General features: G+C 42.2%; 43 protein-coding genes (1 of these 43 running past the window's edge). 25 read left to right on the top strand and 18 right to left on the bottom strand.

Going from position 1 to position 57,671, the window contains the following annotated elements; all coding sequences use genetic code 11:
* A protein-coding gene (locus P2W71_RS27515; RefSeq protein ID WP_276374734.1) for a chromosome segregation protein SMC crosses the window boundary here: on the top strand, positions 1-629 show its 3' portion. It extends 295 nt beyond the left edge of the window; 629 of the gene's 924 nt are visible here — the last part of the coding sequence; its start codon lies beyond the left edge, outside the window; the stop codon is at positions 627-629.
* Positions 630-648: 19 nt separating this feature from the next.
* On the opposite strand, the gene P2W71_RS27510 is transcribed toward P2W71_RS27515, so the two are convergent.
* The gene (locus P2W71_RS27510) at positions 649-1,392 is read right to left on the bottom strand and encodes a TIGR04283 family arsenosugar biosynthesis glycosyltransferase (RefSeq protein WP_276374733.1); all 744 of its coding nucleotides are present in this window, start codon (positions 1,390-1,392) and stop codon (positions 649-651) included.
* 96 nt (positions 1,393-1,488) lie between these two features.
* On the opposite strand from P2W71_RS27510, the gene P2W71_RS27505 reads away from it, so the two are divergent.
* Entirely contained in the window at positions 1,489-2,226 is a 738-nt protein-coding gene (locus tag P2W71_RS27505; protein ID WP_276374732.1) for a DUF547 domain-containing protein, read from the top strand.
* A 7-nt stretch (positions 2,227-2,233) separates the two neighbouring features.
* On the opposite strand, the gene P2W71_RS27500 is transcribed toward P2W71_RS27505, so the two are convergent.
* The 4 genes from P2W71_RS27500 to P2W71_RS27485 form a co-directional block, all read right to left on the bottom strand.
* A complete protein-coding gene (locus tag P2W71_RS27500) occupies positions 2,234-3,652 on the bottom strand; it encodes a c-type cytochrome domain-containing protein (RefSeq protein WP_276374731.1) in 1,419 nt (472 codons plus the stop codon).
* Between the two features lie 39 nt (positions 3,653-3,691).
* On the bottom strand, positions 3,692-4,579 hold the full coding sequence (locus tag P2W71_RS27495) for a TIM barrel protein (RefSeq protein ID WP_276374728.1): 888 nt from the start codon (positions 4,577-4,579) through the stop codon (positions 3,692-3,694).
* Positions 4,580-4,676: 97 nt separating this feature from the next.
* Positions 4,677-6,155: a DUF1501 domain-containing protein gene (locus tag P2W71_RS27490; RefSeq protein WP_276374727.1), complete on the bottom strand. Its 1,479-nt coding sequence runs from the start codon at positions 6,153-6,155 to the stop codon at positions 4,677-4,679.
* 18 nt (positions 6,156-6,173) lie between these two features.
* Entirely contained in the window at positions 6,174-8,897 is a 2,724-nt protein-coding gene (locus P2W71_RS27485; protein WP_276374726.1) for a DUF1553 domain-containing protein, read from the bottom strand.
* Positions 8,898-9,070: 173 nt separating this feature from the next.
* Here P2W71_RS27485 and rpsF point away from each other — a divergent pair, with 173 nt between their 5' ends.
* The 6 genes from rpsF to P2W71_RS27455 all read left to right on the top strand — a co-directional run bounded on the left by rpsF (position 9,071) and on the right by P2W71_RS27455 (position 13,710).
* Positions 9,071-9,454 carry a 30S ribosomal protein S6 gene (gene rpsF / locus P2W71_RS27480; protein WP_276374725.1) on the top strand — a complete coding sequence of 128 codons (384 nt, stop codon included), beginning with the start codon at positions 9,071-9,073 and terminating at the stop codon, positions 9,452-9,454.
* Entirely contained in the window at positions 9,451-9,702 is a 252-nt protein-coding gene (rpsR, locus tag P2W71_RS27475) for a 30S ribosomal protein S18 (RefSeq protein ID WP_276374724.1), read from the top strand. Before rpsF ends, rpsR begins: the two co-directional genes overlap by 4 nt.
* Positions 9,703-9,730: 28 nt before the next feature.
* Positions 9,731-10,174, top strand: a complete 444-nt coding sequence (rplI, locus tag P2W71_RS27470) for a 50S ribosomal protein L9 (protein WP_276374722.1) — start codon at positions 9,731-9,733, stop codon at positions 10,172-10,174.
* Positions 10,175-10,330: 156 nt separating this feature from the next.
* Positions 10,331-11,779 carry a circularly permuted type 2 ATP-grasp protein gene (locus P2W71_RS27465; RefSeq protein ID WP_276374720.1) on the top strand — a complete coding sequence of 483 codons (1,449 nt, stop codon included), beginning with the start codon at positions 10,331-10,333 and terminating at the stop codon, positions 11,777-11,779.
* A gap of 32 nt (positions 11,780-11,811) precedes the next feature.
* Entirely contained in the window at positions 11,812-12,747 is a 936-nt protein-coding gene (locus P2W71_RS27460) for an alpha-E domain-containing protein (RefSeq protein WP_276374719.1), read from the top strand.
* A 12-nt stretch (positions 12,748-12,759) separates the two neighbouring features.
* Complete coding sequence (locus P2W71_RS27455; RefSeq protein WP_276374716.1) at positions 12,760-13,710, top strand: transglutaminase family protein; 951 nt, start codon at positions 12,760-12,762, stop codon at positions 13,708-13,710.
* Between the two features lie 56 nt (positions 13,711-13,766).
* Here P2W71_RS27455 and nagB read toward each other — a convergent pair whose 3' ends face one another.
* Positions 13,767-15,671: a glucosamine-6-phosphate deaminase gene (gene nagB, locus P2W71_RS27450; protein WP_276374715.1), complete on the bottom strand. Its 1,905-nt coding sequence runs from the start codon at positions 15,669-15,671 to the stop codon at positions 13,767-13,769.
* Positions 15,672-15,761: 90 nt separating this feature from the next.
* Between nagB and P2W71_RS27445 the strand changes: the two genes are divergently transcribed.
* From P2W71_RS27445 to P2W71_RS27420, 6 genes are all read left to right on the top strand, one after another.
* Positions 15,762-16,739 carry a GSCFA domain-containing protein gene (locus P2W71_RS27445; RefSeq protein ID WP_346659981.1) on the top strand — a complete coding sequence of 326 codons (978 nt, stop codon included), beginning with the start codon at positions 15,762-15,764 and terminating at the stop codon, positions 16,737-16,739.
* A 44-nt stretch (positions 16,740-16,783) separates the two neighbouring features.
* Positions 16,784-18,793, top strand: coding sequence for a thioredoxin domain-containing protein (locus P2W71_RS27440; protein ID WP_276374714.1), 2,010 nt, complete (start codon positions 16,784-16,786; stop codon positions 18,791-18,793).
* A 73-nt stretch (positions 18,794-18,866) separates the two neighbouring features.
* Entirely contained in the window at positions 18,867-19,337 is a 471-nt protein-coding gene (locus P2W71_RS27435) for a hypothetical protein (RefSeq protein ID WP_276374712.1), read from the top strand.
* Between the two features lie 133 nt (positions 19,338-19,470).
* Positions 19,471-19,917 carry a hypothetical protein gene (locus P2W71_RS27430; protein WP_276374711.1) on the top strand — a complete coding sequence of 149 codons (447 nt, stop codon included), beginning with the start codon at positions 19,471-19,473 and terminating at the stop codon, positions 19,915-19,917.
* Positions 19,918-19,988: 71 nt separating this feature from the next.
* Positions 19,989-22,484: a primosomal protein N' gene (gene priA / locus P2W71_RS27425; RefSeq protein ID WP_276374710.1), complete on the top strand. Its 2,496-nt coding sequence runs from the start codon at positions 19,989-19,991 to the stop codon at positions 22,482-22,484.
* Between the two features lie 104 nt (positions 22,485-22,588).
* Positions 22,589-23,464 (top strand): outer membrane beta-barrel protein, encoded by an 876-nt coding sequence (locus P2W71_RS27420; protein ID WP_276374708.1) that lies wholly within the window; start codon positions 22,589-22,591, stop codon positions 23,462-23,464.
* Here P2W71_RS27420 and surE read toward each other — a convergent pair whose 3' ends face one another.
* The 4 genes from surE to dnaG form a co-directional block, all read right to left on the bottom strand.
* Positions 23,465-24,241 carry a 5'/3'-nucleotidase SurE gene (surE, locus tag P2W71_RS27415; protein ID WP_276374706.1) on the bottom strand — a complete coding sequence of 259 codons (777 nt, stop codon included), beginning with the start codon at positions 24,239-24,241 and terminating at the stop codon, positions 23,465-23,467. It lies immediately after the preceding gene.
* Between the two features lie 71 nt (positions 24,242-24,312).
* Positions 24,313-24,969, bottom strand: coding sequence for a hypothetical protein (locus P2W71_RS27410; RefSeq protein WP_276374705.1), 657 nt, complete (start codon positions 24,967-24,969; stop codon positions 24,313-24,315).
* Positions 24,966-26,183 (bottom strand): bifunctional 3,4-dihydroxy-2-butanone-4-phosphate synthase/GTP cyclohydrolase II, encoded by a 1,218-nt coding sequence (locus tag P2W71_RS27405; protein ID WP_276374704.1) that lies wholly within the window; start codon positions 26,181-26,183, stop codon positions 24,966-24,968. The genes P2W71_RS27410 and P2W71_RS27405 overlap by 4 nt, the downstream gene beginning before the upstream one ends.
* A 67-nt stretch (positions 26,184-26,250) precedes the next feature.
* Positions 26,251-28,206, bottom strand: a complete 1,956-nt coding sequence (gene dnaG, locus P2W71_RS27400; RefSeq protein ID WP_276374703.1) for a DNA primase — start codon at positions 28,204-28,206, stop codon at positions 26,251-26,253.
* A gap of 226 nt (positions 28,207-28,432) precedes the next feature.
* Here dnaG and P2W71_RS27395 point away from each other — a divergent pair, with 226 nt between their 5' ends.
* Both P2W71_RS27395 and P2W71_RS27390 read left to right on the top strand, forming a co-directional pair.
* Positions 28,433-29,527 carry an Mrp/NBP35 family ATP-binding protein gene (locus tag P2W71_RS27395; RefSeq protein ID WP_276374702.1) on the top strand — a complete coding sequence of 365 codons (1,095 nt, stop codon included), beginning with the start codon at positions 28,433-28,435 and terminating at the stop codon, positions 29,525-29,527.
* Positions 29,527-29,784 (top strand): NifU family protein, encoded by a 258-nt coding sequence (locus P2W71_RS27390; protein WP_276374700.1) that lies wholly within the window; start codon positions 29,527-29,529, stop codon positions 29,782-29,784. Before P2W71_RS27395 ends, P2W71_RS27390 begins: the two co-directional genes overlap by 1 nt.
* Before the next feature lie 30 nt (positions 29,785-29,814).
* On the opposite strand, the gene P2W71_RS27385 is transcribed toward P2W71_RS27390, so the two are convergent.
* Complete coding sequence (locus P2W71_RS27385; RefSeq protein WP_276374697.1) at positions 29,815-30,654, bottom strand: OmpA family protein; 840 nt, start codon at positions 30,652-30,654, stop codon at positions 29,815-29,817.
* A gap of 392 nt (positions 30,655-31,046) precedes the next feature.
* On the opposite strand from P2W71_RS27385, the gene P2W71_RS27380 reads away from it, so the two are divergent.
* From P2W71_RS27380 to P2W71_RS27350, 7 genes are all read left to right on the top strand, one after another.
* Positions 31,047-33,950 (top strand): choice-of-anchor J domain-containing protein, encoded by a 2,904-nt coding sequence (locus tag P2W71_RS27380; protein WP_276374695.1) that lies wholly within the window; start codon positions 31,047-31,049, stop codon positions 33,948-33,950.
* 62 nt (positions 33,951-34,012) lie between these two features.
* Positions 34,013-35,098 carry a D-alanine--D-alanine ligase family protein gene (locus P2W71_RS27375; RefSeq protein WP_276374693.1) on the top strand — a complete coding sequence of 362 codons (1,086 nt, stop codon included), beginning with the start codon at positions 34,013-34,015 and terminating at the stop codon, positions 35,096-35,098.
* A 34-nt stretch (positions 35,099-35,132) separates the two neighbouring features.
* Positions 35,133-35,933: a PASTA domain-containing protein gene (locus tag P2W71_RS27370; protein ID WP_276374692.1), complete on the top strand. Its 801-nt coding sequence runs from the start codon at positions 35,133-35,135 to the stop codon at positions 35,931-35,933.
* Entirely contained in the window at positions 35,908-37,944 is a 2,037-nt protein-coding gene (locus P2W71_RS27365; RefSeq protein WP_276374691.1) for a T9SS type A sorting domain-containing protein, read from the top strand. The genes P2W71_RS27370 and P2W71_RS27365 overlap by 26 nt, the downstream gene beginning before the upstream one ends.
* 124 nt (positions 37,945-38,068) lie before the next feature.
* Positions 38,069-39,370: a DUF1015 domain-containing protein gene (locus P2W71_RS27360; RefSeq protein ID WP_276374689.1), complete on the top strand. Its 1,302-nt coding sequence runs from the start codon at positions 38,069-38,071 to the stop codon at positions 39,368-39,370.
* 3 nt (positions 39,371-39,373) lie between these two features.
* Positions 39,374-39,940 (top strand): Maf family nucleotide pyrophosphatase, encoded by a 567-nt coding sequence (locus P2W71_RS27355; RefSeq protein ID WP_276374687.1) that lies wholly within the window; start codon positions 39,374-39,376, stop codon positions 39,938-39,940.
* Positions 39,941-40,867: a CPBP family intramembrane glutamic endopeptidase gene (locus P2W71_RS27350; RefSeq protein WP_276374684.1), complete on the top strand. Its 927-nt coding sequence runs from the start codon at positions 39,941-39,943 to the stop codon at positions 40,865-40,867.
* 116 nt (positions 40,868-40,983) lie between these two features.
* Here the strand turns inward: P2W71_RS27350 and P2W71_RS27345 are convergent, their stop codons facing one another.
* The 6 genes from P2W71_RS27345 to P2W71_RS27320 form a co-directional block, all read right to left on the bottom strand.
* The gene (locus tag P2W71_RS27345; protein ID WP_276374683.1) at positions 40,984-42,114 is read right to left on the bottom strand and encodes a glycosyltransferase family 1 protein; all 1,131 of its coding nucleotides are present in this window, start codon (positions 42,112-42,114) and stop codon (positions 40,984-40,986) included.
* Positions 42,111-42,647, bottom strand: coding sequence for an inorganic diphosphatase (locus P2W71_RS27340; protein WP_276374681.1), 537 nt, complete (start codon positions 42,645-42,647; stop codon positions 42,111-42,113). Before P2W71_RS27340 ends, P2W71_RS27345 begins: the two co-directional genes overlap by 4 nt.
* A gap of 62 nt (positions 42,648-42,709) precedes the next feature.
* Positions 42,710-44,092 carry an efflux RND transporter periplasmic adaptor subunit gene (locus tag P2W71_RS27335; RefSeq protein WP_276374680.1) on the bottom strand — a complete coding sequence of 461 codons (1,383 nt, stop codon included), beginning with the start codon at positions 44,090-44,092 and terminating at the stop codon, positions 42,710-42,712.
* A gap of 12 nt (positions 44,093-44,104) precedes the next feature.
* On the bottom strand, positions 44,105-45,592 hold the full coding sequence (locus tag P2W71_RS27330; protein ID WP_276374679.1) for a TolC family protein: 1,488 nt from the start codon (positions 45,590-45,592) through the stop codon (positions 44,105-44,107).
* Between the two features lie 274 nt (positions 45,593-45,866).
* Positions 45,867-46,661, bottom strand: coding sequence for a thymidylate synthase (locus P2W71_RS27325; protein ID WP_276374678.1), 795 nt, complete (start codon positions 46,659-46,661; stop codon positions 45,867-45,869).
* Between the two features lie 120 nt (positions 46,662-46,781).
* The gene (locus P2W71_RS27320; RefSeq protein ID WP_276374677.1) at positions 46,782-47,645 is read right to left on the bottom strand and encodes a hypothetical protein; all 864 of its coding nucleotides are present in this window, start codon (positions 47,643-47,645) and stop codon (positions 46,782-46,784) included.
* A gap of 102 nt (positions 47,646-47,747) precedes the next feature.
* Between P2W71_RS27320 and P2W71_RS27315 the strand changes: the two genes are divergently transcribed.
* Positions 47,748-48,419 (top strand): DUF4159 domain-containing protein, encoded by a 672-nt coding sequence (locus P2W71_RS27315; RefSeq protein WP_276374676.1) that lies wholly within the window; start codon positions 47,748-47,750, stop codon positions 48,417-48,419.
* Between the two features lie 17 nt (positions 48,420-48,436).
* Positions 48,437-49,921 (top strand): VCBS repeat-containing protein, encoded by a 1,485-nt coding sequence (locus P2W71_RS27310; protein ID WP_276374674.1) that lies wholly within the window; start codon positions 48,437-48,439, stop codon positions 49,919-49,921.
* 36 nt (positions 49,922-49,957) lie between these two features.
* Here the strand turns inward: P2W71_RS27310 and P2W71_RS27305 are convergent, their stop codons facing one another.
* Positions 49,958-57,640, bottom strand: coding sequence for a PKD-like domain-containing protein (locus tag P2W71_RS27305; protein ID WP_276374672.1), 7,683 nt, complete (start codon positions 57,638-57,640; stop codon positions 49,958-49,960).
* Between the last annotated feature and the right edge of the window lie 31 nt (positions 57,641-57,671).

Raw genomic sequence — 57,671 nt, 5'->3', positions numbered from 1 at the left:
TAAACAGGTCCAAACGTGCTACCGGGCAAGAAATCAAGGCGCTGAAAGATAAAGTAGAAGGTTATGAAATGTTGTTAAAAAATAAAGACGAAGAGATCGAAAAATTAAAGTCTGTTAACAAGGAATTACTCACCGAGAACGTTACTTTAAAGACCGAAAAAAATGAGCTTGGTGATTCTATTAATAAGTTAAGTCAAAGCAAAGATGAGTTGGCGACCAAGGTGGCAATTGCATCACAGCTTAAAGTGGAAAATTTTAGAATTGTTGCCTTGAATGATCGTGGCAAGGAACGTGAGTCTCCATTCAGGAGCCGCCAACTGGCCCAATTGAAAGTGGAATTTAATATCGCCGAAAATAATGTTGCACCTGTTGAAGGCAAAAAAATAATGATTAGAATCATTGATGAAAATGGCCAGGTGCTTTTTGATGTTGCGAGAGGTTCCGGTACATTTCTTCTGAATGGAAAAGAAGAGTTCTTTACTGCATCACAAGAAATACTTTTCGATAACACAAGACAAAAACTTTCTTTCCTGTACGATAAGGGTTCCGACTATGCTGCAGGAACCTATAAACTTGAGGTTTATACCGATGACTACTTAATGGGAAGTGGTGATTTTGTTGTTAAATGATTTTCATCTGCCATCAAGCTTAGCGGTAACGAAGAAGTTTTTTGTATAGCGACCTCATACGCTCTGGAGGTTGGCGAAGAAAGAACATCATAAAAACTGTAAGGTTGGCTAACTGAACCCTAAGCCAGCTGTTGGTTTCATATTTTCTTGCAGAAACTGTAATGTCTTTTGGAATGATCTTAAATCGATAGGTCTTTCGCAGACGAATGATAAAATCATAATCTTCCATGATGGTGTAGGTCTCATTGAATCCTCCAAGATCATTGAAGACGCCTTTCTCCACGAATAACGTCTGATCGCCGCCGCGGCACATGATACGGTCGAAACGGGTAAAGTAGCTATTGATTTTTAACATTCGGCTATCAGAATCAAAGACATAGCGATAACATCCGGAATGAAAACCTTCACCAACAGCTGTCAAAATATCCTGTGTAAAAGAAGGGATAAGCTTTACATCTGCATGAATGAAATATAAGACATCGCCGGTTGCCTGCTTTGCCCCTTCATTCATTTGTTGAGCCCGGCTCCTTGCCGCGCTGCAGATTGTTAAGGCTCCTGCTTCTCTTGCCATTTGTACGGTGTTGTCTTCACTAGTTCCATCTACCACGATGACTTCAGCCAGGGCTGACATCCCATGCTTGATAATGAATTTAACAAGAGCCGCAATGTTCTCCGCTTCATTCCAGGTTGGTATGATAACTGTTATCTTCAACGTAAGAGGTGCGATAGATTTGAAGGACGATGCGTTCGACTTAACATACACAAATTGATGCTCTCGTATTAATGATATAACTAATTAGTAAAATTGGTGTTTAAAAAAATTCATTTAACTTAAAGAACGAGAGCCTCAATTCAAATTATGAAAAAAAAATTACTAAGTCTGATTGTGGTTTTTTCAGTGATATTCAATGCACTTGCGCAGGCACCCACGCACGAAGGGTTTTCAAAGCTGTTGAAGAAAAACGTAAGTGCTAACGGCAAGGTAAACTACCAGGGTTTCAAAAAAGATTCAGCGGAGTTTAATAATTATCTCGAACTCCTGACCAAAAATCCGCCACAAAAATCCTGGAGCCGCAACGAGCAAATGGCCTATTGGATAAACGCCTATAACGCATTTACAATTAAGCTGATAACAAAATATTATCCTTTAAAAAGCATTAAAGAAATTGGCAGCAGTATTCAAATTCCATTTGTAAATACACCCTGGGATATAAAATTTATTTCCATCGGAAAAGATAAACTGGATCTCAACAATATTGAACATGGTATTTTGCGAAAAAAATTTGCAGACCCGCGTATACACATGACGTTGGTGTGTGCCAGCAAGTCTTGTCCGGCGCTGCTCAATGAAGCGTATGAGGCAACTAAACTTGAGGACCAACTAAGCGAACGAAGCAAGGCTTTCCTAACAGATCCATCCCGGAATAAAATTTCAAGCGACCAACCCCAGTTGAGCATGATCTTTAAATGGTATGCGATGGACTTTAACGATGATGGAAAAACCGTAATAGATTTTGTAAATCGATATTCGCCTGTTAAAGTAAAAGCAACCGCAACGGTTCAATACCTGGATTATGATTGGAACTTAAATGATTAGTGTCTTACTAGGGCATAAACTTCGTAATAACCGAATCGGTAACAAGTTTTGGCAGTTGGTATCCACCCGTGTCAATTTTAATTTTAGGGGCTTGCGTAACAAGCGTTCTAATTCCGGTAGGGGTCACTGCAGTTTGATAAACGAATACGTTCTGTAAACTTTTCAATGACGTAAGATGATTCATGCCGGCATCGGAAATCCGTGTACCTACAAGGTTAATGTATTGCAAATTCGAAAGCGGAGGTAATGCTAACAGTCCATTGTCCGTGATGGAAGTGAATTCGAGATTTAATTGACGCAACGCCGTAAGCTGGGCAACGATTTTTAGCCCTGAATCTGAAACGGATGTTCGTCCAAGATCACACCAGATAATCTGTTGTCTCAGTGGAAGCAACGATCGAAGATCATCGTCTGACAAAGTTCTTTTGTTTAGAAAACTTACGGAAAGATAATTGGATTCTTTGCCAACAGGAAGAATGATAACACCTTGCCTGTTTAGGGCAGCCAGTAAATTTGCATCCGCTTCGGGTACCTCCTCTTCAGGAATCAGTTTTTCTTTTTGAGATTGTTCTACCAATGATTGAAAATATACTTTGATCCTTCCTTGATCATTACATTGCGATACTTTCGTTTCAAAGTCTGCACCTTCCTTTATCCAGGATTGGATAAGGTTAATCTCGGAAGATGATAACTGTGGCTTTTCATTCGGCGGCATATGTTTTTCATCCTCCAACGGTAACAGTAGACGCTGGTAAATAGCACTGGAGTCAGGAAGTCCAGCAACCAGGATGGGCCCATCCTCTCCGCCACGTTTAATAAATGAAACTCCATCGAGGCGCAATTCGCCTTTTTGTTTTCTCGAACTGTGACACGAGTAGCATCTCGCTTCTAAAATGGGCTGAATAATATCCGTATAATATATAGCCTCGTCGATATTTGAGATGCCTTGGAGCTTGATGGAAGGTTCGATGACCTCCTCTGAGCCGGATAATATGCCCGTAAGATAACTTTCACCATGCGTAATCGAGCCGCCTAAGTGACCGGTTATTGCAACCAGCATAATCAACGGCGATAGCAAAATAATATTAAAGATGTTTCTTTTTTCGGTCGGTGAGTTTCGCTTCAGTTTGCCCCTTACGAAAAAGACAACAACGGAAACAACGGCAGTAGCAATGCCCAAATATTTGTGTTGTTCCAGGAGATTGTCGTCATAACCGCCCTCCCATGACAAAAAATATCCGCTAGCAGCAGAAACGATAGCAAACAAGCTCCCAACTAATAGCGACGGTTGTATGGCGGCGCTCACCTCCCGGTACCGTTGAAGCCGAGAAAGACACTCAAGCAGGAACGCAAGGATTAAAATTCCGATCGGAAAATGCACCAGTAATGGATGGAATCTTCCGAAAAACTGAGTAATCCAATCCATTTCTACTCTCTTCAGCGTTTAACTTTATTTTAACAGCTGTTACTTTGCGTAGCGCTTTCGCAATGTATCCAACATATATTTATTGATGTCCCATTGATTAGCAACGGGTTGCCTGGTGTACGGCAACGCGGGTAGGTAATCTACTGGCCCAAATTCTGTAAGCATGGTAATCCTTTTACCTTCCCTCCTTTTCTGTTCTACGACTTGGTCCCACCACCCCATATGCGCATTCACAGCATCCTTCCATTCCGGCGCGCGGGGATCGTTTACCTGGGGGCCTTCTGCATGGCCGATGCGGGTATGAATATGATCCGTCCTGCTCAAGGCCAGTTTTACAGTTTCTGATTGATCCTCCAGCAAGGATTCATGAACATTACACCAATGGGATATATCGAGCGTAAGTCGAAGCGTGGGATGCGCCTCCATAAATTGACGGCCCACCGGTGCTGAATATAAAATTCTTCCCCGATGAGTTTCATGGTAAATGGGAACTTTTGTTTTTGCATTCAACTCGGCAGTAAAATCAATGAAAGATTTATTTTGTTCGAAATTAAAATGATCTCTGCCCGAATGGCTGTTGATAAAAAGCGGCTTGAGTGCGGCTGCTTGCTCCAATGCCGACTTAAATTGTTGTAAATGTCTTGCATAATCACGGTCAGAGCCTCCGAAAAGAAATGCAAACTTCAGGTTGTATTTATGAACAGCGTCGAGAAACTCCTTTCGCGATTTCTCTTCTTCAGGATACCACACTTCTGCGCCATCATATCCGTCATCTTTAATTTTAGCACAGAATTCCTCCCAACTGCCGCCATATCCCCAATTCGTTGCAAGCATGATCAATTCAAAGCCTGCGCTAGGCGAGGAAGTAGTTAAAGGTTTATTAAAAGATTCCAGCGGGTTCATCATTGCGGCGGCTGTTCCAGACATAGCAGTTAATGTTAAGAATTTTCTTCGGTTTAAAGACATTCAGTAGAAATGTTAAGTATGCGATGTATCTGGTTTGATGATACTTTCCTTCGTAGATCTAAGCGACAATCTCCTGGATCACTTTACCTGAAACATCCGTTAATCGGAAAGGTCGCCCTTGGAAGTGATACGTTAGCTTTTCATGATCGAACCCCACCTGGTTGAGAATCGTAGCCTGTACATCATGCAAAGAAACTTTTCCGTTGATGGGATAATAACCAATTTCATCTGTCTCACCCCAGCTCATACCCTTCTTGATCCCACCACCTGCCATCCACATGGTGAACGCTTCCACATGATGATCGCGTCCTTTAAACGGCATAGTTTTACCCTCGCGATTTTCCTGCATAGGTGTCCGGCCGAATTCTCCTCCCCAAACAACCAGCGTTTCCTCCAATAGGCCACGTTGTTTTAAATCAAGCAACAATGCCGTCATCGGTCGGTCGATGAGCCGGCATTTATTTTTGATGCCATAGTCAACAGATTCATTTGCGGATGTGCCGTGACTATCCCACCCCCAATCAAAAAGCTGGACAAAACGTACACCTTGTTCAACGAGCTTCCTTGCCAGTAAACAGTTGTTGGCAAAGGACGCCTTGCCTGGCGTAGTGCCATAGAGTTGGTGAATGTACGCCGGTTCGTTGTTAATGTTCATTACCTCAGGAACGGAAACTTGCATTCGGAAAGCCATTTCATACTGCGCGATCCGTGTCAAAGTTTCGGGGTCATTGAATTCATCGTAATGAAGTTTGTTAATTTCGTTAATCGCATCAATTGTTCCTTTTTTTAGTTCCCTGTCTAATCCCTCGGGGTCATTCAAAAAAAGTACCGGTTCACCTTCTGAGCGGCATTGAACACCCTGATAAATGGAAGGAAGAAATCCGCTACCCCAAACACTTTTACCTGCATCGGGCGTTTTACCGCCAGACGTTAATACCACAAATCCCGGCAAGTTATTATTTTCTGAGCCTAGCCCATACGTGATCCAAGATCCTATGCTCGGACGGCCAAGTCGCGGAGATCCTGAGTGTACAAAAAGTTGCGCGGGGGCGTGATTAAATTGGTCGGTATATACACCCTTAAGAAAAGACACTTCATCTGCTACCGTAGAAAAATGTGGCAGGTTTTCAGAGATCAGTGCACCGGATTGTCCGTGCTGTTTAAAATTCGCTTGCGGACCTAACATGCGTGGCACACCCCGAATAAACGCAAATTTTTTTCCTTCTAGCAGGGATGGCGGACAAAGCTGATTATCCAGTTTCTGAAGCTCCGGTTTGAAATCGAAAAGTTCCAGTTGTGATGGCGCTCCGGCCATATGAAGATAAATCACCTGCTTGGCTTTGCCAGGAAAATGCGGCGACTTCGGAAACATCGGATCAACCATTGCGGCAATACTTTTTTTCGCATTATTGTCCCCTGAACCACAATTCGCCAAAAAAGTACCTAAAGCAACGGCGCCAATACCCGCAGCGCTTTCGCGTAAAAAATGTCTGCGGGAAATATTTTTCAACGCTTCTAGATGAAAGTCCTTAGCCATTTTCTATTTTCGATTTTGTCATTCTTTTGTTAATACTTCATCCAGGTTCAACATTGCATTGGCAACTACAGTCATAGCGGCCAATTGAGGTGACGGGCCATTTTTGTCTGCCGTAAATTTCATTGTTGCGTCAGCATTGGTTGAATATTCATCCATCGCTTTTTTATAAAGCGCATACAATATTTCAAATTTCTTTTGGGGGAGATCGCGAACAACCAACCGCTTATATCCTGATTTAATTTGTTCAGCCGGCGTTTCATGATCCTTCATCATGGCCAAAGCAAGATGGCGCGCTGCAACAACAAAAGAAGAGTCGTTCAAAGTCACCAATGCCTGCAGCGGAGTGTTAGTCCGTATCCTTCTACTCACGCATACCTCACGCGTTGAAGCATCGAACATCATCATGGCAGGATATAAGCTCGTCCGTTTAATGTAGGTGTAAACTGATCTACGGTAACGATCTTCACCCTCACTCTGCTTCCAATACTCCCCGCTGTAAACAGAATTCCAAACGCCCTCGGGCTGATAAGGCATAACGCTTTTGCCGAACATCTTTGTGCTCAAAAGTCCGCTGACCGCCAACGCCTGATCTCGCACTTGCTCCGCAGAAAGTCTGATTCGCGGTCCACGTGCTAGAAACCGATTGTCCGGATCGCGTTGCCTGAGTTCTTCTGAAAGCCTTGAATCTTGCTGATACGTTGCTGACATTACTATTGCCTTAACCAATTTCTTCATGCTCCATTGGTATTCATTCATAAATTGTAAAGCAAGCCAATCGAGCAATTCCTGGTTTGCGGGAACAGCTCCTTGTGTTCCAAAATCCTCTAACGTTTCGACCAGGCCCATTCCAAAAAGTTGTTCCCAGAAACGATTTACCACAGTCCTCGCCGTGAGGGGGTTTTCCGGACTAACCAACCATTTCGAAAAGCCAAGTCGATTGCGCGGAAACTCTTTTGGAAAAGGATTCAAAGATTTTGGAACGTCTGGTTCGATTTGTTTTCCTTTTACCATCCAGTTACCGCGTTCAAAAACATGTGTCGTCCGATATTGATCAGTGGTGTTTTCAATCATGACAGGAACGCTCTCAACGTTAGTATTGATTAGATGAAGAAAGGAATTTCTGTATGAGATATATTCAGCACTGTTCTTGCCAGGAAAATCCTCCAGAAAAGCTAACCATTCAACACTGCACACCGCCTTTTCAGGTGGAATAGTTGGGTTGTTGAAAATAAAATACAAATCATGCTTGCCATCCACCGCACGGATGGGGTATACAACAGTTTTGTTTTGTCTGTCAAGTTTTCCTGTTCCCAATATTTCACCATCAAGGCGATCAAGTCTTATCTCAAAGGATCCTCCGGTTTGGCCTGTGGAGTAATTAATAAGCAAATTTGTTTTGTCTGTCAGGTTGATTTGTTTTATTCGCGCGCTGCCACCCGATTGAATTCCCAACCACTTGTTATCCAGCAGCGCTCCCTTATTAAATTGATCGAACGCGTGCGGATGATATTTAGGCTCAAGTGTTTTTAAAAACTGCTGTATTTCAAAGGCTCTTTCCGAGCCCTGCTTTTGTTCAACCCAGGATTTAATAGACTCGAGTTTTTGTTGATCCTCTTCTTTGTATAGTCTAAGGGTTGGATGGTCTCCTGGTGTATCCTCATCTCGCGTGTTATTGAAGAACGCCATCGATTTGTAATACTCGTCATGAACAAATGGATCATAAGCGTGCGTATGACATTGAACGCATCCCATAGTAGTACTTTGCCAAACCTCATACGTTGTATTTACCCTGTCAATTAATGCTGCAACACGGAACTCCTCATCGTCTGTACCACCCTCATCGTTGTTCATGGTGTTCCTGTGAAAAGCGGTGGCGATCAGTTGATCATCAGTTGGATTGGGAAGTAAGTCTCCAGCGAGTTGCTGGATGGTGAACTGGTCAAAAGGCATGTCGTTATTGAAGGCATTGATAACCCAATCGCGGTAACGCCAAATGGTCCGGCCCACGTCTTTTTCATACCCTTTTGTATCCGAATAGCGGGCCATGTCGAGCCACCAGGACGCCCACTTTTCTCCAAAATGTTTTGACGAAAGAAGTTTGTCGACAACCTTTTCGTAACTGTCTGGTCTCTCATCTTTCAAAAAAATTTCGGCCTCATCGACGGTTGGGGGTAAGCCGATGATATCCAGATAGACCCGCCGGATCAACGTAGATCGATCGGCAGGTTTAGACGGTTCAAGGTTTTCTTCTGTCAGTTTTTTCAGGACGAAAAAATCAATTTCATTTTTAGTCAACGATTCGGGTGGGGCTGAAAATCCAGACAACGCCTCTGGTTTCGGAATGTCTACCGTTTTGGGTGTAATATATGCCCAGTGATCTCCCCACGCAGCTCCTTCCTTTATCCATTGGTTAAGAATTTTTATTTCTTCCTCACTTAAAGGCTCTTCTTTATAAGGCATCCGCTCCTCGGGATCTTTTGCCGTAAGCCTTCTGATCATCTCACTATCCTCTGGGTGACCGGGAATGATGGCCACTTTTCCGGATTCAGTTGTATCCAGGGCCTCATGACGGAACAGCAAACTAAACTGTGCATTCCTTTTCACGCCACCATGACAACTGATGCAGCGCTTGTTCAAGATCGGCTTTACTTGGGTATTAAAGTCAATTCTGTTCTCTTGGCATCCTGTAAATGTCAGATACAAACCCAGGCCTACCGCCAATATCTTACGCTTATTCCTCATCCCTTGTCTAAATTTAAAGTAAATCGGCTTTATTGTTATCAGGGGCCATCCTGTTCTTTAAAATTAAGGTTGTGGAAGAACTAACACTATCCCTGACCCTGGTATTTTGCATTGACAGTTGGTAAATCGGGGCCCTTTTCCTACTTTTGCAGGCTTAAAAACAAAAAGTAAACATGAACAATTACGAGACAGTATTCATTTTAAATCCCGTTTTGTCTGAAGATCAGGCAAAGGATACTGTCGAAAAATTCGTAAAAGTGTTGAAGAAAGCCAAAGCCGAAATTCTCAATAATGAGCAATGGGGCTTAAAAAAACTGGCTTATCCCATCAACAAGAAGTCGACAGGCTTTTACAATCTTATCGAATTTTCGGCAGATCCAGGTGTCATTAACACACTCGAAACCGAGTACAGACGTGACGAATCAGTGATGCGTTTTTTAACTACGGTGCTTGATAAGCACGCGCTGGTTTACAATGAGCGCAGACGCAAGGGAGAATTTAGAAACAAAGAAAACAGGAAACCTGTAAAAAAAGCTGAGGAGGGCGCCGGAAGATGACATTAATGAATGAACCGATCAAAAGGGCAGAGATTAAACCAAAATACTGCCGTTTCAAAAAGAATGGAATCAAATACATCGATTATAAGGATCCTGATTTCCTTCTAAAGTTTATCAACGAGCAAGGCAAGATCCTTCCTCGTAGACTCACGGGTACGAGTTTAAAATTCCAGAAAAAAGTGGCTCAAGCGGTAAAACGCGCCCGTCACCTGGCATTACTTCCCTATGTTGGTGATTCTTTAAAATAATAGTTTAACTCAATTAAGACAGACAATCATGGAAGTGATATTGAAACAAGATGTGGCTGGAGTTGGCTATAAAAACGACATCGTAAAAGTAAAGGCAGGTTTTGGAAACAATTACCTGATTCCAAATGGCTATGCGCTGATCGCCAACGAATCCAATAAAAGATTAGTAAAAGAAAACGTTCGCCAGGTTGCTCATAAAGCAGCAAAGGTTAAACAAGATGCTGAAGCGCTTGCAGCACGTGTAGGCGAGCTTACCATTGAAATTGGAACCAAGGCTGGTGAAAGCGGAAAAATCTTTGGGGCTGTAACAGCACTGCAGATTGCTGACGCATTGAAGGCTAAAGGCTTTGATATTGACCGTAAGAAAGTACACCTGAAGGAAGTACCTAAGCAGATAGGTACGTACAATGTAACGCTTGATCTCCACAAAGAAGTTAAGCATGAAATTCAGGTAAAAGTTGTGGCTGAATAAACCACCTCTTAATTAGAATAATATAAAAGCCGCGCCGGTAATCGGGGCGGCTTTTGTTTTTTGTTGCTATCATTCGATTGCATAAATATTCTTCTGTCCGCTCCGGATAAATACTTACCAACGTGGTACTTTAGATACATTCAACCTAAGCTGTTCATGCCTTCGACTCACCTTTTCCAACAGTACTCACTCGCTCCCCGCACCTGGGATGAAATGTATGAAAATGAAAATGTTAGAGACCAATATCAAAATGTATTTGATTTCCTGCAGGGTATTCCACCGGATGAGTTGAGTAAAAAGGAAGAGCTTGCCAAGAAACTTTTCATGAGTCAGGGTATCACGTTTACGGTGTACTCCAGTGGCGAAGGGGTTGAAAAGATCTTTCCATTTGATATTATTCCTAGAATAATCACTGCCAGTGAATGGGATTTTATTGAAAAAGGAATCAAACAGCGATTACGGGCCTTGAATCTTTTTTTGAAAGATGTTTATCATCAGCAGTTTATTTTAAAAGATGGGATTGTGCCCGTTGAGTTGATATATTCTTGCCCTCACTATTTGCGCGAGATGCAAGGACTGAATGTACCGCACGACATCTATGTTCATATTGCCGGCATTGATTTAATCCGCGATCATGATGGAACGTTCTATGTATTGGAAGACAATCTGCGAACTCCGTCAGGCGTTTCGTACATGATTGAAAACAGGGAGATCACCAAGAGAATTTTTCCAGACCTTATTCCACAAAATTTCGTTCGACCGGTAACGCAATACCCAAGCATTTTGTACAAAAATTTGCTGGCCCTTTCGCCCCGGCGCATATCCTCTCCAACGGTCGTGTTGCTTACGCCCGGTATTTATAACTCCGCGTACTTTGAACATGCAACCCTTGCACGGTTAATGGGAATTGAGCTTGTGGAAGGACGTGATCTCGTGGTGGAAAATCATGTTGTTTATATGAAGACAACGGCCGGCCTACAACAAGTAGATGTGATATACCGGCGCGTAGACGACGAGTTTTTGGACCCTTTGATTTTTGAGCCCTCAAGTGTACTGGGAGTTTCGGGTATCTTATCTGCTTACCGGAAAGGGAATGTAGCGATTGTAAATTCCATTGGCAACGGTGTCGGCGATGATAAAGCCATCTACGTATATGTCCCTGACATGATCCGATATTACCTGAATGAAGAACCGATTTTAAAAAATGTTCCGACTTATCAATTAAGTAAACAAGATGAGCGGGATCATGTACTGAAAAACATAGATCAAATGGTAGTGAAGCGAACGAATGAGTCGGGTGGATACGGAATGTTGATGGGTCACATTGCTTCAGAAGAGGAGATCATCGCCTATAAAAAAGAAATCACAAAGAACCCACGGCAATTTATTGCACAACCCGTGATCAGTCTATCAAGCTCGCCATGTTATATTGATGGTAAAGTACAACCGCGTCGAATTGATTTAAGACCATTTGCCCTTTGCGGCCCGGACGGAATAGAGATTGTACCCGGCGGCTTAACCCGCGTAGCACTTCGCGAAGGGTCGCTGGTTGTAAATTCCTCACAAGGTGGAGGAAGTAAAGATACCTGGGTGCTTGCCCGATAACTCCGATGAAATTATAACCCCAAACTATTCAAATGCTAAGTCGTGTTGCTGATTCGCTCTACTGGATGTCGCGTTACATGGAACGCACCGACAGTATCCTGCGTATGTTGAAAATAAATTATGCTTCATCTCAGGATACACACGAAGAGTTTTCATGGCGCCCTGTGTTGAGAATATTTGGAAGCCTTGAACAAGACCGCGTGAAAGAAATAGAAGGTAGCGGCAGAAAAGTTATTCAATACATGGTGCTCGGCCGGGAAAATCCGAATTCAATTTTTAACATGGTAACAAAAGCACGCGAAAATGCACGCGGTGTTCAGGATAACATTACTACCGAAGTCTGGCAGTCACTGAATGAATTCTATCACATCGTGCATGACGACCGGCTGAGCTACCAGCTTCAACACGAGGATCCTATTACCGTATTGGATGCACTGATCAAAGAATGCATGCTTTATTTCGGGGTTTCAGATATCACGATGTTCCGCGGCGAAGGATTGTGCTTCATGAATGTTGGAAAATACATGGAACGTGCAATTCAAACAGCAGACATACTTGATGTAAAACTCAGCAACCTGGCTTATGATTTAGATAAACCCACGGACACAACGTATTGGAAGTATCTGCTCATGTCGATTTCCGGATATTCTTTGTATTTGAAAAGATATCGATCTGGGTTTGAAGCCCGGAATATCATTGACCAGGTTTTATTCAATGTTGATTTTCCACGTTCCGTATTGTATTCATTGAATCAGCTTCAACGCTATTTCCAAAGACTGCAAAGCGATCAAAACACGGAAGGTTTTAACAAGGTGGATTTCATGATTGGAAAACTCCGAAGCAAGCTACAATACTCCGATGTGCAAAGCATTTCACAGGCTGGTCTTCACTCCTATCTTGCATCGATTAATGCCGAAATCTCAGGAATCGGGAGCAACTTAAATCGTTATTATTTCGCATACAGTTAAAAAATTGCAACAATGCCAAAATTTAAGATCAGACATATTACAAAATATACTTACGAAGACACCGTTCGGGATAGTGCAAATCAAATTATGCTTTATCCGATCAAAGATCAATATCAGGACGTATTGAAACATCAAATTGTTATTTCAAAAAATCCTGTAGTGAACATTCATCAGGACTACTATGGAAACGAAGTTGGCACATTCACACATGCTCATCCGCATAAGGAATTAGACATCGACTCCAGACTGGAAGTGGAAACTACACATCGTCCTGTTCCCGAAGATGCGGTTGACGAAAAAACACAATGGAACGAATTAGGAAATCTCAAAAGGCATCTAGAGTTCATTGATTTTCTAAAGCATGAAAAATTTGAAGCCTTGCCTGAAGTTCAAACAATAATCGAATCTGAAAAATGTAAGCCCTGCACACCGTTACAATTATCCAAGGTGTTATCGGGATATATTTACAATAACTTTTCTTATAAAAAGGGCATTACTACCGTAGAGACTACCGTAGATGAGATCTGGAAAATACGATCTGGTGTATGTCAGGATTTCGCGCATATCCTTTTAGTTATGTTGAGGCTGGAGAACATTCCTGCCCGTTATGTCAGTGGTTACATTTGTCCCAATCATGAGGGTTTGCGAGGTGAAGGCGCCACGCATGCCTGGGTAGAGGCCTTTATTCCATTTTATGGTTGGCTAGGACTTGATCCAACGAATGATTGCGTTGCCAATGAAAAACATGTTAGGCTAGCCGTTGGTAAGAATTTTTCGGATTGTTCGCCTGTAAAAGGAACATACAGGGGTACTTCAAACCATACGCTGGAGGTGGCAGTATCCGTTTCTTATGAAGATGGTCACACATCAGCAGCAGACATGGATATCGCACCGCAGTCGATATCTTCGACTTCAACAAATTCTTTCAGGAGATTTCAGGAAATGCAAATGCAACAGCAATAATAAACCAGATACGACTTACAACTTACTTTGTACTTGTAAGTCGTATCCCCAGGCTTCTAGAATTTATGCCTTACAAAAGCTTCCATCGCTTCGTATTCAGCAAGGCCTAATGCGTTGTATGCTTTAGCCGTGGCGTGATTTCGGTCTTCAGCCCGCATCCAAAATTCGCGTTTGTCACTACCAGGAAACATGGCGCTGTCCTTTTGTGATTGATGTTTGAAAACAGCTCTTCGTTTGCGCATCAATTCTTCGGGGCTTAACGGTACGGCCATCTCAATTTGATCGATATCCCATTCTTGCCAAGCGCCGCGGTATAACCAGACCCAGCAATCTTTCACCCATGGTTTTTTCTTGAGTCTTTTAAGGGCCTCAAAAATAGCCGCTAAACAGACGCGGTGTGTTCCATGAGGATCTGAAAGATCGCCGGCTGCATATACCTGGTGAGGTTTTACTGTTTCTAGAATATCAACGATCAATTGAATGTCCTCTTCACTCAGCGGTTTCTTCTTCACAGCACCCGTTTCATAAAATGGCATGTCGAGGAAATGCATTTGTTCATCCGGAATTCCAACATACCGGCCACCGGCTTTTGCTTCTCCCCTTCTGATGAGTCCTTTTATTTTCAGCACCTCCTCACTATCGATCTGACCCGGACCTTTTTTCTGCAGCGACTGTACTACCTTTTTGTAAAATTTGGCACCATCGGTTTTGCTCAAACCAAATTGCTCGTTAAAGTCGCGGACGAAGTCTGCAAAACGGATAGCGTCATCATCAAATACTGCAATGTTTCCTGAAGTCTGATATGCAACGTGAACTTCATGACCTTGGTCAACAAGCCGTATGAATGTTCCACCCATTGAAATTACGTCGTCATCGGGATGTGGCGAAAAAATAACAACCCGTTTTGGAAAAGGCTTTGCACGTTCGGGACGATGAGAATCGTCTGCATTTGGTTTACCCCCAGGCCAACCGGTAATGGTATGTTGAAGGAAATTAAAAACTTTAATGTTAACCTGGTACGCCGAGCCAAATTCCGTGATAATATCACCCATTCCATGTTCCATATAATCGTGGTTGGTCAGCTTGAGCACAGGCTTTTCAATTTGCTGCGATAACCAAACAACCGCTTTTCTAATAAGCTTTTCGTTCCATTCGACACTATCCAGAATCCACGGCGTTTTTATTCTCGTGAGCGCAGACGAAGCTGCATCATCCAAAACGACAGTACAGTCGTGATGTTTTTGTAAAAATGAAGAAGGAATTTGATCTGTAATCGGGCCTTCTACTGCTTTACGAATAACAGTCGCTTTTCCCTCACCCCACGCCATCATGTACACCTTAGCAGCTTTCATGATGGAGCCAACGCCCATCGTTATCGCCTTGCGAGGAACATTTTCTTCTCCAAAGAAATCGCTTGCTGCATCGATCCGTGTCACTTGGTCTAATGACACAAGTCTCGTGAGTGAACGCTCTGAAGAACCAGGCTCATTAAATCCAATGTGGCCAGTACGTCCGATACCAAGTACCTGAATGTCGAGCCCACCGAGTTTATCTATCTTCTCTTCATAGCTCTTACAAAACTCAGCGATTTCATCCTTCTTTAAAGTGCCATCTGGAATATTAATATTCTTTTTTGGAATATCGATGTGGTCAAAGAGATGCTCCCGCATGAACCGGACATAGCTTTGTAATGCTTCAGGCTGCATCGGATAATATTCGTCGAGGTTAAAGGTGTGAACATTTTTAAATGTTAACCCCTCTTGCTGGTGCATTTTAACCAACTCTGCATATAGCCTCGTCGGTGTAGACCCCGTTGCCAGGCCAAGCACACACGGCTTACCTTCCTTTTGTCGTAATTTGATTAAAGCAGCAATTTCTTTAGCTACATAGACCGACCCCTCTCCAGAGGTCGTAAAGATTTTTACCGGAATCTTTTCAAAGGCGGTAAGATCGTTATTCATAATTTTAACTTGTTTTTTGATTCGTATCAGATCAACCCCTAAATAGCTCAAAAAGCTTTTAATTTTCAAATGTTTGCGGAAACATAATTTATGAGCACCTATCGAACCGAAATGACTTTTAGCCCTAGTAAGGCACGTATAACGCTATCAGACAGTATTTTGACTCTGGGTTCTTGCTTTTCAGATGCAATAGGCTTACAGCTGGTAGCTAACAAATTGGCCACAATGACCAATCCCTTTGGCGTTGTGTATAACCCACATTCTATTCATAAGGTCATTCATTACGCGATCAATCCGCGCCCGGTTTCCGACAGCACATTTGTTGAACGTGATCGTATTTTTTTTAACTATGATTTTCATTCGCAGTTGTCGTCACAGAATTTGGATCAGCTGAAGGATGAGTTAGAAAAAAAAATTTCTGCCACACACACCTTTTTACGCAGGGCAAATTGGCTCGTCATTACTTACGGCACAGCTTGGGTATTTGAGTTGACTCAAACAAAACAAATAGTAGCAAATTGCCAGAAGATGCCGTCATCGCTCTTTACTAAGTCGTTGATGACTCAGAAGCAGATACTGGAGTCTTTTGAGAAATTGTTCCATGACCTGAAATCACTTAATCCTGGTTTGCAAATTATTTTAACTGTAAGCCCTGTTAGACATCTCAAGGATACGTTGGAACTCAATAGTGTTAGTAAGTCTGTGTTGCGGGTAGCATGTCATACGATAACGCAGCAACATCAGGATGTACATTATTTTCCTTCGTATGAAATAATGCTGGACGATCTTCGCGATTACAGGTTTTATAAAGCCGATATGATTCATCCCTCCGATGTAGCTGAAGCATATATTTGGCAAAAATTTGGCGAGAAATACTTCGATAACAATATGAAATCTTTCGTATCAAAGTGGGCAGAAATCAAACTGGCATTATCACATAAATCGTTTCATCCCACGTCAGCTTCTCATCAAAAATTTTTACTGGAAACTATCAGGAAACTGGAAGAACTAAAGGAGCTGGTAAATGTTGATGAAGAAGTAGCCATGCTGAAAAAACAATTGACTTAATATGACGGTAGTTCTATCCTTAAACTCAAATTAAAAATATTCAAATGGCTAATAAATTAATCCACGCGACATCCCCATACCTTTTGCAACATGCGCATAATCCTGTGGATTGGTTCGAATGGGGTACAGAAGCGTTGAGTAAAGCAGTGAAAGAGGATAAACCAATCCTGGTAAGCATTGGATATTCGTCGTGTCATTGGTGTCATGTGATGGAACGCGAATCATTCGAAAAGGAATCCGTTGCTGAAGTAATGAACCAATCTTTTATTTGCATTAAGGTAGATCGGGAAGAAAGACCGGACATCGATCAGATTTATATGGAGGCGGTCCATATTTTAGGTGTTCAAGGTGGATGGCCGCTAAATGTGTTCCTTACGCCAGATCAAAAACCTTTTTTTGGAGGAACCTACTTTACTCCACAGGTTTGGATGGAAGTACTCAAAAACATTAGCAATGCTTACCAAAAAAATCGCAAACAAATTGAGGACACAGCTGAAGAACTGCGTTTGCATTTGCTCACTTCAGAGGTTGAACGCTACAAACAAAAAGCAACCGATTCTGATCTGATCTCCGACCTCTATGAAAGCTACAATAAACTTCAACTGAAGTTCGATAAAAAATGGGGCGGGTTAGAGAAATCACCAAAATTTATCATGCCCTCAATTTGGTTATTTCTTTTACGTTTATCGCACCTGACAAAAAATGCGGAAGCGTATGATCACATTCTCTTCACTTTAAGGAAGATCTCAATGGGTGGAATTTATGATCAGGTGGGTGGCGGCTTTTCACGCTACTCCGTTGACCGTTATTGGTTCGCGCCTCATTTTGAAAAGATGCTTTACGACAATGCCCAATTGTTAAGTTTATACAGTGAGGCTTACGCCATCTCAAAGGATAACGCATTTAAGACAGTTATTTACGAAACGTTCGAATGGCTTCAACGCGAGATGACCCATTCCAACGGCGGGTTTTATTCGGCCTTAGATGCCGATAGTGAAGGCGTTGAAGGGAAATTTTATACCTGGACAAAAACCGAGCTGAAAGAAATATTAGGTCCAGACGAAAAAATTATCTCCACCTATTACAGTGTGAAGGATGAAGGAAACTGGGAACACGGAAATAATATTTTGATGCGTACCATGGACGAAGATAAATTTCTACAAGACAACTCGCTCACGCCGGAGCAATGGAATCCGTTTCTTCAAAATATTAAATCAGTGTTACTTAAGGAACGCGCAAAACGTGTACGCCCTGGGTTAGATGATAAAGTGATCGCCAGCTGGAATGCAATGACCGTTTGTGGTTTGGTTGACGCTTACAGGACTTTTGCGGACGAGATGTTTCTGAATGCCGCCGTGAAGAACATCCACTTTTTGGAGAAAGAGCTGATGGAAGGAAATAAAATCTATCGGTCATATAAAAACAAACGTTCTAACACGGTTGGTTTTCTTGACGATTATGCTTACCTGATTCAAGCGCTTATCAAGTTGTATCAGGTAACGTTCGATGAATATTGGCTTAATCGCGCTGCTCAGATAACGCAATACACAAGCGATCAATTTTTTGATCCATCGGATGGATTCTTTTTTTATACGGCGATAGAATCAGAGCAACTAATCAGTCGAAAAAAAGAAATATTCGACAACGTAATTCCTTCTTCAAATGCTGTGATGACCCAAAACCTTCATTATTTAAGTACTTTCTTTGACCGTGAAGACTGGAAAAAAATAGCAACGCAGATGACCGAATCACTTAGTCATCTTATAAAAGGGGAACCGGGATTCATGTCGTATTGGGCAATCGTATATACCGAGCTCAAAAAAGGGTTAGCGGAGATTGTACTTACGGGAAAAAATATAAGCACCATGCGCTCCGATTTTCTTCAACATTTTCTTCCTTTTGCCATTGTCCAAGGATCTGAAAACGGAAGTAATCTACCCCTGGTGAAAGATAAAACACCAATAAATGGCGAAGCTACGTTTTATGTTTGCTTCAATAAAACATGTAAGCAGCCGGTTCATTCCGTAAAGGAAGCGCTTCAGCAACTTGCATAAACCGGATTAAAAACAATTTAATTCAATGTAAGATATATTGGCTTGTACTGGTTTCTATTTAAAGGTCATCATAATGCGTTTAGTGGTATTATTTACTTTGATCATTATATCAAACGATGTCTTCGGCCAGGCAGCATCCGGTATTTATTTTATTTCCAAACCCGCCAAAAAAAATTTTTGTGAGCAGAAAGTAAAATACTTTGTAGGGAAGAGCCATGTCTGCGTTTCAGAGAAACCAATTTTCGGAATTGAGGAGGTACAATATGTCTCTAACATTTTATATGATCCTGAACTAAAGGTCAATTATTTTACAATTGGTTTTTCACAAAAAAGCATAAACAAACTCAATCAAATTTATCATGCCATGCCCGGCTCACAATTTGTGTTGATAATAGATAATCGCGCCGTGGGCCAATTTAGCTTAGAGCGGGAAATTTATAATTCCAGGGAAATGATGATCGGAAAGGATTTAAGCATTGAAACCCTTAAGGTCCTTCATAGTCAAATTAAAAAATCCTTGCCTGTAAAAAATGACAAAGTCTGAAGGGCCTTCAATGGGCTTATATTTTTAATGATTGCAGGAACTTGCCATTCCCATTCGCCCGCTACAATAAAGGTGATCATGAACGCTTTCTTAGTTATAAAAATCGTAAATTACATATGCCTAATAATTAAAAGTGAAATACCTGCTTCCATTTTTGTTGATAGGGCTCCTCGCGTTTTCTGAGCCTCCTACTTCAGGTATTTTTATCGTAAAAAAACCAATCAAAAGAGATCGTTGTGAACAAGAACTTAAGATGTTAATTGGAACCAAAAGAGTCTGTATTCTTAAAAAACCACTTTTGCAACTTGACGAGCTTGAATATGTTACCGAAATCCTCTACGATCCAGTCGCTAAACATCATCATATTGATTTGGGACTTTCCTCCTCAAGCATAAACAAGCTTAACCAAACAACCAACTTTTTGCCCGATGCCCAGTTTGCCTTAGTTGTAGACAATATGGTGGTATGTACTTTTTCCATTCAGGAAAAAATTGCTACACGCTATTTGAGATTAGGTACTGATTTGGATACCCGAAGTCTCGCGATTGTTCAAAATACCTTGAGCCAAGTACAATACTAAATTTTGTTTTCGATTTAGTATTCTGTCAAAGATCTGCTTCATTGCATTATCTTTCCAAAAACTTTTAGGTAGTGGAAATTTTTGATGATCCTGATGAAACGCTTTTCGCAGAACTCTTGCTTCCCGTTCCTATACCAAAACTTTTTACTTATCGCGTATCGAGAGCACACAAGGAAAAGATCTTGGTAGGACAAAGGGCCATTGTTCAATTTGGAGATCGAAAAATTCTTACAGGACTAATTGCGAAGATTCACGACAAGCCCCCTGCCGATTACGAAGCAAAGTACCTCCTTGAGATATTAGATGATTATCCGGTAGTTACGGATGTACAGTTTAAACTTTTCCATTGGATTGCTGACTATTATATGTGCTCTATGGGGGAAGTTATGAATGCAGCTATGCCAAGCGGCCTGAAACTTTCAAGTGAATCGCGTGTACAACTTCACCCTGCATTTAATCTTGAAGAAAGCACATTAGAATTTTCAGATAAAGAATCGATGCTGTTAAAGCATTTGGCTAACGAATCGCTGGATTATTCTGCGATTAATAAGCTGCTAGGAGTAAAAAATCTTTACAGTATTTTAAAGTCACTTGTCCGAAAAGAGGCTGTCATACTTTATGAAGAGGTGAAGGAAAAATATAAACCAAAAACCGAAAAAAAAATCAGGCTTACCGCTGAGTACTGTAAACGAGAATCCCTTGAATCATTGTTTGAGACCCTGGCGGCTAAACCAAAACAAGAAGCTCTCTTACTGAAATATTTGCAAGATGTTCCTGTCTTGAATAACATGGACGCCAACAAAACAGGTATCGCCAAAAAAAAACTGTTGGAGGATGGATTATCAGAATCATCCCTTGGCACCTTAGTAAAAAACAAAATATTTGAAGAATTTGACGTCGTGGTCTCGCGCTTTGGTGATGAAAAAAATATTGATTCACATACGATCCAACTGAGCGAAGATCAACTTCGCGTTCAACATGACATACTAAAAAGTTTTCAGACGCATGCCATTACCTTGCTTCGGGGAATAACCGGTAGTGGTAAAACAGAAATTTACATCAATCTGATCAAGCAGGCGCTCGACGGAGGGTCTCAAGTATTATACTTGTTGCCTGAAATTGCCATCACAACACAGATCGTGCAGCGTTTGAGAAAAATTTTTGGTCAAACTGTTGGCGTTTATCATTCACGTTTTTCAGATAACGAACGGGTCGAGGTCTGGAATGGAATACTTCAGGGCAAATTCAAATTCATTATTGGGGTAAGATCTTCAATTCTGCTGCCGTTTGATAATCTCGGATTAATCATTGTAGACGAAGAACATGATCCGTCATACAAGCAACAGGAGCCGGTGCCGCGTTACAATGCCAGGGATGTGGCGCTGGTGATGGGGCAACTCCATTATTCAAAAGTGTTATTAGGTTCTGCAACACCTTCCGTTGAATCTTACTATCACGCACAGCAAAACAAATATGGATTTGTGATGCTGGATAAGCGGTTTGGAGAAGCTCAATTACCTAAGGTCGTATTGGCCGACATGTCGCAAGAGCGAAAGCTAAAAACAAACAAAGGAGAATTTTCAGGATTACTACTTAAAAAAATTGAAGAAGCCCTTGCTAAAAAAGAACAGGTAATTATTTTTCAAAACAGACGAGGATACTCGCCGATGGTTAGTTGTGAAGACTGTGGTTGGATTCCGAAGTGTGTTAATTGTGCCGTTAGTCTTACTTATCATCAATATAAACATGCATTGGTGTGCCATTACTGTGGCTACAAAGAAACACTTCCTAACGTGTGCCCTATCTGTACATCCACCAGGATTAAAACCATGGGTTATGGCACAGAAAAACTCGAGGAAGAATTGAATTTGCATTTTCCCGACGCAAAAGTTCAGCGCATGGATCTCGAAACCACCCGATCCAAAACCGGATATGAAACGATCCTCGAACAATTCGAACAGGGAGAGACAAATATCTTAGTAGGTACTCAAATGGTGACGAAAGGGCTCGACTTCGATCACGTAAGCCTTGTAGGAATATTCAATGCAGATCGAATGATTCACTTTCCTGATTTCCGTTCGTATGAGCGCGCCTACCAGTTGATCACACAAGTAAGCGGCCGTGCTGGACGACGCGACAAACCCGGAACGGTTGTGATCCAAACATCTAATCCGACGCATCCCCTTCTTCATACGATCCTTCATCATGATTATGATGCATTTTATTCTGCCCAACTGACCGATCGACATCAGCATGATTATCCGCCCTTCGCGCGATTGATAGAGATTACGGTTAAGCATACGGATAAAAAAGTCTGCAGGTTAACGTCAGAGGCTATTGCTACTCAACTGCGAGAAACATTGATGGGTTTAAAAATATTCGGCCCTGGCGAACCGATGATTTCAAAAATCAGGAACCAGTTTTTGTTGAGTATACTTATCAAAATCCCTCGTGGCAGAGCCGACTTAACAAATCTTAAGCACCACCTGCATGATGTGATTCAAGCCCTTTTAAAAGTTAAAGAACATCGCAGTACCCGTGTGATCGTCGACGTAGATCCCGTCTAATGAAAAATTGTGGAATTATTCCACATCAAAAAATTTCGTATTACTTTTTTTTGGACCGTTATTGCAGCGGCTTTCCGAAATCATTCATCCTAAACTAAAAATTAATGGAAAAAGTAGTAATGACTTTGGTCGCCGTGATCGCTTTTGCATTTGCGCAGGCCCAATCGTTTAAGTTTGGCGTCGGATATGGAATACCGTGGATATCACAACCTATTGGAACTAATTCATCGTCAACATCTACTACCACTCTGAATACAGAGACCGGTTATGAAGTTTCAAGAGCAACAAGCTCACATGAAAATATGAAAGGTTCTTATGGCGCAGGATGGAATGCATCAGGGGCATTTTGTTACACACTTTCTGAAAACATAGGCTTGGAGCTCGGCATCGGCTATGCTGTTGGAAAAGAATATACCACGCGTTCTTCATTTACAGACGTATATTTAGAGAACCGGAATATCACGAGTGAATCCGAAACATTTAAGAGCAGGGCGATATCCTTTACCCCAGCACTTAAGTTTATGACTCAAAGAAGAGATTTTACACCTTACTTTCTTGTTGGACCGATATTTAGCAAAGTAAATTTTCGTAGTGCGATGATTCGTACAGCAGATGAAAACGGGACAGTAACAACTGAGTCGCATAACACAAAATTCAAAGGAGGATTTACTTTGGGACTTCGGGGCGCCGTTGGTGTGAGCGTCATTGTGAATAAAAAATTAACGCTTTTTTCAGAGATAGTTTTTACGGGAATGAATTATTATCCCAAGGAAAGTGAAATTACCCACTACATCATAAACGGTGAAGATAAAATCGGTACGCTTACGCCGAACGTTCGTAAAACGGTGTATGTCGATAAAATTGAAAATGACAGCGACAAAGCTAATGACAATGTCAATGTACCCAATCGAAACCTACGCTTCCCGGTTGCGATGAGTTCTGTGAGCGCGAATGCAGGTGTACAAGTAAAACTTCAATAATCAGTCAAGGATTTCCCAGTCTTCGTTTAGCAATGGAATAGCCTGATGTCCTGTGAGGTCGAACTGGCAAGGTACAACAGACACATAGTTATTAGCGATGGCCCATTCATCATTGTCTTCACCCTTATCGAAGTTTACAAAATTACCTATCATCCAAAAATAGCGACGTCCATTGGGATCGTAACGCATATCAAAATCTTCTACCCATTTTGCATTCGCTTGTCTGCAAATACGAATGCCCTTAATATTCTCATTCCGTTTGGGCGGAAAATTTACATTTAACGCAATACCCTTTGGTAATCCCTTATCTAAAACTTGTTTGGTAATTTTTATCAGGTACTCTTCGATGTGGGAAAAGTCGGCATCATAAGAAAAGTCACAAAGGGAAAACCCAATCGCCGGTGTTCCTTCAATAGCGCCTTCAATGGCAGCTGACATTGTTCCTGAATATAACACGCTGATGGAAGTATTACTGCCATGATTTACGCCGCTGACAATTACATCCGGTTGACGTCCGTCCTTAAACACAAAATGACGTGCAATCTTTACGCAGTCCGCAGGCGTCCCTGAGCATTCGTAAGCTTTAACATTTTCAAATATAAAATTCTCCTCGAGACGCAACGTTTCCCCTACTGTTATCGCATGCCCCATGCCGGATTGAGGTCCATCCGGCGCCACGACAATCACCTCCCCTAATTGTTTCATTGCATTTACCAACGTTAGAATTCCTTTTGATGTAATACCATCATCATTAGAGACGAGAATAAGGGGCTTCATTTAAAATAATAAGATTAGTCGATAGATCTAAGTTTAAAAAATATGCTGTCTGTCTAAAAACAAACACATGATCACGTTCCAAAAAGTGAATTATAGTAGGCAACGATTCTGGCAAAATCGTATTTTTCATCATACTTAAGCTTATTGGATTTAATATATTTTTCTACCTCCTCCGATTTCTTATTCATCAAATTCAATAAGTCATTTTTGTTGCCATTGAACTCCGAAATATTTCCATTCTCGTCCAGAAAAAAATATTTGTAAACCAGAACGAGTCGCGAATAAGACCCCATGTAATAAGGAGAATTGTATGTTCTGTATTCAACGGATTCGCGAGATAGCAAGGTCATCTTTCCTTCTTCCAACAATTCAAAAAAAACAGGTGCCTTGTAACTCGATGTCGTCGAATACGGCAATGCGAAAAATTGCCGGTATTTTCTTACCGAAGTGTCGAATATTTCAAAAAATAAAACCTTTCGCGCGCTAAATGCTGTTGTTCTTTGATTCGCAACGCTGTATTGAACCAGGTCTTGTTGGAGATCATATTTCACATTTCCTCTTAATGTATCGCCTTCAAGAAGGACAATTTTCCCTTCATGCCACAGATCCGATGGAAACTGTTGCGCATGAATCTGTTTTGGCGGAAAAAATAGCAGCGCCATAATGCCGAAAAACATTCCAGCACCTATCCTATTTCTAAAATCCGGCAAAGGGATGATCTTACTCATTTATGTTTTAAAATCGTGTGTCCGAGTTTGTCACGCTTCGTCATCAAATACTTTTCATTATGAGGATTGGGAATAATTTCAATAGGCACGTTATCAACTATTTCTAATCCGTATCCCATTAAACCTACCCGCTTCTTAGGATTATTCGTAATTAACCTGATTTTGGTTATACCTAAATTTCGAATGATCTGAGCACCCACACCATAGTCGCGCTCATCCATTTCGAAGCCTAACTTTAAATTCGCCTCCACCGTATCCAGACCCTGCTCCTGCAATTTATATGCTTTAAGTTTATTTAGTAAACCGATGCCACGGCCCTCTTGTTTCATATACAACACAACCCCTTTGCCCTCGCGGTCAACCATTTCCATCGCCGCATGAAGTTGTGAACCACAATCGCAACGACATGAACCAAAAATGTCGCCCGTAACGCACGAAGAGTGGACACGCACGAGAACAGGTTCATCTTTCTCCCACGTACCCTTTACCAACGCCATGTGCACCTCATTAGAATTTAGCTGATCGAAGGCAACTAATTTGAAATGGCCAAATTCAGTAGGCATATCCACCTCGATCTCGCGCCGGATTAATGTTTCTTTCTTTATCCGGTACTCAATCAAATCTTTAATCGTTACGAGCTTTAAATTAAATCGCTCTGCAACTTTAACAAGGTCTGGTAAACGCGCCATAGACCCATCTTCATTCATTATTTCGACCAGCACGCCCGCAGGTTTAAAGCCGGCCAATCTCGCGAAATCTATTGCCGCTTCTGTATGACCCGATCTTCTTAATACGCCACCACGTTTGGCTTTTAGAGGAAAAATATGACCGGGTCTTCCTAACTCTTCCGGCTTTGTCTCCGGATCAACCAGCGCGCGAATTGTTTTAAAACGATCGTGAGCGGATATACCTGTTGTACATCCATGTCCAAGCAAATCAACGGATACGGTAAACGGTGTTTCATAGATAGCGGTATTTTTTCCCACCATCATATCAAGTCCCAGTTCTTCACACCGGTCTTCAATCAGGGGCACGCAAATCAATCCGCGTCCGTGTGTTGCCATAAAATTCACAATAGCTGGTGTGATGGTCTCCGCAGCGCAAATAAAGTCGCCTTCATTCTCGCGGTCTTCATCGTCTACAACAATAATTACTTTGCCATTCTTGATATCTTCAATGGCATCTTCGATGGTATCTAATTTTATTCCGCTCATATACATTTTAGTTGAACGACGGTCAGATCAAGTAATTTAACACTAAAAAAAATCTCTGCGTTCCTTATTAATACTTTCCTGATACTATTCCGAGTTGTTTTGCAATTTCGAGATCTGCACTCTTTAAACGCGTCTGGGTTTCGACCAAGTCATCGATCTCTTCTATGCTTTTACTTTTTTCAGCGTCCTTAAGTTTTTCCTTATTTTCTTCAATCAACCTTTGTACGTACCTGTATTTTCTCCTGAGTACATTTTGATGTGCGTGTTCTACAATCTTTTCCTTTTCATCATGAAAGATGATATGATACTTATCTCCCCAATGTGGGCTCACATAATACTTTCGTGTGGTAAGTTCTGCGATCAGTTTCTTTACATCTTCCGAGCCGTGATTTAAAAAATAAGCTGAATCGATAAGTTCACCACGTGTCTTGGCTTCATAAAAGTCATGATAGATCTTTGCATATGTTTCATTCGAGAACTCAAGGTCTTCAAATTCAGAAATAAAATAACTTACCAGATCTATGTCTTCCTCCAGTTCGCTATCGGCATAGTTCAGCAATAAGCGTATTACCTCGCGTTCCTGGATTTGCTCCATCCGTTTCGTATCGAGCTTATAAACGGAAGAGATTTCGGCGGTAATATCGTCCGCAAATTGAACGTCCTTTGGCGTATCTTTCTTGTGATCCGAATCTTTTTTCTTTCTTTCCTGAACCACAATCTTATTGAGTTCATTCAAGAGCATCGATTCTGAAATCTTCAACAAGTGCCCGGTTTCCTGGATATAAACCGAGCGTTTTATCGGGTCAGGAATGAGGGAGATACTGGTGATGATTTCGCGGATAGCTTCTGCTTTCTTAATAGGATCGTGTGCTGCATCGGCCGCCAGCAAATCAATCTTAAAAGAAATAAAATCTTTGGTCTGACTTTTCAGGAATTGTTTGTATTCCGTACTGCCCATCTTCCTGGACATGCTGTCGGGATCTTCGCCATCAGGCAACAATACAACACGCACATTCAGACCTCCTTTTAATACCAGATCAACACCACGAATCGCCGCTTTTATTCCGGCTGCATCACCGTCGAACAACATGGTCACATTTTCAGTGAAGCGACGAATGAGTTTGATTTGTTCTTCGGTAAGCGCTGTTCCAGACGATGCTACAACGTTGTCGACATCCGCCTGATGCATTGAGATGACATCGGTATAACCTTCTACCAGGTAACAAAAGTCTTCGCGGCGAATCGCATTCTTCGCCTGAAACATTCCATAAAGCACATTGCTTTTATGGTAGATCTCAGTTTCCGGCGAATTGATATATTTCGGTTGATCTTTTTCTTTTGTTAAAATACGTGCACCGAAGGCCACAACTTTTCCCGCAAGGTTGTGAACCGGGAAAATTACCCTTCCGCGAAAGCGATCATAGAAGCGAACGGTGTTGGTTTGTTCGTTCTCTTTCCTGATCACCAGACCAGCCTTTTCAAGCATGTCGTCGCTGTAACCCGCTGCTACAGCTTTTTTATGAAAGTGATCCCATTCCTTTATGCTGTAGCCTAACTCAAACTTCTCGATGGTTCTGTCATTGAAGCCGCGTTCGCGGAAATAACTTAATCCAACGCTACGGCCTTCATCGGTTTGAAAAAGCAATTCCCGATAATAGTCTTTCGCATAGTTCATGACGATGTACAAACTATCGCGATCACTTTGCTGAAGCAGTTGCTGTTGGCCAACTGCCTCTTCTTTTATTTCGACGCCATATTTTTTTGCCAGATAACGAAGAGCTTCGACATAACTCATGCCCTCGTGTTCCATAACGAAGCTTATACCATCGCCACCTTTGCCACTGCTAAAGTCTTTGAATATTCCTTTGGAGGGGACAACATAAAAGGATGCTGTCTTTTCATTCGTAAACGGGCTGAGGGCCTTATAATTCTGACCAGACCGTTTCAGCGTTATAAAATCACCAACGACATCGATAATGTCGATTCGGTTTTTTATTTCATCTATGGTTTCGCGGGAAATCAATGTTCTGTTATCCGTTTTCCAGGTACTTGTCGAAAATAAGCGTGAAAGTACTTTTTACCTTTTACTTATCCTCAAAGATACGGGTTACGGCTTGAAAATGAGTAACGGAATTAGTTAATGGGAATATTGGATTTAAGTCCGGATATACTATAAATACTGGCTATGGCATGTCGACTTTCTACACTAAATTGCGGCCCGATTGTAACGCGACCTGTAAAATTGCATTTTGAACATGACTCAATCCGATATATTAAAAGCTTTATCAACTGTTGAAGATCCTGACTTAAAACGAGACCTGGTCAGTCTTGGGATGATTAAGGATATTAAAATTACTGAATCAGCCGTTAGCTTTACCGTAGTTCTTACCACACCGGCATGCCCGCTTAAAGAAAAAATCAGGCAGGATTGTGAAGATGCCGTGCGAAAAGTGGTGCGCCCTAATGTCTTGATAGACATCTTCATTACCTCCTCTGTTACGACACTTCGAGACAACGCTCCGTTGCTTCCAAAAGTTAAAAACATCATCGCTATTGCTTCCGGAAAAGGTGGTGTCGGAAAGTCTACTGTCACCACGAATCTAGCGGTAGCGCTGGCGCAAGCGGGAGCAAAAGTGGGTCTGATCGATGCTGATATTTTCGGTCCCTCCATCCCTACGATGTTCAATTGTGAGTTCGAGCAGCCCGCTGTAAAACAGGTGAATGGGAAGAACATCATTATACCCATAGAACAATATGGTGTCAAACTGATTTCGATTGGTTTTTTAACACCCCCCGATAGCGCGGTTGTGTGGCGGGGTCCCATGGCAAGTTCGGCCCTAAAGCAATTTTTCGCGGATGCCGAATGGGGCGAATTGGATTACCTGTTAATTGATCTGCCCCCAGGTACCAGCGACATTCATTTAACACTTGTTCAAACGGTACCTGTGACCGGTGCAGTAATCGTTACTACCCCACAAAAAGTGGCTTTAGCGGATGCGAACAAGGGATTAGCTATGTTTAAACAGCCCCAAATCAATGTCCCGGTTTTAGGTGTCATCGAGAACATGGCCTACTTCACGCCCGAGGAATTGCCAAACAATAAATACTATATTTTTGGAAAAGACGGGGGTAAGAACTTATCGGAAAAATACAATGTTCCACTGCTTGGCCAGATTCCGCTGGTTCAAAGCATAAGAGAAAGTGGCGATAGCGGACTACCGGCAGTTTTGAAAGATGGGATAACAGCTACCGCATTTAAAGACCTTGCTGAAACTTTGGCGCGGCATATTGCAATAAGAAATGCTAACTTTACACAAACCAAAAAGGTTGAATTAAAAGTCTAATGAGCACGATAGAAGAACTTACCCAGAAAATAGAATCTTCCCTCAATTCAATTCGACCTTACCTTAAGGCAGATGGGGGTGATGTGAAAATCAATCATATTACGGAAGATCATGTGGTGCAGTTAGAATTTGTAGGCGCATGTGGTAATTGCAGTATGTCCACCATGACGTTTAAAGCAGGTGTGGAAGCGGCTATTAAAAGAGACGTTCCGGAAATAAAATCCATTCAAGTCGTCAACCTGATTCCACTTAATTGATCAGCTATTCTTCTAACGGACTATCTTAGGTTAAAATACAGTGAAGTCAACTTTTCTATTGAGTTGACGCCCTCCCTCGGTAGTATTATCCTTGACTTTTGTGTGTTCTTCGCCGTATCCCACAATAGAAATCCGATCATCCGGCACGCCCATATCCAACATAAGCTGCCTGATTTTTTGCACCCGTTTGATAGATAACCGGACATTATAAGTATCCTGGCCCTGGCTATCGGTATGGCCTTCAATCAGAACGGTTCTTCCTTGTAATGCATACTCTGCCGCAATTATGAACGGCTCCATGTCGACGATTGAAAATTCATCCTGATCAAAATTGAAATACAATGGATCCAATGTAAGTGGAAAAATATCTTTCTTGCTGGCAATTTTTTCACCCACCATCCTTCGGATCTGCTCATGCTTTTCAGAGGTTGGCTTAGGTAGGTGATTTTTTTCAAGAACTATATCTTCCTTCTTGTGCAATTCGTTTAACTTTTCAGGACTGATTTCTTCAATTTTGGGTTTTACAGGTGAGGGTTTAGCAGTAGGTTTTAAGTCTGGTTGCCTGTCGCCCGCTTTTGCAGTCACAGTATTGGGATCGATAGACAATACAGAATTCATGTTCGTTCTGTAGCTTTTTGCGATCCGTTCCTTTTTAGGTTTTTGGTTGCGCTTGCGCTCCAGTAGACTACAAGCATGCGCATATAAAGTTGTCTGTTTTCTATAATAATTCCGGTGATGTTTTTTGTTTGACTTCCTGTAATCCTGTGCCTGTAATGAAGTTGAAAACAACAATGCAATTACAGCTGAGATAAGGAAGCAATGACGAAAGATGATTGACCGAGCAGACAAGTGATGGATCAAGGTACTCATAGCTGACAGGTTTGTGCAAAAGACTACTAAAAACATACCCTGTCATGGAAAACCCTTACCTCGTACCCCAAGGGCCTTTTTCCAATTAAAAACGCAGCCTTTGCGCAATTCGACAGTATTTTAAAAGCCTCGCCAATGTTTCGGCTTCCAACTTTGAGAATTTTTTATGCAAACCTCTACAGAAATTGGAATATTACATTTTGGCAAAGTCTATGGAATGCATCGCCCATCAAAAAATCGCTTACTCTTCTTATATTTGAGCATATTGAATCGTTGACCCTACGAATTTTGTGCGGCTGATAATTTTTATTTTTAGGTGTTTACCACTCCTGGTTTTTGCCACAATTCCATCCTTAACCATTGCTCAAGATCGATGTGGCACGGTTCCGTATATGAAGTCTTTACAGGGTGGAAATTTTAACCAAAACAGGATACAGTTTGAACAATGGCTGGAACGCCGGCTGCGCAGCACGAAACAGGATCGCCTTCAACGACAGCAGTCCACTTATACAATTCCCGTGGTTGTGCATGTTATTCATAACGGAGAGCCTATCGGTGTTGGAAAAAATATCAGTGACGCTCAGGTTCTTTCACAAATTGCTGTGCTTAATAAGGATTTTACAAGGCTCAATACCGATGCTTCACAGACACCACCGGAATTTCAGTCGCTGGCAGGTAGCCTCGATGTTGAATTTGTTCTTGCTAAACAAGATCCTGAGGGGTTTGCCACTAACGGGATTGTTCGCGTTCAAGGCACGCAATCAACGTGGTCCATCAATGATAATTATAAGATAAAATCACAAAGTTATTGGCCCGCGGAAGACTATCTGAATATTTGGGTATGCAACCTGTTGGGCCTGCTTGGTTATGCACAGTTCCCGGTTTCCAATTTGCCCGGTCTCGACAACTCATCTGATAACCGATGGACCGATGGCGTTGTGATTGTTTACAATGCTTTTGGTTCTGACGATTATGGGTCTTTTAACCTCCTGACCAAATACAGGAAAGGCAGGACCACAACGCATGAGGTAGGGCACTTCTTTGGTTTACGCCATACCTGGGGCGATGATGATGGTGAATGTGATGGATCCGACTATGTAAATGATACACCCAACCAGGGGGGAAATTCGAGTGGATGTCCATCCAGTCCTCAGACCTCTTGTGGGGTTTCAACCATGTACCAGAATTTTCTGGATTATACAGATGATGCCTGTATGAATTTATTCACGATCAACCAGGTTGAGCGCATGATGACAGTTCTTGAAAGCAGCCCACGAAGAGCCAGTTTGCTTACCTCCCATGGATTATCAGCGCCCATGCCCACTCCAAATGATATCGGCGTCCGAGAAATTATATCGCCACTCAGCGGTGAGTGTTCTTCTGTTGTTACTCCCGTGGTGGATGTCAGAAACTATGGAAGCAACACTGTGACTTCAACATTAGTGAGTTTAAAAATTGACGGCGCCTTGGTGGAATCGAAAAGTTTTACAGTCAGCCTTTCGCCTTTGGCATCTACAACGTTAAGCTTTTCTCCGGTAAGTCTTACAAGCGGTACCCACACCGTTACCTATGAAATTGTCTTAACAAACAATGTAACCGATGGAAGCAGTACAAATAATATTATAAGCCGATCCGTGATAATACCAGAGCGTGCGTTACTTCCCATAACAGAAAATTTCAATTCCCTACCTGCTTCGTGGCAAATTGTGAACCCCGACAATAAAACAACCTGGCAACTGGCAACGGCACCAAAAGGCGAACCTTCAAACACTGCCATGAAAATGGATTTCTATAATTATGAAGACAACCTTGGTGAGATTGACCTTTTAATAACACCCGTTTTTGACTTAACCGATGAAACAGTAGCATTACTATTGTTTGATGTAGCCTATGCACGATTCCAGGATGATAACGATGGACTTAAGGTAGTGGTACTGTCGAACTGTAATGCCGATGTTAATCAAGGAACAGTGGTGTATGACAAAGCGGGCGCAACCTTGGAAACTAGATCGCCCACCACCAATGAATTCATTCCAACTCGGGATTCGCACTGGCGAAATGAGTTCATTGACCTGAGCGCCTTCGTTGGACAAAGTAACCTGCAACTCGCTTTTGTCGGAATTAATGATTGGGGAAATAATTTGTACCTCGACAACGTTACCATCGTTACAACTCCTTTAAATGATGTCGCTCTAAAGGAAGTAATTTCGCCGCGGCCAGTAGTTTGTTTGAATCAAATCTCACCCAAAATACTGGTTCAAAATTCCGGCACATTAGTAACCTCCGTTAAAGCCAGGATAACAGTAAACGGACAAAATTCCGTAGAACAAACCTTTTCCGGACTAAATCTTTTTGGCGGGTCTCAACTTGAATTGCAGCTCCCTCCGATTACCCTATCAACCGGCCAAAATACTTTATTCGTTGAATTGTTAGAACCCAATGGTCTGCCCGATGCTAATACTGCCAATAATACTGTAACGCTGTATAATGTGGTTAGCGATGCTGCAGATGAAATTCCAATCCGACTAACCTTTGAGGAACCTTTCGAAGATCAATGGACCGTTATTAATCCATTCGGAGGAATGAACTGGGAGACTAAACGCATTGAATCTAATACTACCCTCTTTTTTAATGGCTTCAATAATTCAACCATTGGCGATGAAAGTTGGCTGGTTAGTCCGGTGCTGGACTTTAGCGCGGCCGTTGAAGCGAGTATTTCATTCGATCTTTCTTATGCCTTCAGAGGCGATTTGATTGATCAGCTCCAGGTCCTTGCTTCTACTGATTGTGGTCTTACTTACACCGATACCTTATTCGACAAGTCGCGCACGCAACTTGCCAACGGCGAGTCATCCAATTCTGTTTGGGAACCTGGCAGTGCGAACTGGCAAAGGGTGAACCTTGATGCGCTGGATCTTGCAGGCGAAGGACAAGTACGGATCGCCTTTGTTTTTACCAACGGCAATAGCAACAATATTTACTTGGACAATATCGAATTCTTTGTTTCTGCAAAACCAACGACCAGCGACTTTTCCTTTGTAGTCCATCCTAATCCGTTTAGAATTTATAATCAGGATGAGAAACCTTTACAGATTACTTTTGACCTGGACATGAAGGGGCGGGTAGTAATTGAAGTGATCGATTTGATGGGTAGGGTATTGATCAGTGAATCACCACCAAATGTTTTAAACCAGACGTATACGCTTTTTGTGCCTGATATCCCGGCAGGAACCTACGTTATTCGGGCTACAACAGAGACTGGAATTTTTACGGATAGGGTAATTATTCTGAAATGAGTACGTTGTGTTAGTGTCGATAACAATAATGATTTTTTATCTTTCGGAATAAATATTTTTTAATGTCGAACAAGAAGAAAGTAGCCATCCTTTATGGCGGACGCTCCGTCGAGCATGCAGTATCGGTAAATTCAGCCAAAAACATTTTCGAATACATCGACAAAGATCAGTTTGAGCCGGTTCCGATGGGAATCAGCAAAAGCGGTCAATGGTTCCTGACCAATGGTGTCAGCAAAGATATCGAACAAGGTAAGGCGCTTGGACTGTTGCTCGATCCGGCAAATCCCGGTTTTGTTTTGCTCTCCAGCGGCGATCGTTTCAAGGTGGACATCATTTTCCCCGTACTCCATGGCACTGACGGAGAGGATGGCAGCGTGCAGGGACTTATCAAAACCATGGATGTTCCGATGGTCGGCACAGGCGTACTGGGTTCCGCGTTAGCGATGAATAAAATTGTCGCAAAGCGTTTGATGCGGCAGGCTGGATTGCCGGTAACAGATTTTGTCACTTTCAGGTACACAGAGAAAAACAAAATCACCTTCACTGCGCTGTCAAAAAAGTTAGGATTACCGTTCATGGTTAAATCAGCAAGTCTTGGTTCGTCGGTGGGTGTAACTAAGGTGAAGAACAAAACAGATTTTAAGAAAGCGATAGAAGATGGCTTCAGATATGATGAAGAAATCCTGGCGGAGGAATTTATCACCGGCCGGGAAATCGAATGTGCAATATTAGGCAATAATCCGCCCGAAGCTTCTTTTCCGGGGGAGATTGTGATTAGCAAGAATTATGAATTCTATACCTTCGATGCTAAATATGTCGATCCGGTCGCCGTTCAGATCCACGTCCCTGCAAAACTAACGAAGGCAGTTGCAGATAAAATCAGAGGTGTTTCAGTAAAGGCTTACGAAGTGTTGCACTGCCAGGATTTTTCACGAGTTGATCTTTTCCTGACAAAAAAAGGTAAGATCTTCATCAACGAAATCAATACCATTCCAGGCTTTACCAACTCCAGCATGTATCCTATGATGTGGAAAGAGCGAGGTGTGGGTTTTTCTGACCTTATTACAAGACTACTTAACCTGGCCCAGGAACGTTACGACCGGAGTAAACGGATTGAACACGACTTTCAGTCTGCCTTAAAATTCTGATGTGTTATATTTGCTATAATCGAAAGAACTGAGCATGAAGTTTGGGATACTGAAATACAAAAGAAATACGTTAGGAGGAGTTATCATCCATTTGTTTCTGGCTGGTGCCTTACTGGGTATATTATGTGTTTTATATTTTTTTGCCTACCTCCCCAACACAACCAATCACGGCCAAAGCATCACGGTTCCAAACATCGAAGGAATGCAGCTGCAAGAGCTTGAGGATTTTTTAGTTAAGCGAAATTTGCGATACGAAATCAATGACTCGTCATACTCGGAAGAATATCCTCCACTCACAGTTTTAAAACAATACCCCCATGCAGGGTCTAAGGTAAAAGAAGGTCGAAACATTTTTATTTCGATAAATAGAATAAACCCCCCAACCGTTCCCGTTCCTAATCTTGTTGATGGTTCGGTGGTAAATGCGGAAGCAGTTTTAAGAAGTAATGAATTGAAGCGGGGCAAAATTGAACTCGTGCCTGGTCCGTTTAATGTTGTAAAGGAGATGAAGTTTCAGGGCCAAGTGATCGCCCCTTCTGAACGTGTTCCGAAAGGATCAACCATTGACCTTGTGGTGATGGATGGTGGAAGCAAAGATTTCGAAGCTCCAGACTATACGGGGCAAACACTTGAAGATGCCAAGGTGGTTATTTTCGGATCTAATCTTAATCTCGGAAATGTCGTTATCGTGGGTGACACTACAGGTGGCGGTGCTGTCGTGATCAGGCAGAAACCGGAAGCAAAAGAAATTATTAAGGTAGGCGACGTCGTTGATCTATGGATAGGTAAACCTGGTACTTCAGATTCTGATGATGAGGAAGAAGTTGAAAATTGATACGACCCTAAATCAACGTGAAGCCAAATTCTATTATTTGAAATTTAGCTTCCGATATTTATCCGTCTTAGCAGTCTTAGCATTTCTTCTTATCGCAACATCTTCCCCTGCACAACTCAGGGTATATCCGCTTTCGCAATCGCCAGATCATTTTCCTGGGAAATTCAAACCAAAAACTTCAACAGCCCGAACGCAGGAACTTAACCCGCGATCACTGCCTTTCTGGGATGACTTTTCCTGGACCCCGGTAGATAAAATAGGCGATACCCTTGCCAACTTTCCTGTTGACTCACTGTGGGTGAATAATTATACCATACAGATAAATAGTGGATTGGGACTTAACCCTCCATCCATCAACGTGGCGACGTTTAACGGGCTGGACTCAGCGCAGTTGCCCTATTCCGATCAGGCCGTCTCCAATGGTTTCAGAGATAGCCTGGTATCACAGCCCATCAGACTCAATGAGGTAGATGCTTCGGAACGGAATTCTGTCTACCTAAGCTTCTTTTATCAATGGTATGGCAATGGTGAACCGCCTGATCCAAATGACTATTTACGTGTTGAATTTAAAAATGACCAGGGAGTGTGGGAAAATGTAATGACCATTCAGACCTTATCTTCTTTTACGAATGATAAGTTTTATGACACTTTAGTTAAAGTTGACGGGGACCGTTTTTTTCATGAGAGCTTTCAGTTTCGCTTTAAAAACTATGGCCGTCTATCCGGGCCTTACGATACCTGGAATCTGGACTACATTTATTTGAATAAAAATCGTACCTCCGATGATCGTTATTTACCCGACCGAACCATTGTATCTACGCTTACGAATTTGTTCAATGGTTATCGATCAATGCCCTATCATCATTTTTTAAGTTCCGGATCGGATCCGATCACGCCACCACAGTTTGATGTTTTTAATGCTCAAAACGATATCTCAACATTATCGTACCTGACGACCGGTACATTCATTCATTATAAGGATAGTCTGCCCTCAATTCCGTATGAGGTGGTGCTCGGCGACAGCACCTCTCCTATTGACGGCAATACTGGTATCATTTTGAGACATGAAAAGAAAACAGTAACACTTGAACATGTGCCACAACGACTGGATGCGTCACAGTTTGATCCGGATGCTGACTCTGTTTCTGTCAGCTTGAAAGTTCAGTTGTACACAGGCGATACGTTCAATCCGGAAACAGGCGAATTTGCAAACGACTATGATCCGGCAAAATATCAACCGTTAGATTTTAGAAGCAACGACACCATTCGCGCGGAATATTTCCTTAAAGATCATTATGCGTATGATGACGGCTTTGCTGAGTATGCAGTAGGATTAACAGCTTTTGGTAATCGTGCCGCGTATCGGTTTGATATGCTCCAGGCAGATCCTGATACACTAATAGGATTCGATATCTACTATCCGGATTATGGTATTACCAATACCCTGAACGTTGATTTTACAATCTACAATGATATCGACGGACTGCCGGGCACGGCCTTATATACATTACCCAGCTATACCATCACAAGAAATGGCCTTCATAAATTTAAGAAGATAAGATTTCGCGATACAAATTTGTTGGTTGAAGGCAAGTTTTATATTGGATGGAAAGCGCCCGTGGGTGGTGCGTTTAAAGTGGGGCTAGATACTAACAATGATTCTGGTGCAAAGCTATTCGTCAACACTAATGGATCATGGTATCAAAATACCGATGTTATTGGCGCTGTTATGATCCGCCCAGTCTTTGGGATCGGCGGTATCATTACTGGTATACCAGAAGAAAAAATTCAATCGGAAATTTTTCCTAATCCCAATCAGGGCGACTTTTTTATACCGGCTCGTGTTGATATAGTTTATATTAGCACTGTCACGGGCCAGCGCATACCCTTTACGGCAAAATCAGAAGGTGAAAATCAAAGAGTGACATTATCAACTCCATCCCCCGGATTATACATTCTGCGACTACACAAAGATGGTCAGTTTTTCTCATCGAAGATCGTTGTTCGGTAAGTCATTGATACGATACCACTGGTGATCCATTTCTAATCTAATTTGTATTCCGGATAATTATAACTTTTCCTACAGCTTATCCCTGAAAATTTTAACTTAGCACTAGCTTATTTGTTTCTTTAGAATGGCTGATATACTTCCCATCCGTCCGTGGCGTTACAATAGAAAATTATCAGCTTCGCTCGAGGCCTTAACATCGCCACTTTTTGATGTTATGTCCGATAAGCAGAGAAATATCTTGTATAAGCTTCCGTATAATAGCATACATCTTTCTCTTCCAGAGGAATCAGGTGGCGAAGACCATGTAACCAAGCTTCTGCAGGAATGGAAGCGAGATGGCATTTTGATTCAAGATGATATCCCGGCTATTTATGTGTACTATCAGTATTTTTCGCACAGCAGCTCACCGCGAGAATATTGCAGGAAAGGTTTTATCTGTCACATTCGTGCTTATGACTGGGATGAGAAAGTAGTTCTTCGCTATGAAAATACAATACCGGAGACGGTCAATGACAGCGTGTCCATTCTGGAAAAAACTGAATTACATTCCAGTCCAACGCATGGTTTATACACAGACAATGATTTTCAATTGGAACCTTATATGGATGCTGCGATGACAGATCCAATTTACGAAACGGAGGATTACCAGGGAGTCAGGAATGTACTGGCTGTTATTCATGATGCCGAAGTAATTAAGAAGTTCATATCAGTTCTAGAAGACAAGACGGTGATTCTTGCAGATGGACACCATCGTTATGAAGCTTCGTTGATATATAAGGCAAAACAAAACGCGCTTCACCCTGGGCATATACGCAAGGCGGGATACAACTTTCATTTGATGTACCTGACAAACACCGCAGCTGCCGATTTTATTATACTGCCAACACACAGGCTACTGAATAACCTACCAGATTTTGATGAAGCCGCTATTGCTAGGAAATTGGAGGATGATTTTATTATAAGGCCAGTTGAAGATATGTATACGCTCCCCGATGTTATCGCGGGAAAGCAATGGGCCTTTGGAATAATGTTTAAGGACAAGGCATTCAAAGTCAGGTTGAAGGCCGAGTCCTTTGAAAAATTGAAATGGCCTTTTCCCGATGAAGTAAAAAGACTTGACCTAACCGTAATGCATTATTTCATTATCGAAAAAGTCTTAAAAATTCCAGGCAAAGAACAACGTCAATCGGACCATCTGTCGTTTAATCATAGTTTCCCCGATTGCATGAGGAACGTCATTCAAGGCGAGGTACAAATAGCTATCATAACCAATGGAGTAACCATTGAAGACGTAAAAAGAATTTGCCAAAGTGGATACACAATGCCGCAGAAATCCACTTATTTTTATCCCAAAACAATTAGTGGGCTTTTATTTACTTCCATAAATGAATTGGAGTTCGCTCTTCCATTTTATGCTCCCTTTTAAAATATGATTTCCAAACGGCCCTTGGTAGTAGCGTCTAGTTCTCCCCGCCGTCAATACCTGATGCGGGAAGCTGGATTTACCTTCACAGTAGAAAAACCTGATGTTGATGAATCGTTTCCCAACGACCTTCCCCTTGACCAAGTGGCAAAGTACTTGGCAGAAAAAAAAGCAGCGTACTTCAGATTGACCATGAAGGATGAGATTGTGCTTACCGCTGATACGGTGGTGATATTGGGAAGTCAAATTCTTAATAAGCCTTTAGACCGGAACGAAGCAATTGAAATGCTTACCAACCTTTCTGGAAATACCCACAATGTGATGACCGGCGTCTGCATCCTTTCAAAAGAAAAAGAAATTAGTTTCGACGATTTAACCGAAGTGACTTTTCAACCCCTTACAGCTGATGAGATTATATTTTATGTTGACCATTACAAACCTTTTGACAAAGCGGGTGCTTACGGCGCGCAAGATTGGATCGGAATGGTTGCCATTCAAAAAATAGTTGGCTCTTATTTCAACGTTATGGGCCTTCCCATTCACAAAGTTTATCAGCACCTCATCCGTTGGTAAATGAAAAAGATCTGGAAGTACCTCGTTCAGCATATAAAAGAGGATTTTAATGCAAAACAGTACAGTTTCGTATTCGTCTTTGTAGCGGTCGCGCTCTTCATTAATTACAAATTTAATTTTGATGACCTGGTTTTAAAAAGCCAACGTGGGTTCACCAAGTTTATTTACTATTTTTTATTTTATGCTACGGCTTATTATGTCACGCTCATTATCGCATCGGTTTTTGCCAAAATTCAATTCTTTAGAAACAAAACTTTTTGGATCAAGAGCGTGGTTGGTTTGTCTGCATTAAGCCTGGATAGCAGCGTTCCATTCTTGCGCGACTGGATAAGTGAATTGTTTGATCCTTCATTACAGTTTTGGGCGTATAAAGTTGTGGTCAATCTTATTGGCGCATTTACGGTGCTTCTCCCGTTATTCGTTGTGTATCTTTTTTTCGACGCCAAGGAAAAACATTACTATGGTCTCCATCCCAAACGTTTCGATACCCGCCCGTATTTTCAAATGCTGATGATAATGCTGCCCATCATGATTGCAGCTTCTTTCCTTCCGAGTTTTTTGAAACAGTACCCGATGTATAAAGTATCGCCTGCTCATTTAACATTAGGCGTACCTGAATGGGTTACGGTAGCGATCTATGAATTCGCATACGGTTTTGATTTTATCACAGTCGAATTCCTTTTCCGAGGGTTTATGGTGATTGGCATGATCAATATTCTCGGCAGACATGCGGTCTTGGCTATGGCTGTTACCTACTGCTTCCTACACACAGGCAAACCGTTAGGGGAAGCTATCAGTTCAATTTTTGGCGGCTATCTTTTGGGTGTAATTGCATATGAAACAAAAAGTGTTTGGGGAGGTGTCATTGTACATGTTGGAATAGCCTGGATGATGGAAATTATTGGCTTTACTCAAAAGTCATTGTGACGGGTTTCGAAAAATTCGTTTATGAGGGAGAAACGTTAACAAATTCTTGGTATTGTAACTACACCCACACCCCTATCGTTGTATTGACTGTAACATATTCGACCATCCTTCAGAAATCAAATCGTTTTATACACAAAGTGTATTTTTTTTGCAATCACTTTTGGTTCAAATTGTTCGACATATTTTTTCCCACTGGTGATCATCTCCGTTCTCAACTGAACATCCCCCAGGACTCGTCTCAATTGGAATGCAAGCTCTTCTTCACTGTCCGGATGAATGTAAATCGAACCAGGGCCACCCGCCTCTGTCAGGCATGAACCCAAAGCCGAGATCACCGGCACCGACGATTCTAACGCTTCCACTATGGGTATTCCAAAGCCTTCGAAAAAAGAGGGATAAACAAAAACTGCTGCGCCCTGATAGATGACGGGCAAATCTGTAAACGGTACATCATGGAGAAAAATAATCCACTCGGCTACGCCAAGGTTTTTTGCCTCCTCTACAATTTTATTTTTATAATTTGTAGGCCTTCCAATGATGACAATCTGTTTTCTCAATTCTTTTGGCAAAAGCGTCAATGCTTTTACTAACACTATTGCATTTTTTCTTTCTTCTATCGTCCCTACATTCAAAATATATTGTTGAGGGAGATTGTATTTTGTTTTTATGGAATGAATCTGTTCCTGACTAAAACACTTTTTGAAATTCGGGTGGGCTCCCTGATACACAACCTCAATCTTAGAAGGATGGATTTTTAAAAGATCAATAATATCGTCGGCTGTTTGCTTGCTGGTGGCAATTATTTTGTCTGCTTTACTACACGCCGCTTTCACTTTCGCTTTGTAAATAGCAACATCAATCTTTTTATACAATTCCGGATAACGGATAAAAATAAGGTCATGAACAGTAACCACTTTTTTGACTTTTGTTGGTAGGCCAACCGGCAATTCCTGACTTAACCCATGAAATACGTCGAGCTTTTTTACGGTAGCTTCACGACTAACACCCCACGAACGCCATAAACTTGATGTGTGTGAAAAAGTATAGGCCTTGGGTGGCGTGATAACTTTTACATTTTGCCGCTTAAGAATTGAGGCGAATTCAGGATGGTCTTTAGCTTTTGGTGAATAGAGGAAATATTCATCATCGGCGACGAATTCGCTCAACGCATTTATTACAAACCTGCTATAGTTACCAAGCCCAGTAAAGTTATTAAAGAATCGCTTCGCATCGAAACCGATTTTCACTTCGGAAAAGTCTTTTTGTAAAACTCAATGCTCTGAACGATAATTTCCATAGCCTTTTCTTTCGACTGAAATTCGTCCACCACAACTTTTTTATTTTCCAACACTTTGTAATTTTCAAAAAAGTGTTTTAGCTCTACCCGGAAATATTCTGGCAGTTGGGTTACATCATCAATGTGACTAACGCTTGCGTCTTGTTCAGCAACTGCAATTATTTTGTCGTCAGCTTCGCCCCTGTCAATCATGCGCATCACACCGATCACCTTTGATGGGATCAAACAACGGGGGACCACGGTAACTTGAGTCAATACTACAATATCAAGGGGATCATGATCTTCACCCAATGTTTGTGGAATGAATCCATAATTCAAGGGATAGTACATTGAGGCGTAAAGAACTCTGTCCAATTTAATCAACCCGCTGTCTTTATCAATCTCATATTTCGCACGTGAGCCTTTTGGGATCTCAATAATACCATTTACGTGTGTGGGTGGATTTTCGCCAACTGCGACTTCATGCCAAGGATGTTGTACCATTTCTTATTTTTTTGGCAATATTAAACAAAAAGCCCTCCGATTGTATCGGAGGGCTTTGCTATTTAATTGCCATTCTTTTTATCCTCTTCAGGTTTTTTCATCGGTTTTACTTTATCACCATCTTTCAATCGTTTGGATACCGCCGTAAAGGGCCCGGTGATGATTTCCATTCCTTCCGTCACCCCCGATAAAATTTCTATGTTATCATAATCACTGATGCCTGTTTTTACTTCAACCATTTTGGCAACACCATTTTCGTTAACAAATAAAACCGTTTTATCCTCGGTTTTCTTTTGAGGCTTACTTTGATCACTCGTCTGACGTGCGTTTGGATTATTTCCTTCAGGATTTTGCTCGTTTTTCTTTTCCTCCTCAGGATTTCGAGTTGTTACTGAAGCAAGTGGTACCGACAACGCCTTATTTTTTGTTGTTGTCATTATTTCAACACTCGCTGTCATGCCCGGCCGAAAAGGAAATTTGTTTCCTGCTTTTATTAAATCCTGATAAGACGAAGAAAGGATTAAAATTCTCACCTCAAATTCTGTTATGGCATCTGCCGAAACTTTGTCTTTCGCAGTGTTTGCAATCAGAGTAACAATACCTTTGAATTCCTTTTTGTCAGCAGCGTATGCATCAACATCAATGATAGCGGTATCGCCTAAGTGTACTCGCACAATATCATTCTCGTTCACATTTACGCGAACTTCCATTTTATTCAAATCAGCAATACGCAACATCTCAGTTCCTGCCATTGTTGCTGTTCCTACAACGCGCTCCCCATTCTTCACAATAAGTTTGGATACGATTCCATTCATGGGTGCTACTACTGAAGTCTTCCTAAAGTTTTCGCGGGCCTCGCGTAACGAAGCCTCGGTACTTCTAATAACATACCGTGCAGCTTCAACCGATTGCTCCGCAGATTGCACGTCATTTTTTGCGATCTCGTAATTTTGTTTTGCCAATTGCCAATCTGCTTCCGCAATTACTTTTTCTTTCCAGAGCCTTTCTTGCCGTTTGTATTCTGATTCTGCGCGCGTAAAGGTGGCTTGTGTTCGAAGTAAGTTTGATTTGGATTGCTCGAGGTTTGCACGTTGCTGGCTCAACGACGCCTCTGCTCGTTCCAACTGGCTTTGCCAGGTATCCGGTCTGATCTTAACAAGGGTTTGTCCTTTCGCTACAGAATCCCCTTCCTCAATGAGCAATTCAATAATTTCTCCCGAAACCTCCGGCGCAATTTTTACTTCTGTTACAGGTTGAACTGTTCCTGAGGCACTCACCTTTTCAATAATTGTGAGTCGTGTCGCTTTTACAAGCTCAACTTCCAATTCTTTAGGTTTTCCGATCCAACCTGCAGATTTGCCTACGAGAAAAAAGATCAAGAGAACAGCTACAGCTCCAATGAGCCAATAAATCACCTTATTTGACTTTTGTTTTTGTTTTGCCATTGCGCGGGATAATTAAAATTCGAGAGTTTTGCCTTGGTAGAAATCGAGCACTTTCTTCTTAAAAATAAAATCATATTTTGCTCTTGTAAGATCTGTTCTTGCGCGATAAAGATCGTTTTGGGAAACCTGATATTCAAAGGATGTCGCAGCTCCGGCATTATAACGTTGCTCCATCATCCGAAAGGCTTCTTCGCGGGCCTGAACCTGACGCAACGATGAATTATACACTTTAGATGCTGCTAACGCTTCGTTATATGAAGTTTCAACATTTTGACGAAGTGTTTGAGAAGTTTGAAGGGCATCAATTTCCGCTTGTTGATTTTGAATAATCGAACGCTGTAAAGTTGCACGTGAAGAATATCCATTAAATACCGGAATATTTAACTGGAAGCCCAGCGTACGATAAATATTATCTTTAATCTGATCTTTAAACAAATAAGTATTTCGGTATGTACCCGTTGCTTCAATTGCGTATACCCCTGCACTAAGATCTTTATTCACGTATGCAAACGGAGGCCTGTCGCTACCGTCGCGCATAGTCGGAAATTGAAAACCTCCATCCGGGTAAAAAACCGGTTCCTGTGCACTTGAATAATTCGTATTAATACCCGCTGTCAAGCTTAACCGAGGATACAAGTTTCCTCGCGCAGCTTTTACACCAAACCTTGAAGCTTGAATTCTCATTTCAGCACTTTTTATTTCTGGCAGCGTCTTCCGCGCGATATCAAAGATTTCATCCCTGGTTTGGTCAATCACCAACTCCTCCGGATCTAGTTCAGGAACTTCAACATCCAGTCCCTGCGATGCAGGAATTAACAGTGCTTGTTTAAGCTGAAGAATAGATAAAGCTAATGCATTCTCCTGCTGCACAACACTAACTTCGTTAGTAGCGACCTGGGCATCGAGATTAAGCTCTTCAGATTTTGGTAAAGCGCCAGCTTCAACTTGTTTTTTAGTGCGCTCCAATTGTTGTTGACTTGATGCGAGTTGAAATTTGGCATTTTCTACAAGCTCTTTATTGAAAACTACGTTGATGAATAAATTCGAAACGTTAAGTATCAGGTCATTTTTTGCTTTCGCGAGGTCATATTCTGAAGCCGCCAATGAACGCTGATTCTGCTTGATGGTATTGTGAATTCGCATCCCATTATATATCGGAAGGGACGCATTACCAGAAATATTAGAAGACCTTATCTCTGTAGAATTAAAACTATTTGTTACAGGGTCCAAACCTCTACCCCAACTGTACCCATATCCTACACTACCGTTGACGCTCGGCAACCTTGAAAACTTTGATTGCCGTAGGTCTACCTCACTGCTTTCAACGCTGTAGTTACTCCGTTGTATACTCAAACTATTGGCCAACGCATAATCAATACATTGTTTCAAAGTCCATTTTTCCGCAGCCGGCGGCGTGAGGGATTGTTGTTTCAGTGTGTCAATTTGAGCGACACATACGGTGAACGATAAGAGTAACGCTACTATTAGAAAATGTTTCATACTAAATATCAACGATCTGATCTGGAATACCTTTTTCATTAAGCTAAGACTCCGCAGCGCCACTAATGTTACAAGCTTGTGGAATCCTTCATCAACTGTCATCAAGCGAAATAACTGAACTAAACGGTCTTTAATAAATCCACTATAACCTCACAATTTTCCGTCTTACGACTTTGATACGCAATCTGTCGGCAAAAAGATTTAATAGTTACATGAAAGATGAAATAGTTACTTAAAAAGTCTTATCACCTTCTTCGGCTTTTACATCAAATGCTCAAACCGCGATAGGTGCTTTGATGGAGGGATGTGCCTGGTAATTCAATATCTCGAAATCCTCATATCCATAATCGAAAATAGATTTAGGTCTCCGCTGGATATTTAACTGAGGCAACGCAAAAGGCTTCCTTTCCAGTTGCTGCTTAGCCTGATCAATATGATTTACATACAAATGAACATCACCTCCGGTCCATACAAATTCGCCCGGCAACAGATCGCATTGTTGTGCGAACATAAATGTTAAGAGTGCATATGAAGCAATATTAAAAGGAACTCCAAGGAAATAATCTGCACTTCGCTGATACAACTGACAAGATAATTTCCCATCTGCTACATAAAATTGGAACAAGGCATGGCATGGAGGCAATGCCATTTTATCAACTTCAGAAGGGTTCCATGCAGTAACAATATGCCTGCGCGAATCTGGTTTGTGCTTGATCTGGTCAATAACCTGAGAAATCTGATCAATGGATTTTCCATCAGGGGCGGGCCAACTCCTCCATTGATGTCCATAAACAGGGCCCAGTTCACCATTTTCATCTGCCCACTCATCCCAGATCGTTACTCCGTTATCTTTCAGATACTTAATGTTTGTATCGCCCCGCAGAAACCAAAGCAATTCATATATAATAGAACGCAAATGAAGCTTCTTTGTCGTGACCAAAGGAAAACCCTCAGACAAGTCAAACCGCAATTGGCGGCCAAAAACTGAAAGCGTACCGGTACCTGTCCTGTCACTTTTTTTCGCTCCCTGTTCCAAAATCTCCTGCATCAGGTCAAGATATTGCTTCATAACATTGCTTTGGCTAATTGCTTTGCAATTAATGCATAGTGCGCAACAATCTCAAGAACGGCAGGAAAATAATAAGGCCCGGATTTCTCCAGGCCTAAACGAAAACCAACTAAGATTTTATTAATTCACATTAAGGTTGCGTGTCACACCATTGACAGTGATGGTTACTGCTTTGTCGCACGTTCCATCTCCATAGTCGATTACGATTTCCTTTTCGTCATCAAGGAGATAACGTTTTATGCCATCAACAGCTATGCCGCAGAATCTTTTATATTTCAGCGCTTCAACCAATGAAACCTCATAAGATCTTCCGCCACGCGTTGTTCCATAAGCTGTGCTTTTCTGATCGATCACCAGATAATCCTCTGATGGGTTTGCAGCGCGGATCCATTCCCATGTTATGTTGGATTCACGTTCAGCGATAGAGCCATCAGGGAAAGTAGCCTTGCCATTGGCTAATATCACATTAAACTTGGGTGCATCACTTGTACTGCCCTGGACGTTGGTCGATGTGCGTGTTCCTTCCAACTTGATGTCATTAATGCTATAGTTTTCGGTGGTCATCACAACTGTAGATCCGGGTTGAAAGCGCCTTCCATTGTATGCAAATTTCAATTTGCCCTTTCTTGTGTTCAACCGATTATCAATACAACCAGTGCCGAAATCTACAGTTATTATTCCCTGGGGGTTTTCGGTAGTACCTGTTGCTTCAATGGTCACCGTGGCGCATTTAAATCGGTCATCGGTAATCGTAATACTACCGGATGTCCTTCCGCCGTTATATTGTGATTCTTCCGGTGATTCAATCGCTATACCTCCCAGATCATCGGTATCCTGGAAATAAGAGTCCGTCAAAGCTTCCTCAGAAATATCCTGGGTATCGCCGGCGGTGAGGCGTTCTTCTTCTTTACACGATGAAAGAATGCCAATGGAAGCGATAAATGCAAGCGAGACAATTTTCGCAAAGAGTTTGGGCAAATTCATATTAATTATTGTTTCTGTTTAAATTGACCCTTTGACCTTCCGTTATAAAAAAGGTTTAATGGGTGCGGGATTTTTTGTTTTTTAGTTCTTGATAGCTTAGGTATGGTAACCCAACAAGTAAGATTTGCCCTTTACATCGTCTTTTTGGCCAGTTGTATAGCGGCTCAAGCGCAATTGCCAGTTAAGATTGCGAAGCTGAAATATAATGGTGGAGGTGATTGGTACGCCAATAAAACCGCCTTACCCAATTTGATAGAGTTTACAAATCGGGAGATAGGTACTTCTATCGCTTCTGAGGAAGACATTGTTGAAATCGGAAGCCGTGATTTGTTTCTTTATCCGTATGTCTATATGACCGGCCATGGAAATGTTGTGTTCTCTGATTCAGAAGCAGCAAACCTTCGAAAATATCTTATAGGAGGAGGCTTTCTTCATGTTGACGACAATTATGGATTGGACAAATTCGTACGTTTGGAATTGAAAAAAGTATTCCCGGAATTAGAGCTTACCGAAATACCTTATAGTCATCCCATCTATCATCAAAAGTTCAAATTCCCCAATGGGCTTCCCAAAATACATGAACACGATGCCAAGCCACCCCAGGGTTTTGGGTTAATTTATGAAGGGAGATTAGTCGTATTTTATTCTTATGAAACTGACTTAGGAAATGGCTGGGAAGATCCACGAATACACAATGACCCTGAAGAAAAGCGTCAGCAAGCATTGCAGATGGGAGCAAATATCCTGAGTTATTGTTTTACAAATTCATTCTGATTTCCATAAAAGCTTCCATGAAGATCTTTCATTGCGTCCTTGCTATAATTTTTTTGTCCATTCTTTCATGTGAAAATCAGCAGCAAAAAGGAAAACGTTTAGCTAAGCAAGCTTGTAGTAGTTGCCATGCTTTTCCCGATCCTTCCTTGCTGGACAAGAAAACCTGGGAGAAAAAAGTTTTGCCTGAAATGGCTTTTCGAATGGGGCTCGATTATACACCGTTAGAGAGAATCAGCTTGGAAGATCAATCGGTGATCGTGCGGGTCTTACCCCAAGGGCCTATGATCAGCGAGGAGGATTGGCAATTGATCAAGCAGTATTATAATGAATCGGCCCCGGATACATTAATTATTCCAGATCGTATTATAAACGACACAATAAAACAGTTCGAGATAACAGCCTTACGATTGCCCATTGCACATCATCAGTCTATTACACTGATTGAACATGATTCTGTAAATGATAGACTTTATATTGGTAACAGGCCTGGCAAATTGTATAAGTTTAATACGAAGTTTGAAGTCAAAGATTCGCTTCAACTAAGCAGCTCACCCGCCAAAATAATTCCTTATGAAAATAGCGATCCATTAGTTCTTTTAATGGGTATTATGGATCCGAATGAACAATCGGCTGGGAATATCAGTAGGATTGAAAACCAAAAACTGAATTCGATGAAGCTGATTGATTCATTACAACGGCCTGTGGATTTTGAAGGCGCAGACCTAAATAACGATTGGGCTACTGACTATGTAGTCTGCAACTTCGGAAATTATACTGGTGCATTAGTTGCGTACGAAGGCCTTGAAAACGGAAAGTTCAAAAAATACATTTTGCAAAATTTGCCGGGCGCTCGAAAAGTTATTCTCAAAGATTTCGATGGCAACGGCATGACAGACATAATGGCTTTGATGACGCAAGGCGATGAACGGATTATCATGTTATACAATCAGGGGAATTTTCAATTCAGGGTAAGCACGTTACTTCGTTTTAATCCTGTTGATGGCTCAAGTTATTTTGAAATTGCCGATTTTAACAAGGATGGAAAATTTGATATTCTGTATACAAATGGAGACAACGCTGATTATTCACCCATATTAAAACCTTATCATGGTGTTCATATCTTTTTGAATTCGGGCGCAAATGATTTTAAAGAATCGTGGTTTTATCCAATGCACGGGGCGTCACAAGCGCGTGCTGCTGATTTTGATAAAGATGGGGATATTGATATTGCCGCTATTTCCTTTTTTCCTGATTTTAAAAATCATCCCGACCATAGTTTAATTTATTTTGAAAATACGCCGAACGGGTTTGCCCCTCAGATAACTCCACTGGCCAGTAAAGGAAGATGGATTACTATGGAGTTGACAGATTATGATTACGACGGAGATCAAGATGTTCTTTTGGGCTCATTGGCATTTCCTACGCAAATTCCGACTGACCTATTGTACAAATGGCGTCAGGATAAAATATCACTCCTTGTACTGCGCAACAAGTTGAAATAAAATCCACTTTTTGACTTTTAAAAATATACGGACCGGCTAGTTACGATTCATCACAGCCACTTTCTTGTATACAATGGATTTGTCTCCGGTCTGAATAGCCATAATATACATGCCATTAGGCAAGTTCCCCACAGCGATTTGTTGATCACCTTTTGAAAAATCTCGTTGCAGGTCGCCTGTCAACACGGTTACACCACGCTGGTCAATCAGCTTCCATGTATAGTAACGGTTGAAGTTGATATCGGAATGCACGTTTACAATTTGTGAAGCAGGATTTGGGTAAAGAATCAACCCTAGTAACTCCGCTTTCACTGGATCATCATCTATACCTGTAATAACAGGACCAACTTTGCGCGGCGCTTTGATAATTACAGATTGCAAAATTCTTCTCGCCGTCGTTGATCCTTCACCTGAATTATCCTGTACAAACGCAAGTATGTACAAACTATCGGGATTCACGATGGGCACATCAACGGCATAGTCCACCAACTCATCATGATAATCCATTACATTCCAAACCTGGTTAACCGTAGAGCCTTCGCTTCGCAGTAATAATTTCCTGATAACATTTCCATTGTTGTTCACGCCACGTTCTATGAGCGCCACATGGAACGTAACAGGTATGCTTAATGGCTTTAGAGAATCTATATAGGTGTACCTGACGTTTAGCCCAAGCGATATATTATCTCCCGTAGCAACGGTGTCGATTTTGATGCTGAAGGCAGGATCTTCGAGTGCTCTCCGGTCGATTTCAAATGGTGTGATCTGGGCCAGTAATCCATTAAAGTCTGTACCAAAGTAGGTACCCTGAATTCCGTCCATTACGGTTGTGGGCGCCTGCGAAACACCATAGAGTATAGAGCGTGCACTTGGGTCAGCGGTGTTTTCCTGGCTTAATGCGTCTCCTGCAATATGGTACTGTACAACAATAAAATCGGAAGAGTCTTTTGCTGCTATTTGATTGTCATACATGCCTTCCAGGAAGTCGTCGGAGTTATTACTAGCTCCAGAATTGTCGTTTGTAAAGTGTTCAATCAATACATTACGATTCTTTTCGCCGATGTAAATATTATCAAATGCAAAACCGTTAAGAATCTCGCCTGTTGGATTGTCCCCATTACTTGCGAACGCTACACGGAATCTTACAAGGTCCCTTTCGCTTAAAGGAATCTGATCTAAATTAAATCGGGCGTTTTTCCATCCGTTGGTTGGCATTGTACCTGACCAAGCAAAATTGTCCTGGCCGCCTGGGTTACTGGTGACATCGCGTGTATCGTACCAGTTAATACCATATCCATTTATCTCTCCTCCAATGGTTTGCCATGTGTTACCATCATCAGTGGAGAACTGCACTACGGCACCGTCAAACGCCCCTCTCATGTCTGACCAATAATCCAATGAAATCATCGGACGCTTAAGATCCGTGAGATTAAGGCAAGGACTCAATACTTCCGAACTTTCACTATCGTTGAACGTACTAAATGTTCCTACCGGATCTGCATTGTTACCTGTCCACCAAGCATTATTACCAGGTACAGCTGGTTGAATTACATTTCCACTTGGTGGACCGTAAATCCAGCTTGAGTTCACACTGGATGTTGAAACTACCCATGGATTACTTCCTGTTTCAAAATCAGTGCGATATCCACCCGATGCCGTAGGCGTAATATAATCTAAGATGATAACGTCATGTTGCTTCATTCCCGTGCATCCATCTTCGGTATTAACGGTTAACTGAACCGTGAAGGTCGTAAACGAATTATAATCATGGTTGGGATTTGTATACGTTCCTGTAGTTCTATCCCCGTGTGTTCCCGCGGGCACATTTTGTCCCCTTGGACCAAAGGTAAGGATATCGCCGTCTCCAAAATTCCATTCGTATTCTTGTATCGGGCTGAAATTGCCAGGTGTGGTGGTAGCATCCTTAAATTCCGTTACTTCGAGTCCGCTGCACACTTTGCTCCAGGTAAAATTCACATTTGGTAATGGACCAATGCGAATGGTTTTGGTGGTATCATGAGAACAACCCTGACTTGTCGTAACGGCAAGGCTAACAGTTTTAAGCCCATGGTCGGTATACTTATACTTTGGATTTCGTGTAATGCCATCATTACCATTCCCGAATTCACCATAGCTCCAATCATAAGCATCAATGGTTGCGCTTGCGGGATTTACGGGGATGAAAGACGCATCCGTATATGTTAATGAATCTGCAATACAAATTCTGTCAAAATCAATTACAGCTTTTGGCGCAGCAAAGACCGTTACCACCTTGGTAAGGGTATCAGTCGCATTTAAACTATTCGTATAAATATACTGCACTTGATAGGTACCGGGGGCAAGGCCGCTTGTATTGATGTAAAAGTTCGAGCCTACAGCAATAATACGCGATGGAATGTCAGGGCTTCTGAACAAAGTTTGTGGGAAGCCTGTGCTAGGTGCTGGATAGCCAATAAGGCGCAATGGATTTTTTGAGTTCGCACATATTTGAGGATTTCCGCCAACGTCAAGCGTTTGAGTTTCTATGTCAAAATCAATACTCGTGATCGGATTAATAATGGTTGATTTAACAATAGCGTTCGTACACCCTGTAGTGGGATTTGTATAAGTATAGGTAATATTTATCGGACCAAGCGATGCATTTCCCGGATCAAATTGATTTGTGCCGGCGATTATTCCAGAGCCTGTGAATGTTCCTCCCAAAGGAATTCCGTCCAGACTAACAATCGGGTTGTTTTCTGCATAAGATGGTTGGAGACCAAAAAGAAAAACCTCAGGAAGTTTATTTATTTTTATAAATACTTGATCAGTGACTATTCCGCAAGGACCTGGCGGATCATTTGACGTGATGACTAGTGTTACACCTCCGTTAGTGATATCGGTTGCCGTGAAAGTATAGGTTGCAGTTAAGTTGTTCACGTTCGAAAATTGTGCCGCACCGCTCCCGCCACTCCACGTAATACCAGTTGTTGATCCACCAGACGTACCGCTTAGAACGATCGAGGTTTGATCCTCACACACTTCGACATCCGGCCCAGCATTGACTATTGCTGCTTCGTTAACAAATATTTCGATCTCGTCATAGGCAGGCGCACAAACTCCAAAGCCATTTGACGTTAATCCAAATTTCACGGAACCTGCTACATCTGTAGCTGAAGGAATATAAGAAGCAGTTACAATTGACCCTGTAACACTTGAAGCGGACAACGTTCCGGATCCAGAAATTAAACTCCAAATACCTGAAGTGGCACTACCACTCAGTGTGCCTGTAAGAGTGATTGATGCTGGTTCACAAACCGTATAATCTGCTGGAAGGGTTACTACCGGTTTTCTATGGATGTCGATTAATAATTCATCTGAACCTGTTGTACATGGGCCGATTCCATCAGGATCATTTGATGTTAATGTCAATTTTATTTGTCCTCCAACATCAGCCGGATTAACGGTATAAGTTGCTGTGACAGTTGTGCCGGCAACTACGCTGGCTGAAATGGTACCTGCCCCGGATAAAATTGACCACGTTGCTGATGTAGCGCTTCCGCCAATAGTGCCGCTTAGAGGGATTGAAACCGGCTCGCAAACGGCAAAGTCAGCTCCGACGTTTGCAGTAGCTACAGGGTTAACCGTGATCGTTTTGACTGTTGAGGGCCCATTACAAGAATTAGCTGTCGGTGTAATTGTATATGTTACGGTCCCAACAAATGCATCCGTTGTATTTAGGGTTTGATTGATGATGCTACCATTTCCACTCGGTGTCCAACCGGTTACATTGGAGGAAGCCATGGCTGTCCAGGAGAACGTTGTACCTGCCACATTCTGAGGTGCAGCATTGATAACGATGCTTGCAGTTTGTCCACTGCATATGATTACATCAGAGGCAGTAGCAGATGGAAGTGGTTTAACTGTAACGATAAGGTCAATAGGCAGTCCGTTGCATCCATTGTAACTTGGCATGATTCGATAAGTGACTGTCCCCGACGTATTCCCTGTATTAACTGGAGCATCAGTAATTTGACTGGACCCGTTGGTCGTCACAGATGCCGGATTAATTGGTCCACTGATTGTACTTGTCCATGTAAAAGTTGTACCCGGAATTGTTGCTGTAGGATTAAATGCAAGGGCCTCGCCGCTGCAAATTTGCTGTGAGTAAGATACGGGAGGGTTTGTCAAAACCGGTATCGGTTTTACAGTAGCTGTTACGTTAAAGGTTGGTCCAGGACATCCATAAGCTTGGGGTGTTATGGTATAAATGACAGTACCGTTATTCAATCCGTCTGCACTTGTGAGTAATTGAGAGATGTTATCGCCAGCGCCGTTTGATGCTCCATTCACATTTGTTGCAGCAGCGGTCCAGGTATAAGTGGTTCCCGTGACACTGTTCGGATTAGTGATAGCAATTGACGTTGATTCGGCTGAGCAAATCGTCTGGTTTGATGCAGAAGCGGTGGTTACTGGTCTTACTGTTAATACCAGGTTAACCGGCACGCCGTTACATCCGCCATTCGTGGGGGTAATGGTATAAATTATTATTCCGTTGGAATTGCTAGCATTCACCGGTGTATCTGAAATGGTAGCTCCGGAACCGGTTGGATTAACACCCGAAAGTGTTCCGATAATTGTAGTTGTCCAGTTATACATGGTTCCCGGAACTGGGGATGTCGGCGTAAAATTAAAAGGTGTACCACTGCAAATCTCTTGTATGAGAGATGTAGGCGGATTTGTTATAAATGGTTTAGGTGTAACTGTAACGGTAACATCGACTGAGCTTCCAGGGCAACCGTTAGATGAGGGCGTTATTCGGTATACAACATTCCCTGAAGTCGTCGGATCTGTATTGGAAAGCACCTGACTAATCAATGAACCATTTCCTGCGCTCGCACCTGTCACATTGGTAGAACTAAAGACTGTCCAGCTAAAAGTCGTTCCGGCAACTGCATTTGGATTTGTAATTGCAACACTTGCGTTTGATTCTGAGCATATTGTCTTGTCGGTTGCCGCGGCATCCGGTATTGCATAAAATTGAATTAGTACATCATCTTGTGTACTGCATACACCGTTGGTAGTTGTCCAGCGCAATATGTAGGTAGTTCCGGAATTTCCATTAAACGTTGTTGTTGGATCTGTGTCTAGAGCAAAGCTTCCTCCGACGCCGCTAACAACTGTCCATTTGCCTGTACCCAACACAGGCAAGTTAGCAGTGAGAATGGCGTTTGGTGTACATAAGTATTGATCGGCGCCGGCCGTAGCTACGGTTGGCGGTGCATCAAATTGTATCTGCACAATATCACTGCTCGGTGCACATACACCATTACTGATCGTCCATTGTAAATCATAAGTAGTACCCGCTACCCCATTGAATACCGTCGTCGGACTGTTTGCATTCACAAAGCTTCCGCCTGCACCACTCACTACCGTCCAGGTACCTGTGCCTGTCGTCGCTGTATTGGCGGCAAGGGTAGCTGAAGTCGTACATAAAGTCTGGTCTGTACCTGCATTGGCTGCTGGGGAAGGAGCAGCATCAAAACGGATGGTTACCTGGTCCGAACTTGAGGCACATACCCCATTACTGATCGTCCATTGTAATACATAAGTTGTTCCTGATACACCACTGAAAGTTGTGGCCTCATCGGTAGCATCTAAAAAGCTTCCTCCTGCTCCACTCACAATCGTCCACAACCCTGTGCCTATTACTGGAACATTACCTGCTAATGTCGTTGAAGTGCTGCATAAGGTCTGGTCTGGGCCTGCTGTAGCTATTGTTGGTGATTGATCAAACTGTATCTGTACAATATCACTGCTCGGTGCACATACACCACTACTGATCGTCCATTGTAAATCATAAGTCGTTCCTGCTACCCCATTGAATACCGTCGTCGGACTGTTTGCATTCACAAAGCTTCCACCTGCACCACTCACTACCGTCCAGATGCCTGTGCCTGTCGTCGCTGTATTGGCGGCAAGGGTGGCTGAAGTCGTACATAAAGTCTGGTCTGTACCTGCATTGGCTGCTGGCGAGGGAGCAGCATCAAAACGGATCGTTACCTGGTCCGAACTTGAGGCACATACCCCATTGCTGATCGTCCATTGTAATACATAAGTTGTTCCTGATACACCGCTGAAAGTTGTAGCTTCATCGGTAGCATCTAAAAAGCTTCCTCCTGCTCCACTCACAATCGTCCACAACCCTGTGCCTATTACTGGAACATTACCTGCTAAAGTTGCAGACGTCAAACATAAGGTCTGGTCGGGGCCTGCTGTAGCTGCTGTTGGTGATTGATCAAACTGTATCTGTACAATATCACTGCTCGGTGCACATACACCACTGCTGATCGTCCATTGTAAATCATAAGTCGTTCCTGCTACCCCATTGAATACTGTCGTCGGACTGTTTGCATTCACAAAGCTTCCGCCTGCACCACTCACTACCGTCCAGATGCCTGTACCTGTCGTCGCTGTATTGGCGGCAAGGGTGGCTGAAGTCGTACATAAAGTCTGGTCTGTGCCTGCATTGGCTGCTGGTGAGGGGGCAGCATCAAAACGGATTGTTACCTGGTCCGAACTTGAGGCACATATCCCATTACTGATCGTCCATTGTAATACATAAGTTATTCCTGATACACCACTAAAAGTTGTAGCCTCATCGGTAGCATCTAAAAAGCTTCCTCCTGCTCCACTTACAATCGTCCACAACCCTGTGCCTATTACTGGAACATTACCTGCTAATGTCGTTGAAGTGCTGCATAACGTCTGGTCGGGGCCTGCGGCAGCGATCGTAGGTGATTGATCAAACTGTATCTGCACAATATCACTGCTCGGTGCACATACACCACTGCTGATCGTCCATTGTAAATCATAAGTCGTTCCTGCTACCCCATTGAATACTGTCGTCGGACTGTTTGCATTCACAAAGCTTCCGCCTGCACCGCTCACTACCGTCCAGGTACCTGTACCTATTACTGGAGCATTACCAGCTAAGGTTGCTGAAGTCGTACATAACGTCTGGTCTGTACCTGCATTGGCTGCTGGGGAGGGAGCAGCATCAAAACGGATGGTTACCTGGTCGGAACTTGAGGCACATACCCCATTGCTGATCGTCCATTGTAATACATAAGTTGTTCCTGATACACCACTGAAAGTTGTAGCTTCATCGGTAGCATCTAAAAAGCTTCCTCCTGCTCCACTTACAATCGTCCACAACCCTGTGCCTATTACTGGAACATTACCAGCTAATGTTGTTGAAGTGCTGCATAAGGTCTGGTCTGGGCCTGCTGTAGCTATTGTTGGTGATTGATCAAACTGTATCTGTACAATATCACTGCTCGGTGCACATACACCATTACTGATCGTCCATTGTAAATCATAAGTCGTTCCTGCTACACCATTGAATACGGTCGTCGGACTGTTTGCATTCACAAAGCTTCCGCCTGCACCACTCACTACCGTCCAGGTACCTGTGCCTGTCGTCGCTGTATTGGCGGCAAGGGTGGCTGACGTGGTACATAAAGTCTGGTCTGTGCCTGCATTGGCTGCTGGTGAAGGAGCAGCATCAAAACGGATCGTTACCTGGTCCGAACTTGAGGCACATACCCCATTGCTGATCGTCCATTGTAATACATAAGTTGTTCCTGATACACCGCTGAAAGTTGTGGCCTCATCGGTAGCATCTAAAAAGCTTCCGCCTGCACCACTCACAATCGTCCACAACCCTGTGCCTATCACCGGAACATTACCTGCTAATGTCGTTGAAGTG

Origin of the sequence: Chryseolinea sp. H1M3-3, from assembly GCF_029360725.1 — a bacterium.
GTDB lineage: Bacteria > Bacteroidota > Bacteroidia > Cytophagales > Cyclobacteriaceae > Chryseolinea.
Note: the sequence above shows the minus strand (reverse complement) of the source record. Positions and strands in the feature narration are given on the sequence as shown.

Excerpts from the sequence above, each read along its gene's own strand:
- P2W71_RS27365 (WP_276374691.1), top strand. The coding sequence starts at position 35,908 with ATGATGAGGAAGAAGTTGAAAATTGATACGACCCTAAATCAACGTGAA.
- P2W71_RS27330 (WP_276374679.1), bottom strand. The coding sequence starts at position 45,592 with ATGAAACATTTTCTAATAGTAGCGTTACTCTTATCGTTCACCGTATGT.
- P2W71_RS27350 (WP_276374684.1), top strand. The coding sequence starts at position 39,941 with ATGAAAAAGATCTGGAAGTACCTCGTTCAGCATATAAAAGAGGATTTT.
- P2W71_RS27380 (WP_276374695.1), top strand. The coding sequence starts at position 31,047 with ATGAAGTCTTTACAGGGTGGAAATTTTAACCAAAACAGGATACAGTTT.
- P2W71_RS27375 (WP_276374693.1), top strand. The coding sequence starts at position 34,013 with ATGTCGAACAAGAAGAAAGTAGCCATCCTTTATGGCGGACGCTCCGTC.
- P2W71_RS27355 (WP_276374687.1), top strand. The coding sequence starts at position 39,374 with ATGATTTCCAAACGGCCCTTGGTAGTAGCGTCTAGTTCTCCCCGCCGT.
- P2W71_RS27325 (WP_276374678.1), bottom strand. The coding sequence starts at position 46,661 with ATGAAGCAATATCTTGACCTGATGCAGGAGATTTTGGAACAGGGAGCG.
- P2W71_RS27455 (WP_276374716.1), top strand. The coding sequence starts at position 12,760 with ATGCCAAAATTTAAGATCAGACATATTACAAAATATACTTACGAAGAC.
- P2W71_RS27485 (WP_276374726.1), bottom strand. The coding sequence starts at position 8,897 with ATGAGGAATAAGCGTAAGATATTGGCGGTAGGCCTGGGTTTGTATCTG.
- P2W71_RS27335 (WP_276374680.1), bottom strand. The coding sequence starts at position 44,092 with ATGGCAAAACAAAAACAAAAGTCAAATAAGGTGATTTATTGGCTCATT.
- P2W71_RS27310 (WP_276374674.1), top strand. The coding sequence starts at position 48,437 with ATGAAGATCTTTCATTGCGTCCTTGCTATAATTTTTTTGTCCATTCTT.
- P2W71_RS27315 (WP_276374676.1), top strand. The coding sequence starts at position 47,748 with ATGGTAACCCAACAAGTAAGATTTGCCCTTTACATCGTCTTTTTGGCC.
- P2W71_RS27500 (WP_276374731.1), bottom strand. The coding sequence starts at position 3,652 with ATGGATTGGATTACTCAGTTTTTCGGAAGATTCCATCCATTACTGGTG.
- P2W71_RS27370 (WP_276374692.1), top strand. The coding sequence starts at position 35,133 with ATGAAGTTTGGGATACTGAAATACAAAAGAAATACGTTAGGAGGAGTT.
- P2W71_RS27490 (WP_276374727.1), bottom strand. The coding sequence starts at position 6,155 with ATGGCTAAGGACTTTCATCTAGAAGCGTTGAAAAATATTTCCCGCAGA.
- P2W71_RS27320 (WP_276374677.1), bottom strand. The coding sequence starts at position 47,645 with ATGAATTTGCCCAAACTCTTTGCGAAAATTGTCTCGCTTGCATTTATC.
- P2W71_RS27440 (WP_276374714.1), top strand. The coding sequence starts at position 16,784 with ATGGCTAATAAATTAATCCACGCGACATCCCCATACCTTTTGCAACAT.
- P2W71_RS27445 (WP_346659981.1), top strand. The coding sequence starts at position 15,762 with ATGAGCACCTATCGAACCGAAATGACTTTTAGCCCTAGTAAGGCACGT.
- nagB (WP_276374715.1), bottom strand. The coding sequence starts at position 15,671 with ATGAATAACGATCTTACCGCCTTTGAAAAGATTCCGGTAAAAATCTTT.
- P2W71_RS27385 (WP_276374697.1), bottom strand. The coding sequence starts at position 30,654 with ATGAGTACCTTGATCCATCACTTGTCTGCTCGGTCAATCATCTTTCGT.
- surE (WP_276374706.1), bottom strand. The coding sequence starts at position 24,241 with ATGAAGCCCCTTATTCTCGTCTCTAATGATGATGGTATTACATCAAAA.
- P2W71_RS27360 (WP_276374689.1), top strand. The coding sequence starts at position 38,069 with ATGGCTGATATACTTCCCATCCGTCCGTGGCGTTACAATAGAAAATTA.
- rpsF (WP_276374725.1), top strand. The coding sequence starts at position 9,071 with ATGAACAATTACGAGACAGTATTCATTTTAAATCCCGTTTTGTCTGAA.
- P2W71_RS27390 (WP_276374700.1), top strand. The coding sequence starts at position 29,527 with ATGAGCACGATAGAAGAACTTACCCAGAAAATAGAATCTTCCCTCAAT.
- P2W71_RS27460 (WP_276374719.1), top strand. The coding sequence starts at position 11,812 with ATGCTAAGTCGTGTTGCTGATTCGCTCTACTGGATGTCGCGTTACATG.
- P2W71_RS27420 (WP_276374708.1), top strand. The coding sequence starts at position 22,589 with ATGGAAAAAGTAGTAATGACTTTGGTCGCCGTGATCGCTTTTGCATTT.
- rplI (WP_276374722.1), top strand. The coding sequence starts at position 9,731 with ATGGAAGTGATATTGAAACAAGATGTGGCTGGAGTTGGCTATAAAAAC.
- P2W71_RS27340 (WP_276374681.1), bottom strand. The coding sequence starts at position 42,647 with ATGGTACAACATCCTTGGCATGAAGTCGCAGTTGGCGAAAATCCACCC.
- P2W71_RS27495 (WP_276374728.1), bottom strand. The coding sequence starts at position 4,579 with ATGTCTGGAACAGCCGCCGCAATGATGAACCCGCTGGAATCTTTTAAT.
- P2W71_RS27465 (WP_276374720.1), top strand. The coding sequence starts at position 10,331 with ATGCCTTCGACTCACCTTTTCCAACAGTACTCACTCGCTCCCCGCACC.
- P2W71_RS27435 (WP_276374712.1), top strand. The coding sequence starts at position 18,867 with ATGCGTTTAGTGGTATTATTTACTTTGATCATTATATCAAACGATGTC.
- P2W71_RS27405 (WP_276374704.1), bottom strand. The coding sequence starts at position 26,183 with ATGAGCGGAATAAAATTAGATACCATCGAAGATGCCATTGAAGATATC.
- P2W71_RS27505 (WP_276374732.1), top strand. The coding sequence starts at position 1,489 with ATGAAAAAAAAATTACTAAGTCTGATTGTGGTTTTTTCAGTGATATTC.
- rpsR (WP_276374724.1), top strand. The coding sequence starts at position 9,451 with ATGACATTAATGAATGAACCGATCAAAAGGGCAGAGATTAAACCAAAA.
- P2W71_RS27410 (WP_276374705.1), bottom strand. The coding sequence starts at position 24,969 with ATGAGTAAGATCATCCCTTTGCCGGATTTTAGAAATAGGATAGGTGCT.